General features: G+C 60.1%; 49 protein-coding genes and 7 pseudogenes (2 of these 56 running past the window's edge). 15 read left to right on the forward strand and 41 right to left on the reverse strand.

The window, feature by feature from the left end; translation table 11 throughout:
* The 6 genes from D2V07_RS09170 to D2V07_RS09195 form a co-directional block, all read right to left on the reverse strand.
* Positions 1 to 654: the 5' portion of an ArdC family protein gene (locus tag D2V07_RS09170; protein ID WP_119586657.1), read on the reverse strand. The gene continues 225 nt to the left of window position 1, outside the view; the window shows 654 of its 879 coding nt (coding positions 1–654); the start codon lies at positions 652 to 654; its stop codon lies beyond the left edge, outside the window.
* Positions 655 to 875: 221 nt separating this feature from the next.
* Positions 876 to 3,623, reverse strand: a complete 2,748-nt coding sequence (gene mobF / locus D2V07_RS09175; RefSeq protein WP_119586658.1) for a MobF family relaxase — start codon at positions 3,621 to 3,623, stop codon at positions 876 to 878.
* Positions 3,623 to 5,443: a type IV secretion system DNA-binding domain-containing protein gene (locus D2V07_RS09180; RefSeq protein WP_119586659.1), complete on the reverse strand. Its 1,821-nt coding sequence runs from the start codon at positions 5,441 to 5,443 to the stop codon at positions 3,623 to 3,625. The genes mobF and D2V07_RS09180 overlap by 1 nt, the downstream gene beginning before the upstream one ends.
* Positions 5,440 to 5,814 carry a hypothetical protein gene (locus tag D2V07_RS09185; protein ID WP_119586760.1) on the reverse strand — a complete coding sequence of 125 codons (375 nt, stop codon included), beginning with the start codon at positions 5,812 to 5,814 and terminating at the stop codon, positions 5,440 to 5,442. Before D2V07_RS09185 ends, D2V07_RS09180 begins: the two co-directional genes overlap by 4 nt.
* A gap of 211 nt (positions 5,815 to 6,025) precedes the next feature.
* A complete protein-coding gene (locus tag D2V07_RS09190; RefSeq protein WP_147366928.1) occupies positions 6,026 to 6,523 on the reverse strand; it encodes a hypothetical protein in 498 nt (165 codons plus the stop codon).
* 41 nt (positions 6,524 to 6,564) lie between these two features.
* Positions 6,565 to 6,756, reverse strand: coding sequence for a helix-turn-helix transcriptional regulator (locus D2V07_RS09195; RefSeq protein ID WP_119586661.1), 192 nt, complete (start codon positions 6,754 to 6,756; stop codon positions 6,565 to 6,567).
* A gap of 434 nt (positions 6,757 to 7,190) precedes the next feature.
* On the opposite strand from D2V07_RS09195, the gene D2V07_RS09200 reads away from it, so the two are divergent.
* A complete protein-coding gene (locus D2V07_RS09200; protein WP_119586662.1) occupies positions 7,191 to 7,685 on the forward strand; it encodes a hypothetical protein in 495 nt (164 codons plus the stop codon).
* A gap of 24 nt (positions 7,686 to 7,709) precedes the next feature.
* Here the strand turns inward: D2V07_RS09200 and D2V07_RS09205 are convergent, their stop codons facing one another.
* Complete coding sequence (locus tag D2V07_RS09205) at positions 7,710 to 7,973, reverse strand: hypothetical protein (RefSeq protein ID WP_119586663.1); 264 nt, start codon at positions 7,971 to 7,973, stop codon at positions 7,710 to 7,712.
* A gap of 143 nt (positions 7,974 to 8,116) precedes the next feature.
* Here D2V07_RS09205 and D2V07_RS09210 point away from each other — a divergent pair, with 143 nt between their 5' ends.
* Together D2V07_RS09210 and D2V07_RS09215 are read left to right on the forward strand one after the other, a co-directional pair.
* Positions 8,117 to 9,097: a GSU2403 family nucleotidyltransferase fold protein gene (locus D2V07_RS09210; protein ID WP_119586664.1), complete on the forward strand. Its 981-nt coding sequence runs from the start codon at positions 8,117 to 8,119 to the stop codon at positions 9,095 to 9,097.
* 393 nt (positions 9,098 to 9,490) lie between these two features.
* Positions 9,491 to 10,465: a tyrosine-type recombinase/integrase gene (locus D2V07_RS09215; protein ID WP_233548320.1), complete on the forward strand. Its 975-nt coding sequence runs from the start codon at positions 9,491 to 9,493 to the stop codon at positions 10,463 to 10,465.
* 253 nt (positions 10,466 to 10,718) lie between these two features.
* Here the strand turns inward: D2V07_RS09215 and D2V07_RS09225 are convergent, their stop codons facing one another.
* Positions 10,719 to 11,255 carry a lytic transglycosylase domain-containing protein gene (locus tag D2V07_RS09225; protein ID WP_119586665.1) on the reverse strand — a complete coding sequence of 179 codons (537 nt, stop codon included), beginning with the start codon at positions 11,253 to 11,255 and terminating at the stop codon, positions 10,719 to 10,721.
* A gap of 34 nt (positions 11,256 to 11,289) precedes the next feature.
* Between D2V07_RS09225 and D2V07_RS09230 the strand changes: the two genes are divergently transcribed.
* Both D2V07_RS09230 and D2V07_RS09235 read left to right on the forward strand, forming a co-directional pair.
* Positions 11,290 to 12,075, forward strand: coding sequence for a hypothetical protein (locus tag D2V07_RS09230; RefSeq protein ID WP_233548321.1), 786 nt, complete (start codon positions 11,290 to 11,292; stop codon positions 12,073 to 12,075).
* Positions 12,076 to 12,147: 72 nt separating this feature from the next.
* Positions 12,148 to 13,056, forward strand: coding sequence for an HNH endonuclease (locus D2V07_RS09235; protein ID WP_119586761.1), 909 nt, complete (start codon positions 12,148 to 12,150; stop codon positions 13,054 to 13,056).
* 10 nt (positions 13,057 to 13,066) lie between these two features.
* Here the strand turns inward: D2V07_RS09235 and D2V07_RS09240 are convergent, their stop codons facing one another.
* The 4 genes from D2V07_RS09240 to D2V07_RS09260 form a co-directional block, all read right to left on the reverse strand.
* Complete coding sequence (locus D2V07_RS09240; protein WP_119586666.1) at positions 13,067 to 13,702, reverse strand: S24 family peptidase; 636 nt, start codon at positions 13,700 to 13,702, stop codon at positions 13,067 to 13,069.
* Between the two features lie 245 nt (positions 13,703 to 13,947).
* On the reverse strand, positions 13,948 to 14,427 hold the full coding sequence (locus D2V07_RS09250) for a very short patch repair endonuclease (RefSeq protein WP_119586668.1): 480 nt from the start codon (positions 14,425 to 14,427) through the stop codon (positions 13,948 to 13,950).
* 3 nt (positions 14,428 to 14,430) lie between these two features.
* Entirely contained in the window at positions 14,431 to 15,288 is an 858-nt protein-coding gene (locus tag D2V07_RS09255; protein WP_119586669.1) for a hypothetical protein, read from the reverse strand.
* Positions 15,285 to 16,463 (reverse strand): DNA cytosine methyltransferase, encoded by a 1,179-nt coding sequence (locus D2V07_RS09260; protein ID WP_199698760.1) that lies wholly within the window; start codon positions 16,461 to 16,463, stop codon positions 15,285 to 15,287. The genes D2V07_RS09255 and D2V07_RS09260 overlap by 4 nt, the downstream gene beginning before the upstream one ends.
* Before the next feature lie 329 nt (positions 16,464 to 16,792).
* On the opposite strand from D2V07_RS09260, the gene D2V07_RS09270 reads away from it, so the two are divergent.
* The gene (locus D2V07_RS09270) at positions 16,793 to 19,117 is read left to right on the forward strand and encodes a Z1 domain-containing protein (protein WP_119586671.1); all 2,325 of its coding nucleotides are present in this window, start codon (positions 16,793 to 16,795) and stop codon (positions 19,115 to 19,117) included.
* A gap of 64 nt (positions 19,118 to 19,181) precedes the next feature.
* Here D2V07_RS09270 and D2V07_RS09275 read toward each other — a convergent pair whose 3' ends face one another.
* Together D2V07_RS09275 and D2V07_RS09280 are read right to left on the reverse strand one after the other, a co-directional pair.
* On the reverse strand, positions 19,182 to 20,501 hold the full coding sequence (locus D2V07_RS09275; RefSeq protein ID WP_119586672.1) for a type II toxin-antitoxin system HipA family toxin: 1,320 nt from the start codon (positions 20,499 to 20,501) through the stop codon (positions 19,182 to 19,184).
* Positions 20,498 to 20,857: a helix-turn-helix domain-containing protein gene (locus tag D2V07_RS09280; protein WP_119586673.1), complete on the reverse strand. Its 360-nt coding sequence runs from the start codon at positions 20,855 to 20,857 to the stop codon at positions 20,498 to 20,500. The genes D2V07_RS09275 and D2V07_RS09280 overlap by 4 nt, the downstream gene beginning before the upstream one ends.
* Positions 20,858 to 21,006: 149 nt before the next feature.
* Here D2V07_RS09280 and D2V07_RS09285 point away from each other — a divergent pair, with 149 nt between their 5' ends.
* The gene (locus tag D2V07_RS09285; RefSeq protein WP_233548322.1) at positions 21,007 to 21,210 is read left to right on the forward strand and encodes a hypothetical protein; all 204 of its coding nucleotides are present in this window, start codon (positions 21,007 to 21,009) and stop codon (positions 21,208 to 21,210) included.
* On the opposite strand, the gene D2V07_RS09290 is transcribed toward D2V07_RS09285, so the two are convergent.
* The 12 genes and pseudogenes from D2V07_RS09290 to D2V07_RS09345 all read right to left on the reverse strand — a co-directional run bounded on the left by D2V07_RS09290 (position 21,211) and on the right by D2V07_RS09345 (position 32,194).
* Positions 21,211 to 23,922 (reverse strand): conjugal transfer protein TraG N-terminal domain-containing protein, encoded by a 2,712-nt coding sequence (locus tag D2V07_RS09290; RefSeq protein ID WP_119586675.1) that lies wholly within the window; start codon positions 23,920 to 23,922, stop codon positions 21,211 to 21,213.
* Positions 23,923 to 23,934: 12 nt separating this feature from the next.
* The gene (locus D2V07_RS09295; protein WP_119586676.1) at positions 23,935 to 25,371 is read right to left on the reverse strand and encodes a conjugal transfer protein TraH; all 1,437 of its coding nucleotides are present in this window, start codon (positions 25,369 to 25,371) and stop codon (positions 23,935 to 23,937) included.
* Positions 25,361 to 26,191, reverse strand: coding sequence for a conjugal transfer protein TraF (locus tag D2V07_RS09300; protein ID WP_233548323.1), 831 nt, complete (start codon positions 26,189 to 26,191; stop codon positions 25,361 to 25,363). Before D2V07_RS09300 ends, D2V07_RS09295 begins: the two co-directional genes overlap by 11 nt.
* Positions 26,188 to 27,918: a conjugal transfer protein TraN gene (locus D2V07_RS09305; RefSeq protein WP_119586677.1), complete on the reverse strand. Its 1,731-nt coding sequence runs from the start codon at positions 27,916 to 27,918 to the stop codon at positions 26,188 to 26,190. The genes D2V07_RS09300 and D2V07_RS09305 overlap by 4 nt, the downstream gene beginning before the upstream one ends.
* The gene (trbC, locus tag D2V07_RS09310; protein WP_119586678.1) at positions 27,915 to 28,667 is read right to left on the reverse strand and encodes a type-F conjugative transfer system pilin assembly protein TrbC; all 753 of its coding nucleotides are present in this window, start codon (positions 28,665 to 28,667) and stop codon (positions 27,915 to 27,917) included. The genes D2V07_RS09305 and trbC overlap by 4 nt, the downstream gene beginning before the upstream one ends.
* Positions 28,664 to 29,677, reverse strand: a complete 1,014-nt coding sequence (gene traU, locus D2V07_RS09315) for a conjugal transfer pilus assembly protein TraU (RefSeq protein ID WP_119586679.1) — start codon at positions 29,675 to 29,677, stop codon at positions 28,664 to 28,666. The genes trbC and traU overlap by 4 nt, the downstream gene beginning before the upstream one ends.
* A pseudogene (locus D2V07_RS09320) lies at positions 29,674 to 29,853 on the reverse strand (type-F conjugative transfer system protein TraW); the annotation flags it as partial. The pseudogene D2V07_RS09320 and the gene traU, both read right to left, overlap by 4 nt.
* Positions 29,844 to 30,149, reverse strand: a pseudogene (locus D2V07_RS09325) (conjugal transfer protein TraB); the annotation flags it as partial. The pseudogenes D2V07_RS09325 and D2V07_RS09320, both read right to left, overlap by 10 nt.
* Complete coding sequence (locus D2V07_RS09330) at positions 30,149 to 30,964, reverse strand: type-F conjugative transfer system secretin TraK (RefSeq protein WP_119586680.1); 816 nt, start codon at positions 30,962 to 30,964, stop codon at positions 30,149 to 30,151. The pseudogene D2V07_RS09325 and the gene D2V07_RS09330, both read right to left, overlap by 1 nt.
* Positions 30,961 to 31,530: a type IV conjugative transfer system protein TraE gene (locus D2V07_RS09335; protein ID WP_119586681.1), complete on the reverse strand. Its 570-nt coding sequence runs from the start codon at positions 31,528 to 31,530 to the stop codon at positions 30,961 to 30,963. The genes D2V07_RS09330 and D2V07_RS09335 overlap by 4 nt, the downstream gene beginning before the upstream one ends.
* Positions 31,531 to 31,542: 12 nt before the next feature.
* The gene (traL, locus tag D2V07_RS09340) at positions 31,543 to 31,830 is read right to left on the reverse strand and encodes a type IV conjugative transfer system protein TraL (RefSeq protein WP_119586682.1); all 288 of its coding nucleotides are present in this window, start codon (positions 31,828 to 31,830) and stop codon (positions 31,543 to 31,545) included.
* A gap of 31 nt (positions 31,831 to 31,861) precedes the next feature.
* On the reverse strand, positions 31,862 to 32,194 hold the full coding sequence (locus tag D2V07_RS09345) for a hypothetical protein (protein WP_119586683.1): 333 nt from the start codon (positions 32,192 to 32,194) through the stop codon (positions 31,862 to 31,864).
* A 375-nt stretch (positions 32,195 to 32,569) separates the two neighbouring features.
* Here D2V07_RS09345 and D2V07_RS09350 point away from each other — a divergent pair, with 375 nt between their 5' ends.
* Complete coding sequence (locus D2V07_RS09350) at positions 32,570 to 33,052, forward strand: hypothetical protein (protein WP_233548324.1); 483 nt, start codon at positions 32,570 to 32,572, stop codon at positions 33,050 to 33,052.
* The gene (locus D2V07_RS09355; RefSeq protein WP_119586685.1) at positions 33,045 to 33,275 is read left to right on the forward strand and encodes a helix-turn-helix transcriptional regulator; all 231 of its coding nucleotides are present in this window, start codon (positions 33,045 to 33,047) and stop codon (positions 33,273 to 33,275) included. The genes D2V07_RS09350 and D2V07_RS09355 overlap by 8 nt, the downstream gene beginning before the upstream one ends.
* Before the next feature lie 2 nt (positions 33,276 to 33,277).
* Here the strand turns inward: D2V07_RS09355 and D2V07_RS09360 are convergent, their stop codons facing one another.
* From D2V07_RS09360 to D2V07_RS09380, 5 genes are all read right to left on the reverse strand, one after another.
* Positions 33,278 to 33,751 carry a hypothetical protein gene (locus D2V07_RS09360; protein WP_119586686.1) on the reverse strand — a complete coding sequence of 158 codons (474 nt, stop codon included), beginning with the start codon at positions 33,749 to 33,751 and terminating at the stop codon, positions 33,278 to 33,280.
* 95 nt (positions 33,752 to 33,846) lie between these two features.
* On the reverse strand, positions 33,847 to 34,743 hold the full coding sequence (locus tag D2V07_RS09365; RefSeq protein WP_199698768.1) for an IS481 family transposase: 897 nt from the start codon (positions 34,741 to 34,743) through the stop codon (positions 33,847 to 33,849).
* Positions 34,744 to 35,278: 535 nt separating this feature from the next.
* Positions 35,279 to 38,386: an efflux RND transporter permease subunit gene (locus D2V07_RS09370; protein WP_119586688.1), complete on the reverse strand. Its 3,108-nt coding sequence runs from the start codon at positions 38,384 to 38,386 to the stop codon at positions 35,279 to 35,281.
* Positions 38,383 to 39,450: an efflux RND transporter periplasmic adaptor subunit gene (locus D2V07_RS09375; RefSeq protein ID WP_158586791.1), complete on the reverse strand. Its 1,068-nt coding sequence runs from the start codon at positions 39,448 to 39,450 to the stop codon at positions 38,383 to 38,385. The genes D2V07_RS09370 and D2V07_RS09375 overlap by 4 nt, the downstream gene beginning before the upstream one ends.
* Before the next feature lie 64 nt (positions 39,451 to 39,514).
* Positions 39,515 to 41,011, reverse strand: a complete 1,497-nt coding sequence (locus D2V07_RS09380) for an efflux transporter outer membrane subunit (protein ID WP_159456623.1) — start codon at positions 41,009 to 41,011, stop codon at positions 39,515 to 39,517.
* Positions 41,012 to 41,231: 220 nt separating this feature from the next.
* Between D2V07_RS09380 and D2V07_RS09385 the strand changes: the two genes are divergently transcribed.
* Positions 41,232 to 41,855 (forward strand): TetR/AcrR family transcriptional regulator, encoded by a 624-nt coding sequence (locus tag D2V07_RS09385; protein ID WP_158586793.1) that lies wholly within the window; start codon positions 41,232 to 41,234, stop codon positions 41,853 to 41,855.
* Between the two features lie 320 nt (positions 41,856 to 42,175).
* Here the strand turns inward: D2V07_RS09385 and D2V07_RS09390 are convergent, their stop codons facing one another.
* Genes D2V07_RS09390 through D2V07_RS09400 form a run of 3 tightly spaced genes read right to left on the reverse strand, consistent with a single transcriptional unit; the run spans position 42,176 to position 46,313 of the window.
* Positions 42,176 to 43,621 carry an efflux transporter outer membrane subunit gene (locus D2V07_RS09390; RefSeq protein WP_407641591.1) on the reverse strand — a complete coding sequence of 482 codons (1,446 nt, stop codon included), beginning with the start codon at positions 43,619 to 43,621 and terminating at the stop codon, positions 42,176 to 42,178.
* Positions 43,622 to 43,628: 7 nt separating this feature from the next.
* Positions 43,629 to 45,182 carry a DHA2 family efflux MFS transporter permease subunit gene (locus D2V07_RS09395; RefSeq protein ID WP_119586690.1) on the reverse strand — a complete coding sequence of 518 codons (1,554 nt, stop codon included), beginning with the start codon at positions 45,180 to 45,182 and terminating at the stop codon, positions 43,629 to 43,631.
* A gap of 3 nt (positions 45,183 to 45,185) precedes the next feature.
* Positions 45,186 to 46,313: an HlyD family secretion protein gene (locus tag D2V07_RS09400; RefSeq protein ID WP_119586691.1), complete on the reverse strand. Its 1,128-nt coding sequence runs from the start codon at positions 46,311 to 46,313 to the stop codon at positions 45,186 to 45,188.
* 213 nt (positions 46,314 to 46,526) lie between these two features.
* On the opposite strand from D2V07_RS09400, the pseudogene D2V07_RS09405 reads away from it, so the two are divergent.
* Together D2V07_RS09405 and D2V07_RS09410 are read left to right on the forward strand one after the other, a co-directional pair.
* Positions 46,527 to 47,660 (forward strand): annotated as a pseudogene (locus D2V07_RS09405) (IS3 family transposase).
* Positions 47,661 to 47,711: 51 nt separating this feature from the next.
* Entirely contained in the window at positions 47,712 to 48,356 is a 645-nt protein-coding gene (locus D2V07_RS09410) for a TetR/AcrR family transcriptional regulator (protein ID WP_119586692.1), read from the forward strand.
* 252 nt (positions 48,357 to 48,608) lie between these two features.
* On the opposite strand, the pseudogene D2V07_RS09415 reads toward D2V07_RS09410, so the two are convergent.
* The 7 genes and pseudogenes from D2V07_RS09415 to D2V07_RS19120 all read right to left on the reverse strand — a co-directional run.
* Positions 48,609 to 49,694: pseudogene (locus tag D2V07_RS09415) on the reverse strand (IS3 family transposase); the annotation flags it as partial.
* Positions 49,695 to 49,821: 127 nt separating this feature from the next.
* Positions 49,822 to 50,412 carry a DDE-type integrase/transposase/recombinase gene (locus D2V07_RS19115; RefSeq protein WP_119586693.1) on the reverse strand — a complete coding sequence of 197 codons (591 nt, stop codon included), beginning with the start codon at positions 50,410 to 50,412 and terminating at the stop codon, positions 49,822 to 49,824.
* 359 nt (positions 50,413 to 50,771) lie between these two features.
* The gene (locus D2V07_RS09425) at positions 50,772 to 51,011 is read right to left on the reverse strand and encodes a hypothetical protein (protein WP_119586694.1); all 240 of its coding nucleotides are present in this window, start codon (positions 51,009 to 51,011) and stop codon (positions 50,772 to 50,774) included.
* 477 nt (positions 51,012 to 51,488) lie between these two features.
* Complete coding sequence (locus D2V07_RS09435; RefSeq protein ID WP_233548325.1) at positions 51,489 to 52,490, reverse strand: alpha/beta fold hydrolase; 1,002 nt, start codon at positions 52,488 to 52,490, stop codon at positions 51,489 to 51,491.
* Positions 52,491 to 52,954: 464 nt separating this feature from the next.
* Positions 52,955 to 53,387, reverse strand: a pseudogene (locus D2V07_RS09440) (IS3 family transposase); the annotation flags it as partial.
* Positions 53,388 to 54,167, reverse strand: a pseudogene (locus tag D2V07_RS19210) (IS5 family transposase).
* 74 nt (positions 54,168 to 54,241) lie between these two features.
* Positions 54,242 to 54,350, reverse strand: a pseudogene (locus D2V07_RS19120) (transposase); the annotation flags it as partial.
* A gap of 333 nt (positions 54,351 to 54,683) precedes the next feature.
* Here D2V07_RS19120 and D2V07_RS09450 point away from each other — a divergent pair.
* The 3 genes in view from D2V07_RS09450 to D2V07_RS09460 are tightly spaced (at most 10 nt apart) and all read left to right on the forward strand, a layout consistent with a single transcriptional unit that may run on beyond the window.
* Positions 54,684 to 55,511, forward strand: coding sequence for an alpha/beta fold hydrolase (locus tag D2V07_RS09450; RefSeq protein WP_119586766.1), 828 nt, complete (start codon positions 54,684 to 54,686; stop codon positions 55,509 to 55,511).
* Between the two features lie 10 nt (positions 55,512 to 55,521).
* Positions 55,522 to 55,794 (forward strand): hypothetical protein, encoded by a 273-nt coding sequence (locus tag D2V07_RS09455; RefSeq protein WP_119586697.1) that lies wholly within the window; start codon positions 55,522 to 55,524, stop codon positions 55,792 to 55,794.
* On the forward strand, positions 55,794 to 56,511 hold the 5' portion of the coding sequence (locus D2V07_RS09460) for a DODA-type extradiol aromatic ring-opening family dioxygenase (RefSeq protein ID WP_119586698.1). It continues 101 nt past the right edge of the window; 718 of the gene's 819 nt are visible here — the first part of the coding sequence; it begins with the start codon at positions 55,794 to 55,796; the stop codon falls past the right edge of the window. Before D2V07_RS09455 ends, D2V07_RS09460 begins: the two co-directional genes overlap by 1 nt.

A 56,511-nucleotide genomic window follows, 5' to 3' on the forward strand; every position in this document is an offset into this window, starting at 1 on the left:
CCGCGCAAGGCGGTGGTTAGCGCCAGACCAATGGACGAGCTCGTGCAATAAGGTGGCGTACCAGTTCTGCGCCGCGCTGCCGCTGGCCGTTGCGAAGAACCGCTCGCGGTCTGGCATGGTGATCGTGTCGGAAGAAGGGGTGTAGTGGGCGCTGTCGCCATGGATGCGCACGCTGGCACCTGTGCCCACAACGAAGCCGTCCGCCTGCGGGATAGGGTCAAAGTCTTCGCCGTCCGGCACTTCGGGCAGGGCGTAGCCTTCGACCTGGCTGGCGTTGAACACATGTGACGCCTGCGCAAATATGCGGGTCGAGCTTTCCTTTTCCTTGGCCTGATCGTCATCGCGCTCGTCGAAGACCTTGTAGAACACGATGGGCGAAGCCTTCTCGCCCTTGCGGACCTGAGCGCCAAGGGACTGCCACTGGCGATAGGTCGCCCAGAGGCCATGTCCGAAGTCCTGCGCTTCGGCGCTGGCCCAGAGGGCGAGGACATTGACGCCGCGATAGGTTTTTCCAGTCGCCGCATTCACGGGGCGCGAAAGCGGCGCGGTGCTGCGATGCCAAGGGAGCGAGAATTTGTCGGTACCGCGTTCAAGGGCGGCGATGATCTGGTTGGTGATCGTATCGTAGATGCTGGCGGTTGTGATGTTGGCCATGGTGAAAATCCTTCGTCCAATCGTTGGGAACGCGGATGAAGGGACGGGCCGGATTGGCCGGGTGGGTCAGCGGTTACGCGGAACAGCCAACACGGGAGGGCTTCAGCCCGAATGGAGCGGGCAGGCTGTTGATCCCGCCCGGTACGGCCTGTCGAAGAGGAGCAGTTCAATCCAACGGCAGGGCGAAGGACGCCATGGCCTGTCGCCGCCAGGGCTTTTGATCAGCCCAACCCAGCACCCATTGCCTTTGACTTTCCGGCTTCGGGAGTACTCGCGGTAATGGCGGTCTGCTTCTCACCCGCACGCTCATAGATCGCGCGAACGAGCCGGTCCTTGTCGTCGGTGACAACGACGGCCTCGGCTTTGGCGCGCGACAGCGCGACATAGAGCATCTTCTGGTCGACCAGATTGGTGGAGCGGCTGTCGGCATGGATCAGGACACGTTCTGCGGTTTGGCCCTGGGCGGCGTGTGCGGTCTGGACGTAGGCATGGCGCAAATGAGTATCGCGAGGATCGGAGAGATCGAGCTTTTGCTCGCGCCCATTGGCGAGCTTTACGGTTGCCTGACCACGGTCGGAATCGATGCCGGTAACGGCACCGCCAAGGCCATTGACCCGTCCGGCGTCGCGGTCGTTGCGGGTGAACTGCACGCGGTCGCCGGTGCGCAGCTCCATCGGTTTCGGCTCGAACACCTCGACTTTGCCAGCACCCCACTGCCGGGGGTGCCAGTCCAGCGAACGCCCGCCGCTACCTTCCAGTGCGATGCGCCCGCGTTCGGGATCGACAGCGGCAATCGCAAAGCTTTCGCCCCGGCGCACGCCCTTGGCGGAATAATCCCGGCTGAACCGGACAACATCGCCGATGGCATAGCTTGCTGCCTCGCGCGCTTCGGCACGGGTCAGGCCCTTCGCCTCCAGTGCATCAAACCGCAACGCCTCCGCTGACAACTCGCCGCGCTCGGTCAGTTTCGCGCGGATCATGGCAGTGAGCCTGTCCCGGCCTTCGCGCGATGGTTCGATCACCAGCGTTCGGGCACGCTCTGAGGTGGACAAGGCAAGATAATGCCGGGCCATCGCTCCTAGGCGCTCGTCCGGTGTTGCGCCTTCGATCACCTTGCCGCCGCCACGTTCCAGCGCGGTCAGAGCCTTGCCTGCATGGCCTTCGATCGAAGCCATGACAGCTTCGCGGGTCCCGGCATTGGTCTGCCGGACCACTTCGGCAAGCTTTGCAGTCGCCATGCCTGCCTGCTGCAATTGTGCGAAGGCCGCCCCCGCGCCCACCGAACCCAACTGCTTCACGTCGCCGACCAGAACAAGTCGGGCTTCGACCTTGTCGGCACGGGTCATGAGTTTTGCCACGTCGTGAGCCGAGAGCATCGAGGCCTCATCGACAATCCAGACGGCCTCCTTGCCGGTCTTCTTCACTTCTGGTGTGAGCAAATGCCGCGCTACGGTGTCACCGCGCAGACCGAGCGCTTCGCCGAGAACGGTTGCTGCCGATGCGGTCGGCGCAAGCGCGGTAACCGCAAGTCCGTGACGTCGTGCTTCGCGCGCGTAGGTGGCAAGCACGGTGGTGGTCTTGGCCGTCCCGGCATAGCCCTGAACGGCGGCGATGCGGTCACGCGAGGTGAGCAGGTCTGCGGTCGCTCGCTTCTGATCATCGGTCCAGGCATAGCCGGATCGGGCTGACTGCCGTGCAGTGCGCTCGATGGTTCGTGCCGCCGCCACCGGAGTGGCGAGCGATTGCGCCATGCCGCGCCCTGCCTCCTCAAGGCGAAGCATCGTTCGCTCTGTTTCGATAATCTGCGGCGTCGTGAACCCGGCAAACTCGGTCCCGCGCCGGTCCAGGAAAGTGCGCGGTACAAGCTCGCCGCGCTCTCCGGCCTCGGCAATCGCTGCACTGATTGCGCCGTGGCCAACCTTGCCAAAAGCAAAGTCCCCGGCCTCGCGCGCCAAAGTGCTAGCTGAGAACACCGCCTGACGCTCGGCCAGCTTGGCAGCAGCCCAGGCCACCGCCTGTCGCGCCAGCAATTCGGGGCTGGCGGTTGCTTCGCTGTTCTTGGACTGCTCTCTCGCTTCGCCGATAAGCTTTGCCCGCGCTGCCTTGTCAAACCCGTTGGCATCCGCAGTCGCCCGCCAGTCGGCGCGCAAGATACGGTGATCCGCACTGGTCTTGGCCTCCCGCGTATCGAGCGCGGCGATCTGCTTTTCGGCGGCGCTCGCGTGCTCGCGGCTCGTGCCGCGCTCGGCAAGCCGGGCATCGATCGCTGCCGTGCGCTGGCTCAGCGCGTCGATGGCCTTTTCCGGCACGCCTGCAATCTCGAACAGCGAGTCTTTTCCCGCTTCGATCCGATAACCCAGCGCAGCAACGCCGTGCGCCAGCTCCTGCCGGTAGATCGCGCCGATTTCCTTCTGCAATTGGTAGAATGCGCGCGGCTCCAGGCTGCGCCAGTTGCCATCCTTGTCCTGTGTTGCGTTGATGATCACACCGTGGGTGTGCAGCTGCGGGTCCTGCGCCCGGCTTGTGGCATGGCGGAAGGTGGCAATGGCAAGATTGCCGGTCGCTTCGCGCCGGACCTCGCCGCCCTGCCTGATGCGCGTCGCCGCCATGTGCTTTTCGACATGGACAAGCGCCACTTTCACCGCCGCACCATGCGCCTTGATCAGCCGCTTGTCTCCGGCCACCTCGGCCATGATCGAGACCGACTTGGGCGCGGACAGGGTAATGTCCCAGCCTGGCCGGTGCTCTACCTTGCCATCGCGCGTGGTGCCCAGCTGCTGCCCGGCAACGCGGCCTTCGAGCAATTCAGCAAACTTCTCGCGATCGACCTCGCCCGACAGGCCCAGCTTCTCCGCTGCCTCGCCAAACCATTCGGACGGAGCCATGCCGCCTTCGGCATAGTAGTCGTCGGCTTCGTAGTAGCTCGCGGCCTGCCCGGCACTAGACAGGGCCGAGACCGAGGCGACCACTATACCGGACCCGGCTTGGCATCGGGCTCGGCACCTTTGGCGATCTCGCTAACCCGGCTCCACAGCGTGCCCGCCGGATCGCCTGGCACGTAGGCAGGCTGGCGAGGCGCGCCACGCCGGGTGATGTGATCGGCAGTGAGGCCGATGCGCGCGACCGGCAGTCCATCCGGGAGCAGCAAATAGCCCTGATGCGGACTGAGCCTCAGTTCGCTTTCGAGCACGGCAGGGCGAAACTGGCGTTGGGTCGCGATAGTGGTTCGCGGCACTTCGCTGCCAATCGACAGTGTGTCGGTGGCGACGCGCAATTCCACCTCGCACTGGCCGATGGTCTCGCTCGCCCATTTGCGCGTTTCCTGATCGACGGTTTGCAGGAACAGCTTGGTGTTGCAGCAAGCCAGCATGGCCTCGGCGATGTTTGCACCATAGCGATTGCGCATCTGCCCGAGCGCCTGAAAGGTGAGCACAATCGCTGCGCCGAACTTGCGGCCCTCTGGCAAAAGACGCGCAAGGTTCTCGACACGGGGCAGGTCAGCCAGCTCGTCGAGCACGAACCAGATGCGGCGGTCTGGCGAGGGCGACAGACCTAGCACCGCACTCGCCGCGCATTCCAGCCAGCACGCCATGAGCGGCTTGGAGGCTTCGAAATAGTCTTCCTTGCGCGGGACGAAGATCCAGGGCTTTGCACCCTCGCACTCGTCCAGCTTCGCGATGAAGTCTCGGAAGGCAAATCGCTCTTCCCCCTCGTCTTCGACCTTCAGGAACTGGATCAGGTTCGCCGCCTTGGCGAGCATGAACAGCACACTGCCGGTTGCGCGGTCGGCGTCATTGGCAAAGGTGCGGGCCGACGACGTGTGGCCCAGCCATTCCTTCAACTGCTCCTTGTCCTTGACCTGCAAGGCTTCGAGCAGGGCTTCGAGACTGCAGTTCTTTTCCGCCCAGAGCGAACGGATCATGTTGGCGACAAGAATGCGGCTTGTTTCCAGCCATACATCGTCATCCTGGCTGCTGGTTTCCGAAACAAGCTGACGCGCAATCCGGTCTGCATCGGCGGGGTGCGATATCTCGTCGAAGGGCGTCCAGAAGGCGCAGCGGGCATCGAAGGGATTGAGGATGATGTCCCCGCGCGCGGGGTTGTAGTAGTGCGCGATGAACTCTCCGCTTGTGTCATAGACCAGCGCCGCTTCGCCGCGCCTCTCGATGCCGTCGAGCATCTGTCGCAAGGCAGTGGTCTTGCCGCTGCCTGTAGTCCCGAGAAAGGCGAAGTGGCGGGTCTCGATCCGGCGCAGGATCGGCACCGGTCCGATGCGCAAGGCATTCGTCCCACAATACTGAGCGGTCTGCGAAGCGACGTCGTTTTCGCTCGCAAGGCGAGTCCCGCCAAGAACCCGGTCGGCGAGTGTATCCTTGCCCTGTTCGGACATGGCGCGCTGGAGCACCCAGACCGTGAACAGGCCAATCACAATGCCTGTGACTGTGCCGCCAGCGATCACTTTGACAACCTGCCAGAAGGTATCGGTGAAGAATGGTTCAGCGGCAAACCATGCTGCGGAAACGGTCCAGCGCTGGCCGTCCATCGCTATGTTCATCTTGATGTCGCTGCCTGTGAGCGAGCCCAGCAAGGTCAGCACGTTGGCCCACGCATACTGCACCGCTGTCGTTATTGCAGGGCCATGCAGCAGGAACTGGGGTGCGATGATTGCCCCGGTCGCTGCTGCACCAAGAGTGATCGTGGAAAAGAAGCGAAAACGTTGCTGCCATTGCGCCATGCGCACACGCCACAAGGCATGGGCGCGGGTGACAAAATCGATGTTCGAATTCATGGCTCGATCTCCAGGGCAAGCGAGCACTGGCGCTCGAACGCGGCCCGCGCCTCTGCTGCGATTGTCTCGTCGGATTTCTTCGTTCCCAGCGCTGCGTGGCGGGCGTAAGCGTAGGCCGCACAAGCGGTAAAGAGGGTGCGATCGAGCACCCGTTCAGCCTCGGCGAGGCGCTCCGATATTGTCCCGATCTCGCGCGCCAGTTCGGCAAGATCGGTCTCTTTGTCGGTGCCATGAAGGACCGAAAGAAAGCCCGCGTCGATCACCTTCAGGAGCATCGCGTATTCCGACAATCCACGCCGGTCGGCGATGCCGGACAGCGACCGTGCCTGCGAAGGATTGAGACGGATGGTGCGCTTGACATAGCTCGCCATCACCACCTCCCGCGCGCGCTCAAAGCGCGCTCCAGAAATGGCAGAATTGCGAGGTTCTGAACGCATTGCCTAAGCGAGCGCGCTATCCGCGCGCTCCAGAAACCGCAGAAATCCTTGATGCACGCGTGCGTGGGGTGTGTATGAAAATTGCGGGTCCGATACGCAGTATCGAGGCCCCTCATTCTTTCCGGTTGATAAGCGGGGCCGTGCATCACAGGCCCTCGCCAAAATCAGGAAGGGGACGCGCGAAAGCGCGTATCTGTCGCTCAGCTTCAGCATCCGCTGCCTCCCGGTCGGCAAATGGCTTTTCGAAGATTGCAGGAACGAACTCGAACTCCCTGCCGTCCATCCATTCGCGCACTGTCTGATCGACCACTTCACGCAGCTTTTGACGCAGTGCGAACGCCTCTTCGGGGATGATCCGGGTCCACTGGATCTGGCGCTCAATGAACCCGCCAAGCGGGTACTCATCGCCATCGATCCGGACTGGCGGACCTTCGAACTGGACGTTGAATTCCGCGCCGATGAAACGGTCAATCATGGGGCGTTCGAAGTAGAGCCAGTCGGCAATGTAGCTGCGGTAACACATGCCATCAGGGCCAGATCGGCTGAGCCGTTGGAGGTACTCATCAATCAGCAATTCGGTGAGGGTCTTGTAGCGCTCGGCAGGTTTAGTGCCCTGAGTTTCGGTTGCAGTAGGATCAGTCATTTGAGGGTGCTTTCTGCGGGCCTTTGCCCGCCTTGGACGGGTCAATAGCTGCGCAGGGGAAGGGCCCCGATCCACTCTTCGATGTCAGTCGAGCGCCAGCGGATGCGTCCGCCGCCAATGTCTATGGGATGCGGAAAGGCACCCCGGCGAATGCGTCGCCAGATCGTAGTCCGGCTGCGAATGCCGGTGAGGCGCATGACCTCATGGCAGGTGAGCAGTTCAGTATTCGGCATAACAGATTCCTTCGTTTCAAGGTTCTGTCACCGAAGCCGTGTTCCCCCACGACGATGGGTTGTCCTTCAAATTGCCGTTGCGGACCGTGCGATAAGACGTTCAACTCAGCGCCACCAAGCTTCGGTGACGCTGGCCAAGCTATGCGAATCGCAATGATGTAGGAAAGAACAAAAAGAGAACACATACCGTTCCGCATTGGCGGGTGGACGATGTTGGATCGCTATGGACAGTCCGGGACTGAAAGAATTTTTCCCGCTGGTGTCCGCCCCGGGCCAATGCAGGACCGATTCTACTGTTCTGGCGCAGCGGAAGGCCTGTTTCCGCGCGAATCAAAGCTTGAGCCGATATGACAAGCAAACGCGCTTTCGCTTTGCACGTTGATGCGGACATGCAAAGAAAACGCGAAAATCTTTACACGTTAGCGGATTAGCGGATGCAGCAACTTGGGCCAGACAATGCCATCTGGGATGATGGTGAGTGGATCAGCTGGGACGAGATCAACGAGCAGATTCGGTACAAGGAATGGCGGGCAAAATATCCCAATGCCGATCTGTCGCTGGTCTCGATATTCGAGGATCTGATCTGCACCGCAGAGCAGTATCACATGCACACGGGCAAGCACCTGCAAGTGTATGGCGATATCGGAGAACTCTACGGGGCGATCACGCACGGCATCAAGTTGCACCGCAACTACGCTCAAGGATCTGACGGACGGCTCGGCAATGACCTGGTCGAGGTCAAGACAATCACGCCATTCAAGAGCAATGACCGGGTCACGCTGAACCTCAAACGGAACTTCAGCATGGTGTTTTTGGTCAAGATCACGTCCGACTTCGAGGTGCGCGGGAAGCTCATTCCACGAAAGGCCCTGCCCCGTGTGAAGGGCGACAAGCTGGTTCTTGAATGGGCTAATATCGGGGCTGACTGAACCAGAATTCGGCAGCCCTGTCCTTCAAGGCGCAAGAGGCAGCGGGTACCCGGCCATTTCCGAGAATTGACGGGCGACTTCCTTCACCTTGGCCTCATCGACATCCATTTCTGCGATGAAGGCCAGTTGAGCGTCTGTTGCGATCTCCGAGAAGAAAGCGAAAGCAGCGGCATTGTGCGCGGGCGCGCTCGACGGGTCTGCGATAAGCGCTGCGAGCTGCTGAGCGGATTGCCTGGTCCGATAGGGACCGTTCACTGTTGCCAGCACCTGTGCGGTCACTTTGCTCATCGCAGCTCTCATCCAATGAAGCCCATAAGGGAAGATGCATCCGGTTGGACCGTGAATGCAAGGATGGTCGATGATGTATGGTGCCAAAGGGCATTTATCCCGCGTTTATTGAAAATTGGAGATTTGCGGGATAAAACTCGCGAATGGCCATCATCCAACCCTTCTCTGCCGAGCAGGAACGAGCGCTCATCAACATGCGCCAGCGCTACGATGTGTGGATCGAAGCCGAGCGCGAACTCTTCGCGATGCCGTATGATCTGAAGCGCAAGAAGATCGGAGAATACGAGTACCTCTACGAGATATTTGATCGCATCGGAAACGGCAAAAGTCTGGGAGCGTGGGACGAGGAAAAGGAAGCCCAATTCGAGGAATATAAGGCGGCAAAGAATGCGCTGAAGGAGCGCCGCGATGGCGCACGGGATGCCCTAAACGAAAGCAGCCGGATTGCCCGTGCGCTGCGCTTGCCGATGTTATCAGCTGACGCCGGACCCATACTCCGGGAGGCAGACAGGCGATCGCTTCTCGGTAGCCACCTGCTTGTTGTCGGAACCAACGCAATGGCAGCCTATGCTATCGAAGCGGCAGGCACCTTCCGCGATGTGCCCGATGAAACCGAAGACTTCGATCTTGCCTGGGCGGCGGAAGAGCCGGAAGACGGAACGCAGCTTTGGGACATGCTCAAAGCGGTTGACCCGACATTCACGATCAATACCGAACGGGAATTTCAGGCGCGTAATGCGAAGGCCTTTGAAGTCGAATTGCTGGTCGCACCATCGCGTGTCGAAACGCTCGCCGGGAAGGATCGGCCACGTCCCGTTCCGCTACCCGAACAGGAATGGCTCCTGCCGGGTCGACGGGTAGACCAGGTCGTCCCGTGCCGTGATGGCAGCCCGGCGCGCATCGTCGCACCTGACCCTCGCTGGTTCGCACTCCACAAGCTCTGGCTGGGTGCTCAGGCAAAGCGGAGCCCGCTTAAGCGGCGCAAGGACACGGTGCAGGGAGCGGCGCTGCTCGACGCGGTTGCCGAGGCGATGCCTCATTATTCGCTGGATCATGAGTTTGTGAAAAGCCTTCCTGATGAGCTATTGCCATATTGGGAGGATTGGACGAAAGCGCGCGCATAGCCTTTGAATTCAGTCACTCGGTTGGGGCAAAATGGCTGGTTTTTCCCGGCAATTTGCTGTAGAGAACGAGCATTGAAATCATTAGACTTTTTCGAGGATGGGACCCAAATCCTCTGGCAAAAATTCATTCTGGGGGCACCGACGGGGGCCTCACTTAAGTAACCAAGGTCAAGATTCTCGCAGTTTTGCGACATTCTGAGAGCGGTTCGAGTCCTCTTCTGGGCACCATTTGTTCTTCTCACGTTCTCCCAAATAATCTATAAAACCCGCAGAAATCCTAGGGATTTGGCCCTTGGATCGTTCCGGATCGTCCCGCCTGTTCTCGGGGGTTCCAGACACTTTTGTGGGCCTTTTGAGGCCGTTTCGCAAAGGCCCAGATGAAAAGGCCCCCACATGCCGCTGACAGATACTCGCCTCCGCGCACTCAAGCCCAAGGATAAGCCGTACAAGGTAACCGATGAGCGCGGCCTATATGTTGAGGTCACGCCGACCGGCAGCAAGCTTTGGCGATTTCGATACCGGATCGGCGGTGCGCAAAAGAAGCTCTGCATCGGCAGCTATCCTGAAATCAGCCTCAAGCAAGCGCGAGACGCGGCCTACGAGGCACGACGAGCAGTTGCTTCAGGGGGTGACCCGGCCTTTGAAAAGCGGAAGCGGAAAATCCGTGCAGAGTTCCTTTCTGCACAGACGTTCGAGGCAGTCGCACGTGAGTATATTGAACAGATGATGGTCCAGAATGGCCGCGCCGATGGCACGATCGTCAAGGCCAATTATTTCCTCGACAAGCTTGCGCCTGCCATCGGGAACCGACCCATCAACGAGATCGAGCCGTTCGAAGTCCTGGCTCCTCTCAAACGACTGGAAGCCATCGGTAAGCACGAGACTGCGAAGAAATGCCGGTCGTTCGCAGGCCGCGTGTTTCGCTACGGTGTCGCTACCACCCGCTGCAAATCCGATCCGACCAGTATGCTGAAGGGTGCTCTCGTAACGCCGAGAGCCACGCATTATGCAGCAATCCTCGAGCCCAATGAGCTAGGCGGGCTACTGCGCGCAATCGACGACTTCACTGGTTACATGGTGACGAAGTTAGCTTTGCAGATAGCGCCGCATGTGTTCGTACGCCCCGGCGAACTCCGGCATGCCGAATGGCACGAGATCGACCTCGTCGATGGGGTCTGGAAGATCCCTGCCGGTAAAATGAAAGCGCGCCGAGCGCATGCCGTCCCGCTTTCCAAGCAGGTTAGAGGCTATCTCTCTGATCTGGGCGAGATGCTCGGCCGCGAAGGATATGTTTTCCCATCTGCGCGCAGCTCCAAGCGTCCCATGAGTGAAAACACGCTCAATGCCGCATTCCGTCGCATGGGATAATGCCTGAGGCTGCTGATCGTCGTTAGCAAGGCTGGCAACATGGACTGGCCAGTTGAGTGCCAGCATCCCTCCAGCAAATACGATCGCGAATGCTCCCAAACCCAACGCGATCTCCTTTCTCAGCTTCCGGCGCTTCTGTGCCTTCAACGCCTTGCGAAAGTCGAACGGTTCACCGGGCGTCTCATTCACTAGCGTTGTCCGTCTTCATTCCGGCACATGATCTCAGACAATAGCCAGAAATCAGGCAGTTTCGTCAATTGTACGTACCAATTGCTTGCCAACGTCCCAACACAGACCGGACATATTGCGGCGTTTCACCATTCTTCGGAATGCCGCGTGATCGGGAGACGGCACCTGGGCCCGCATTATAAGCAGCCAAGGCCAGGTGGACAGCGTCGAACCGGTCCAACATATCGCGAAGATACCGGGCGCCACCGTCGATCGATGCAAGAGGGTCATGACGGTTACGGACGCCCAGTTCTCGCGCCGTGGCCGGCATAAGCTGAGCCAGCCCGGCAGCACCGGCTGGACTCACAGCCATCGGATTGAAGCGGGATTCAGCCCAGATGAGAGCCCGAAGCAGGTTGGTCGGAAGCCCGTACCGGCGCTCGGCCTCGGCTATTGCCGCCATATACAGACCCTCCCGGTAGGACACGTTTGCTGGCCCGGCTTGGTAGATTGCAGGAAGATATTGCCTTGCCGGCTGCTGGTCCGTCTTCGGTGGAACGATCGCGTGCTCGAACAAGGTGAAATCCTGGGCGCGGACTTGCTGAGAGGAGGTCGCGATCATTCCCAAACAGGCGACCGCTATCGCGGTCTGACGATTGACCGTTCATTCGCGGGTGAATGTGACACATGAGGAGCTGCGCTATCTTCGCACTTACCAACCGGGCATGGTCCTCAACTTTCGCTCGCGCGACAGCACCCAGAAGCTCTCTAAGGGTGACTACACCGTCATGACCATCGACCATGCGCGCAAGCAGCTCGTGCTTGAGGACAGGAAGGGGCGGGTTCGCAAGTTCAATCCCGCGCGTCTACGACCAGGCGCAGACGATAGCCGGCTGTCGCTCTTCGAACGCAAATCGCTGTCCATCATTGAGGGTGACAAGATTCGTTGGACCGACAATGACCACAAGCGCGGGCTGTTCAACGCCGACCAGGCGAGGATCTTGGTCATCGACACAAAGGGCGTCTTGGTGGAGACATCAGCGGGCAAGGAGCTCCGCCTGAGCCGCGGCGACCCGATGCTCAAACGCATGGACCTCGCCTATGCCCTCAATGCGCATATGGCGCAGGGACTGACCTCTCATCGCGGGATCGCGGTCATGGACAGCCGCGAGCGCAATCTCGCCAATCGGCAGACCTTCCTGGTCACGGTCACCCGGCTTCGCGACGGCCTTACGCTGATTGCAGATAATGCCCAGAAACTCGGCCGGGCCATCAAGTCCAACAGCGGCGAGAAAGCTTCGGCCCTTGAAGTAACGCAAAGGCTCAAGGCGGCAGCGGCCAAGGGGCTTTCACAGGACAAGGATGTTGGCAGCGCTTCGCCTGCAAGTGACAAGCCCGAACTCACCAAGGAAAGGGTAAAGCCTTTCGAAATCGGCATTTGATCACCGGCAGTCTGGACGATTTCAGCGTTACCAGGCACGATGCCTGTTCGAATGAATTGCGGAGCGTTGCCGGTGAAGGGTGTTTTCGAGATCAGCGGCAATTCGCGCTACGACGACCTCATCACCGAGCGGTATCATTTCCCTTCGCAATATCTTCCTCAGGCTCGTCAGATCGAGAAGGACTGGATCCTTTATCGCGAAACCCGCGTATCGGGCGGTCGGATGGCCTACATCGCGACCGCCTTCGTTGAGCGGATCGATCCCGATGAGACCGATCCAACCCACTACTATGCCCGCGTCAGGGACTATCTACCCTTCGATGAGGCGGTGTCCTACCGCGACAAGGACGGACGCTTTGCCGAACGCTTCCTTCGCGAGATGGCCCGTCCTGGCGATGCCGGAAGGACGCTGCGCGGCAAATCGGTGCGCGCGCTCGATGGCGATGATTTCGTCGCCATCGTCAATCAGGGGCTGAGCGAGACACTCGACCCGGCCAACCGGATCAGGCTCGAGCTCGACGAGCGGTACATCGACGACACAACCGCCGCGCTCCTTGCCGATGATTTTGGCGAACGCCGGATCGAGCAGATCCTGGTTAACAAGAAAATCCGGGCCGCCAGTTTCCGCAATCAGGTTCTCGATGCCTATGACAGCACCTGCGCCGTCACGGGATTGCGCATCATCAATGGTGGCGGGAAAGCTGAGGCACAGGCGGCCCATATCTGGTCCGTCGCCGATGGCGGACCCGACGTCGTACCCAACGGCGTGGCACTCTCGGCTACGGCCCATTGGCTGTTCGACCGGCATCTCATCACATTCGACGATAACCTTTGCCTGCTCGTATCGCACAACAAGGTGCCGTCCGACCTGTTGAAGCTCTTCCCGCCTTCTGGACAGAAGATCAGGCTTCCCTCCGATCCGAGGGATCACCCTCGTCCGGACTTCGTTGCCAAGCATCGCGCACGTTTTGCGGGGTTCTGATCCGGTAGGATCAGACAGCGCGTCCGAACCAGATGACGCGGCCGACCACCTGGATCTCGGACCGGTCGACATCGTCCCAGCTGGGATAAGCCGAATTGTCGCTGCTAATCGTGATCTTGCGGCCACCTGGCTTGAGCGTCACGCGCTTGACGACCAGCGCATCGTCGGCGCGCAGGACGTAGATGCCGTCACGTAGCCGCGAACCCTGGTCCGACGCATCGACGAGCACTTCGTCGCCATCGCTGAGTGTCGGCTCCATGGAGTCGCCCAAGACGTGGATGATCGAAAGACTGGCGCTTTTTGCACGGGTCAACCGGCCAAGCCAGCGTTCGTCGAAACCGAAGCGGGTATGGGCGGTCTCGCTTTCGGCAATCGCTCCAAAGCCCGCGGATGCATCGACATTGAACACGGGTATTTCGATCAACCCGTCACGCATGGGTGCGGGCGGTCCGCCAAGCACTTGCTCGTCGACCCCGAAGAAGCTGGCAAGCGTGCGCCGGTCATCGTCATCCAGCTTGCGCGGCGATCCACGCTTGATGAACTGCTGAATATAGGACGAGTTTCGTCCGATCATCCGCGAGATCGAGGAATATCCGAGCCGTCGCTGCTGGATCAGGCGATCAAGCTCCTCTCTGACATGTTCCATCGTATCGTTCCTTCTGACGGTCTCAGGAGAGAAGGAAATCTCCTAGACTCGATGGAACCTTCCTACTAAGAACAAAACAGGAATACAAGTCCTGAGTGAGTCGAGGAAGGCCATGAAATTGCTGGATCGAATTGAGCGACATCTGAAAGAATCGCACATGTCGGCGACACGGTTCGGTCGTCGCGCGGTTGGCGATCCGCGCTTCGTGATCGATCTAAGGGCCGGACGCAGACCACGCCGCAGGACTATCGAGAAGGTGGAAGAATATCTTCGCAATCTGCCTTCGCCTGATTAGAAAGACTTTGGGTTGGCAGGCAAAGCTCGCCATCTAAGAACATCGACATGCGCCGCATAACTGAGTTCGGTTCCTTCAGTTCACATTCCCAAACAATCGCCACCGACCAACCAAGTGCTTTTAATGCACCTAGCGAGCGAACGTCTCGATCAATGTTGCTCCCGATCTTCTTTTTCCAATATTGGGTGTTCGATTTGGGAATGCGCGCACCACGTTTGCAGTTATGGCCGTGCCAAAAGCAGCCATGGACAAATATCGCCTTCTTCCGCCTTCGGAAGATGATGTCTGGCTTTCCTGGCAAGTCCGTGGCGTGTAGTCGAAAGCGATAACCAGCCCGGTGGAGAATCGAACGTACAAACCTCTCGGGCGATGTGTCCTTCCCCTTCACCGCGCGCATGATTCGGCTGCGGTCTGGATCGCCTTGCTTCATTGCCTATGACCGTCTTATCGCGGTTGCCCCTGATTGCTGTGCGATGGCACCATGCCGCGTAATCGTCGTAGTCCTGACGGTCTCGGATCCTTGATAAGCTACTTCGAAGTCAACGTAGCTCACCTCGGCATCGTCGCCTCCGAAACATTTGTGGAAGGCATTAAGCAGCTCAACGTCGTCCAACTTTTGCGCCGGCGGGTGCGAGTTGTTTCTCGGGCTAGGGGTGGTGGCCGGCATCACGTAAATGCATGCAGGCGGGAGCGAGTATGGGCCGACTTCTGTCGTCCGTTCAGGTTGGTTTTCAAGTTTCGGGCACGGGCGTCCTAATGTTCCACACACCATATCCCAAATGACAACGCCATCGACACGCTGTTCGCGATATATGATTTCAGCACTCAGACGCGTGTGAATGCCTGACCAAGCGTTATGGCGTGGATCGGCACCGGGATTTGTGCAAACGCTCCAGATGATAAATTCCTGGGCATGCGGCGGGCGCTCGAAAATGTTCGTGTTATTGCCGTCTAGACAGCCCTTGAGTTCGATCACTGCAGTCTTGCCGCTGTTGAGTTTGACGGCATAGTCATGACGGTTGGCCTCGCCAGCAGACTCCCAGTCGGCGATGTAACCACCATCCTGCATGTAGTTCAGGACGTGCTTCACGAACTCGCGCTTATCACGCATTGTAGCCGAAAACTGACCACGGACGCGTTCGATCGCCCCGCGAAACAAACCGCTGTTATAGAATTCTTGGTCGTCGAGTCCGTGATCGCCGAGCTTATGCGCTTCGGTCTTTAGTGTCTCCGCGAACTCCTCGATCTTCTTACGAAGTTCTGCGTTCTGACAGCATGGAATTACACTCACGCAGCCTCCTTCATGTCTCCTGGCTGCGGCATCAAGACAGGCTCGAATATGTGCGCTGCCAAATACCTGACGACCGGCGCCACAACGCCATCGCCCGTCAGATGATAGGCTTCATTGTAACGTGCGGGAAGTATGTAGTCGTCAGGCAAGCCCATTAGCCGAGCAGTTTCACGCGTTGAAATAAGACGGGATTTTACCTTCTCGCCGTCTACGACCATGATGAGTTGGCGACTCGAACCGCCTGCAGGAGTTCGCAGACAACCGGCCAAGTCGTCGAACCGGATCTCTGCCCTTTGAACCTTCGCGCCGGTTTCGTCGTGCCGAGTACGCTTGTAGATTGCACCCACCATGCGACGACCAGCATTCTTGGCAGCTTCGACCTTTTCAAGGTTCACATCGCTCATCATCGAGAGAAGCTGCTTGGTCTCCGCTGCGGTATGCCAGTTCACGCTCTTCGGACTGTCTTCGATTAAGTCGGCGAAGCGTGAATTTCTGACTGGCGGTCTCGGCATTGTCCACCACAGCCAGTTACTCTTCGCTCTTGGAGAAAGCTTTGCATGCGCATTGCGCAGGGCTTGAGTGTGCCAATCGTTCACAGGTTCGCCTGCAATCACGCCATCGGGCAGGATCACATCATCGCGAATGCCAATCACGAAAAGCCTTGGCCGCGATTGCGGCACGAAATCCGCTGCGTCTATTACCATCCCCCCACAGCGATAGTTCTCACGCGCAAAGGCCGCGCAGATGGCCGCGAAGTCTTTGCCTTGGTGCGAAGTCAGCGCGCCACAGACATTCTCAAGCACGATGATCGATGGCGCGCGCCCGTCTTTTATCAATGATTGCATCAAGCGCCAGAACGGCCAGAATGTGCCAGAGCGTTCACCTTTGAGGCCAGCCCCGCCGCCAGCCAACGACAAATCCTGACAGGGAAACGAGCCCCAGACCAAGTCCGCCTGACCGGGAAGGTCCTTTGCTTCGACCTTTTTCACATCGCCGACAGTGAGCGCCCCTTTGCCCCAGTTGGCTTCATAGGTTTCGCCCTTCTTACGGTCGAAATCGTTGGCGAATAGACAGTCCCAACGGCTGCCAAGACCGGCTCGCGCCATGCCGCCGCCTGCGAAGAATTCGTAAAAGTTAGGCATCGGCGACTCTCCCAGGATGAGCATTAGCGCCATCGCGCTGAAGTTTCTCAAGGACGGCTTCAGTTATCCACGTATTGCGAGAAATGTTGCCCGGGCGCTCAGACCGCACCCGGTCGATTCCATCCCATAGCTGTTTGTCCAGCCTGATGCTTTGACGGATACGGTCATCTCTCTTGGGCTCAGCTCTTGTCATAGCGGTCTCCATCGCGCCGTTAGGCGCCTTTTTGGCGCCAATAGCAAGAACAATTTAGGAACATGCGGAAACGGTCGGCGCAACACACACCAAACAACGCCGCTCTGTTGACATTGTTTTGTTTACAACGTACACACCCGTGTACAACGTAAACAGAAGGATTCGGCCCGTGGAGCACGACATTGTTGGGATCAACGAAATCGCGGAGATGGCAAACGTGTCAAGGCAGGCCGTCGTAAACTGGCGCTCGCGGGCTTCGGACTTTCCCCGTCCTATCAAGGAGCTTGCGTCGGGGCCGGTCTTCAGGCGTCCTCAAATCCGCGCATGGCTTCGCCGTAACAACCGCCGCCTCGATGATCTTCAAAAGGGGCCGCAATTCTATTCGCGACTGAAGAGTTACCGCAACGACAGTGACGAGCTGGCTGAATGTATCGAGCGCGTTGTCGAAAAGCTCGACACGTCGGTGACGACAGACAGCCGACCGGGAATGCTCCTCGGCAAAATTCAATCAGGCAAGACCCGCGCCTTTGTCGGCGTAATTGCGGGAGCATTTGACCGGGACTTCGATATTGCCCTAGTGCTGACCAAGGGCACCAAGACGCTCTCCGCCCAGACCGTTTCGCGTCTGGAATCGGACTTTGCCGAGTTCATCGAAGAAGATGAGCTGATGGTGTTCGATATTATGAAGCAGCCCGGCACGCTCACACGCAGCGAGCTTCGCCGCAAAATCGTGATCGTCGCCAAGAAGCAGGTGCATAACCTCAACCGACTTATCGACTTTGTGAAGGACCAACCCGGACTTCAGAAAAAGAAGGTTTTGATCGTCGATGACGAGGCCGATCTGGCCAGCGTTCGCTTCGTTCCGAACAAGGACGACACTGACATCTCGCAGGGTGTCATCGCTGGACAGATTGACGAGCTGCGCGAGTTGAGCGACGGCATCGCCTTCCTTCAGGTCACCGCGACGCCATATTCCCTCTATTTGCAGCCTGAGAACTACGATGACCCGGCTGCGCACACCAACTACGTCTACAAGCCGAAACGGCCGGCTTTCACCGAGCTTCTACCGATCCATGGCGGGTATGTCGGCGGCAACCACTATTTTGACTCATTCGATGACGGGGACCCGCTCTCGCACTTGATCGTCGAGGTCAGCGAGCAGGAGCAGGACGCCCTGCGCAAAATGGATCTGCGGCGCATCAACCAGGATCGTGTGCTCGACACCGAGAACACGGCGGGCCTGCGCCGCGCAATCATCACCTTCGTTCTCGCGGCGGGCGTCAGGCAGTGGCAGCAGCGCGAGCTTGGTGAGAAGGAGCAGAAATACTCTATGCTCATCCACAACGATACGCAGAAAGCGGCGCATAGCTGGCAGAATCAGGTGATCGACTGGATTCGCGATGAAATCGTCAAGGCCGCCGAAGAGAACCCCAAGCGTCTGCGCCCCCTGTTTGATGAAGCCTATGACGACCTTGAGGTTTCGGTGACGGCGAATGGCGGCGATATGCCGCCGCATGACGAGGCGTTCGAAGAATTCCTCGATGCACTCCAAAACGACGATATTGTTGTCGAGAAGGTCAATTCAGACGGCCAAGTATCAGCCCTGCTTGACCAGAAGGCCGAACTCAAGCTGCGGACGCCCTATAACATTTTCGTGGGCGGCAACATTCTTGACCGTGGCATAACCATTCCCAACCTGATTGCCTTCTACTACGGACGCAATCCGAGAACGACGCAAGCAGATACCGTCTTGCAGCACTCCCGCATGTACGGGAACCGTGGGCGCGATGACCTTGCGGTAACGCGGCTTTACACCTCGCGGGCGGTTTATGACCGGCTGTTCACGATCAATGAATTCGAGAACGCTCTGCGGGATGCCTTCGAGACAGGCGCCCATGACCAAGGCGTTGTGTTCATTCAGACTGACGGAAACGGACGGATTAGGCCTTGCGCTCCGAACAAGGTGCTGCTTTCGGACGTCGTGACCGTCTCGCCTCGAACCCTGCTCTTGCCTTCCGATTTTCAAACACGAGCGGGCAAGCGCATGGCCGAGCTTCAAACGAAGCTGGACAAGCTAATCCTTCCTGAGTGGCGGGATACCGGCGAATTTGTCGAGATCGACCGCGCCACCGCCTACGAGATCATCGCGACCATCGAGGAGACGATGGAATTCGATAGCGTCAAGTTCGAGTGGGGCGCGATGCGCGGATTGATCGACTACTATACCGAGAAGGGCGAAACGATTTTGCTGCTGGCGGAAACCGGCAGAGGGCTGGATCGCGCAAAGTCAGGCGACAAGTCAGGTCGTTCGATTCTCGGTCCCGCATTGCGGCCAAGGATCATGGACGAGCCTCGCTCGAAGCCCGCTCTAATTCTGCTGCAACAAAAGGGCGGCAGGGAGCGCGGATGGACGGCACACTCCTTCTGGTGGCCGCTTCTCGCGGCACCGACTGATGCCGAGCCATGCGTATTCGCAACAAAATCCATGAGTTAAACCGGCGTTCGAATGGCAGCGCTCCTCTATTGGTTGTGACCTCGTCCGCGCGTCAGTCCCAAAATTAAAATTTCGTTTCGCCATTCGCTAGATGAAGACGGAAGCCACGCATTGCGTTGGCAGCGAGATTATCGGGAACCCCAGCTTTACGGCAATGTTTCTCCCAATCACTGACGGCCGCCACGATTTCTCTAACTATAGACTTTGTTTCACCAGTTTTGAGATCCGCAAACTTCCCGAATGCCAGCAAGTCCTCAAATTCGAAGCCGTCGGTTTTTCCGGCCAGAGACATCTGGTGCTCATTGGTCCAGTCTCCGCTTGGGTTATAGGCGTAAACGACATCGAATGCGGGCGAGAGGCTCCAGCGACCCGAGCTATCCATCAGGAAGGCGATGTTCTTGGTGTGGTCGTCCTGGTTGCGAATGAAGACATTGAGCAGCGCGCGGCGCACCTGCTCCTTGATCGCTTCGCGTCCGAGGCCGAGCATTCGGATGGTCTCGATCGCCTGCTCGTAGCTGTATGCGCGAGCGAGGTTGAAATCGAAATGGCGCATCGCGCAAAGCGACTGCATGTGGAGCTTCTTGCCGTTAGGCGTGCGATCGAAGCGCTGGGTCATGAAATGCGCCCGCCCACCTTCTTCGTGCAGACGAGAGCGAGCCATGTCGATGCCGGCCTCTCGGGCTAGCAGGTAGCAGGCGTACTCAAGCCGGCCGAAGCCCATCGGGTCGGCAAGTTCCTTGTCGGCATTGCCCGACACGCCGTCGAACTTGACCAGCCATTGCGTGTAGCCGGGCCCTGCAGTCAGCTGCCCTGAATGGAATTCTCCGGTTTCCTCGTTCCAGGCGAGGACGGCCTTGGCCCGGGCGCCGCCGGCGGAGGTTCCGACGCGCAGGATCTCCTGGAGTGCGCGGTGATCATCCTCTCCCTTGAGCACACCGGACAGTTCTTCACGCGCGGCAATGACCCGGTTGGCGAGCTCGACAAGCGGAGCGATATCGACCGGCCGACCCTGTTCACGGCGCTCACCGGTGGCAGGTTCGAATTCGAGCGCGCCCATGCCTCTGCGGCCGGTGTAACAAAGACGCTCGACCGGATCGAAGCTGTCGGCTGTGCGGCCCTGCTCGGCAAGCCAACGGTTGATCAGGGCGTTACCAAACTTGTCGGGCAGGCTGTCGGCCAGCATGCCCGGAAGCCCTTTGAAGGTCTCGTAATTCAGCGCGGGAAAATCGTAGACGCCGCTTCGTAAAGGCATTGTGAGCGGGGCGACTTCGATACCGCTGCGGCTGAATTCCGGAGTGTATTCGAAAATCCCGACATCGCGATCCTCATCCCACAGGACGGCGCCGATCTGACGACCCCAGAGATTGACTACAGCGCGCGTCATGGGGCCTCGTCACCCCAGCTCCATTCCTCGTCAGCCTCACCTTCAGAAGACTTGCGCACCCTTTGCCGCGCCTTGCCGGTGTCGGACCGGGGATCGAGCGGGCTCAGCTTGGCGTCGGGCATGACATCCAGAAGGCGGTCTTCGATTTCAAGCGCACGCATTAGTCTGGCAAGGCTATCAATGGTCCCGCCATTGCCGGCTTCCAGGCGGGCGAGCGTTGAACGCGAGATGCCAGCCATTTCCGCAAGCTCGGCCTGCTTGAGATTGCGTGATATGCGATATGCTTCGATCTGCTTCCCGATGTCGGATAGCAGTACCGAGAGAGGTCGCAGATCTGGCGAATCATAATGTGGCATTATCGAGACATTATCTCCGGCATGGAGCTTTGTGTAGCGATTTTGCGTCTTTACTTCATAATGGTTAATGTGTCAATATCGAGACGTAAGTTGGATTATCACCGATAATGCATCAAATTTGCTACTTTATGTAGGTTGGAGTGATGGAAATGGATGACGAGAAGGGTCAAAGCGACCAGCCGGACTGGAAGGGCCTACGAGAGATCGACCGTGCCATCTCCGAAAATCGCCTCACGTCATACTCTTGGAAGAAGGCTTGGGCCGATAGATGGGCTCGAGCAGTGATTCTCACCGCTGCGTTCTTCTTGATCGGGTTCGTCGTCTTTGTGATTGTTCAGGACGTGATCCTATAATCACCTATTGGCCCACTCCTTCACCTCATCTGCCGCTTCCTCGCTTGCACCTGTGGCGCCTTCTGTTTGACCATCCAGATAGCCTCTCACCGTTCCGATCCGCCCACGACCTTGCCGACGAACCCGCTCGACTTCATCTGTGATGTCAGACAGATCCGGAGCATCGGGCATTGAGGGACCACTCGCCGAACCAAAGCCTCCCCGTGCACGCACTTGCCCGGCATTGCCAATCTCAGGGCGGCTGACGGGAGCGAAGTCCGGCAATGAAAGGTCTGCTTCTATGTCGTCCTGCAGCCGATCGGCATAGCTTTCGACAAATCGCGATTGCAGTTGTTGGCCGCGCGCACTCATCTGGAACTCGATGTCATCGAAGCGCACCGGCCCGTAATAGTCGCGATTCCCTTCGATCTCGGCCATGCCCCATTCGCGATAGGCCTGGCTCAGGTTCAGCGTGCCTGCGGCGCTGTTGGCCTCATACCAGCTGGCCTGGTTCTCGAGGCGGCTGGCCATCTCTTCGGCCCGACGCGCCTCTCGCGTATAGCTCTCGGCTTCGGTCAGCGATCGGCTGAGGCCCGACGAACTGGTCGACACCTGCGATACCGAGCTCGAGTTCGTCTCGCGCAGGAAACCTTCACGCGTGTTCGACCAGTTGCGGCTGTCGGAAAGCTGGCGCAGCGTTCCCATGATCCTGCCGCGGTCTTCCGAGGCGATCCCGATATCGCTGTCCGTCCATGACTGATTGCGGCCGCCTCTTGCCTTGGCACCCACTTGAGCTACGCCAACATTGGCTCCAGCACCGCCATTGACCTCGCCATTAAGGAACCATGAGATCGTAATGTCGTCGGACGCGCGCCGCGACAGGCCGAACTGCTGCTGGAGCGTCCTCGAGGCATTGTCGACTTCGCTGAATGCCGTGCCGATGCTGTCGTTCGTGCCGACGCCGCTGACTGTGTCGGAGCTCTGACCCTGGCTGTAGGCGTTGCGAATCTCACTGAACCGGGTGAGCGCAGAGCTCGTCGATTGCTGGGCGAGATTGGCATAGGTCTCGCTCTGCGTCCGGCTCTGGCTCGCCATCGTTCCGAGGCGTCCGGTGAAGTCCTGCCCCAGTGTCGGGGTGAACGGATAGCTTGAATTCGGGACAGCAGCGAACTCGCCATCAGGAAAGCTGGTGGTCTGCGTCCCGCTGTCGGTGAAACCACGCGTCTGGGCTGCGCCATAGGCGATGTTGGGTGCAAGATTGCCCTGGGAGAATTGCCGGGAGAACACAGTCGAGTTGTCGATGTTCGAATTGCCGAGCGAGACATTGCCGGTGCTCGCTTCGCGCGCGGCTTCCTCGGCTGCGTTCTGGCTCGGGTTGAGATAGCTCGTTGCCTGGCCCGAGATCGCCAGCGCACCACGCGCCACCCCGCCGGCAAGGAAGGGGATTGAGGCGACAAGATAGCCGGCGAGAATGCCGATATCGCTGTTTACGTCGCTCATGCCGGCAAAGGTCGCGAGGCTGAGGCCCGTGCTGCCGCCAGCGGCGGCGACATCGCCTGCGCCCTTGAACATCAGGATCATGTGCAGGATGACGAAGAGCGGTCCCCACGCCGCAAGGTAGAAGAAGCCGGTGACATAACCTCGGAGCGCAATGGGTCCGGTCCGCGGCATCAGGAACAGCGGAAACAGGACAGGGAACAGCGCGTAGAACACCACCGTCAGCACGACATTGAGGATCGGGACCCATTTCATCGCGTTATGCGCGATCGACGAATAGGTCCGCTCGGTTTGAATGTCGGCGCGGGTCTGCGCGAAGACGTCAATGCTGCCGGTGCCGCTCGCCCCAGCAAAGCCGTGCATAGCCTGGTTCATGGCATTGATCGTCAGCACCTGGCGGAAGATGTCGCTCGCGCTGCGCGAGATGCCGGTGAGATACTGGTAGGCAATCGGCAGGTCGGCCATCAGCTTGGCCTTGGCGAGCGCTTCGGTCTGGCGCGGATAGAGCTGACGCCCCGCGACAAGCGTCATCTCGTCGATAAGGCTCGCCCATTGCCCCGACAGCGCGGTGTAGGCTTCGCGGCAGGTTATGATCGAGGCCGTCACGCTGTCGTCGGCCTGCCGGGTCAGGAATTTCTGCGCGCGCGCCGCGCTGCCCGGCGCGATCGTTGCCCAGATGTCATCGCTCTCGGACAGCTCCTTCATCGAGTAGCGTCCGAGCAGCAGATCGTAGAACACGCATTGCCGGACATGCTCGTCGAAGTTCGCGGCGAACTCCGGATCGGAAATGCGCAAACTGCGCGTCGATTCAAGCAGCCGCGCGCCATAGATCATGCCGTTCTTCGAGTAGTTGAGGTCGTCCGGCAAGCCGAAGACGAGCTCGGCAGAGCGGGTCAGATAGTCCCCCGCCTGACTGGTGAAGCTTGCCATCAGGGCGAGCCCGAGCGGGACATTGGCCACCGTTGCCGGTGCAAGGCTTGGATTGACCCGGTCGGTCACATGGACGTCCATGCGCGGCACCATCAGGCACATGTAGATGAGCGTCGCGCCGAGGAACCAGTTGAGCCAGGCACGCCAGTCCTGGTTGAATGCGACCACGATGACCGCGAGCACCATGCCCATCACCAGCGCGACCTGAATCAGGCTCTTGTAGCCGCCCGCGCCGGTCCAGGCGGCAACGGCGTTGAGGACATTGACGATATACTCGCCGCCGCCGACCGTGAAAATCTCGACCATGCTGCCTGACCCTTATGGAACGATGGAGCGGGACTGCATCCCGCGCGACCAGTCGAGCGCGGCGGCCATCGAAGGTGACATCGAGGCAGCGAGCATATTCTCGATCATCGCAGTCTTCTCGATGATCTGCATGATCGCCGAGACCCGCGCTTGCCCGGTAGCTTGCCGCTGGGCGAGGCTTGACCGCACCTCGGCGACCTGCGCGCGCCAGATCGCGAGCTTGGCTTCGTCGGCCGCAATGAAGCTCGCCATCGAGCGTCCGGCCTCGGCGGTGATGCGCTCGAGAATGGCATAGAGGAGATCGATGCTGGCGATCTCGGCCAGCGTGTCGCGGTCGTCGGTTGCCATCCCGCGTCCATAAGCCGCCTGCACGGTGAGGATCTTGTAGAGCGGCACCGATGCCACTTGCAGCAGTTCCTTCTCCTCGTCGCCGATCGCGGTATCGCTGCGGATGGCCTCGACCATGCTGCCGATGAGCCGGGCAACGCGCGGCCGGATGGCCTTCGCGCTCGTGACGCTCATCTGCTGGAAAGTGGGGTTGAGGCACTGGTCGGGCTCGTCGCACTGGAACACCCGCACCGACTGGCCCTGCGTCCCGTCGAGCAGTGCGGTCACCAGCGTCGAGGAGGCGTCGCCGGCGAAAGGCACGAACTTGCCCGGCTCGTCGTCGCGGGGCGGCACGTAAATCACCGTGCCGATGAGCGTCATCGCATACTCGGCGAGATCGCGGTCGAAAGTGCCGCCGGGGTTGAAGAAGGCGCTCTGCTTGAGGACATGCCAGGTGTAATTGCGCGGCACACCGGGATTGACGTCGGCATAGTCGGCGCCGGCGCCCTCATTGGTCGAGGCGCGCTGGCCGCGCGTTCCGCAACCATGCTTGGCCGCGGCATAGTCGGTGAAGATGCCCTCGGAATTTCCGATCGCTTCGCAGATCGCCTTGTCGGCGAGATCGCCCTTGGGCCAGACGCCGCCGACCAGCCCCTGCGCCATCTCGCAGGAGTTGATCGAGAGATTGTTCATGAGCTGCGCCTTTTGGCTGAACTCCTGCATGATCTTGTTGCACTCGGGGCATACGGTATCGATCGCGAGGCTGAAGGCGAACCCCACGGCATTGTTCGCGACGGCTTTAAGCAGCGCGACCATCTCGCTCGCGTTGATGAAGGAGAAGGACCCGGCGAAGATATCGATGCCGCCGCAACCTACGCGGGCACGCGGCAGCTGGAGGTTGGCGATGTTGGTCGTCTTCTGCGGGAAGCGCGTCCAGACGTTGCCGAGGCTGTAATAGCCCGCCGACTGTCCTTCGAATGCGCTCGGCCCGGTGACATTGGCCGCAGCGCCCATGTCGTCCATGAAGCGGTCCATGCTGTCGCCGACGTTTGCGGCGACGGGGGACGCGACCATGCTGGCGGCAGCTAGAGTGAGCGCCGCATTGCGGATGCTAGTAATCATGTCCGGCTTCCTTCGAGGTGAGGAGGTAGATGCGGTCCTGCAGCTCGTCGGCCGAGAGCACGCCGTATCCGATCGGGATCGGTCGCCTGGCCACACTATCCCACAGCACGAGCGCCGGGGTGATGCCGGGTTCGAGCCCCATGCGCGGCCGCTGGCCGCTTTCGACCTTATAGTCGGGGAAGTGCCGGGACGGTCCGCCATCGGTCGAGATGGCCCGGACCGTTATATGCCAGCGGTCCGCCACCGAGCGCACGATCGGGCTCATCACTTCGCAGGCGCCGCAGGTCTGGGCGAAGAAGTAGAACAGTCCATAGCGCTCGGAGAGCATGGCCATCACCGCATCGCGATCGGCAGCGCGCGCGTCCTGCCATTGCTTCTTGGCGAGCGCGCCGACCGGTCTCTCGAGTGTGTAGTCGAGCTCGGGATCCTGCCAGATCGCGCGCTGCCAGACATCGGAGAACAGCGAAGCCCGGTCGAGCTGCGCGCGCTGGAAGCGGATATAGGCGGTGACGTTTTCCGGCGTCGGATAGAGGATCGCGCGCGCCTTGAGTTCGCGCAGTTCCCCCGTGACCGCGTCGAGTTCCTGCGTGGCGGTTACCTGGGCCGGTGGCTGCGCCATCTGCGGCTCGTCTGCCGGCACCGGTTTTACGCAGTAGAACCAGTAGCCGAGCCTGCGCTGTTCGCAGTAGAGGCTGTCTGCCGAGGCAGCTGGCTCTGCCTGGCGCGCTTCCTGGGCGGCTGCCCGAGCGGGAAGCAGTGCAGCGAGAATCATGGCCAGTGCTGGGAGGGCCAGCATCGGCATTGATTGGCGGCGCGTCATTGGCCACTCCTTGCGTAATAGTCTTCGATTTTCTGCTGGATGAGGATGCTGGTCTCGAGCTCGTCGGGGAGCCGTGCAGCCTCTGTGAACTCGGCATAGACTTCGCTGAAATCCATCTGGCTGAGGTCGAGCCGGGCGAACTCGTCGAGAGTGAACCCCTCACATTGTTCTTCCTTGGGCTTGTCCCACGGCTTGGGCAGCTGGCGGCGGCCCTGTTCCTGCAGGATTCGCGAGAGCTTGCTCTCGAAGCAGCAGTAGACCTTCTTCTTGGTCAGGCAGACGCCGAGGAACTTGTCCGAACAATAGGTCCCCACATAAGCGCACAGCCCCTGCGCATCGCGTTCGTGGAGCAGCACTTCCTCGCGGCTGCAGCCGAGCGCGACGAGCAGGCTGATGCCGGGGATGAGCGGGAAGCCCTTGCCCTTGCAGCAGTTGAGCACGCCGAAGACCTTGGACGAGCAGGTGTTGCGCGTACCGCGGAACAGCGTCAGCGTTTCGGGATCGAACTGGCCGCGGGCCTCGTCCATGGCATGGAGCGCGGTGACGGCATCCTTGAACTCGTCGTTCGCAGCGCGCTCGATCGTCTCGCAGCTGCCGTCGATGCAATAGACATCGCCGTCGCAGACATACTGGGTGGAATTGTCGGTCCCTGGAAGCGGGCACTCGTAGATGCGCTCCCAGGTCTCGCAGGGAGCTTCGTCGGTTAGGCATTCCTCGCGGACAAAGCGGCAGGTGCCCTGGCTTTCGATGTCGGAGCAGTCGGTTGCCGCTTCGCGCGCGATGCAAGTGTAATTGCGTTGCCATTCCCAGCAGACCCGCGTGACAGAGACGCCGTCGATCACGCGGGTCTGCGGATCGGCATCGGTGCAGATCTCGGCGTCCAGCGTGCACTCGCCATTGTCAGCGAGACCTGTGCACTGGCTTTCGTCCGGAGTCGTCGTGACGGTGGTCGCGGCGGTGACCATGTAGGGTATTTGCCCCGGCACCTGATCGTCACAGGTCAGTTCGGTGATGGGGTCGCCCGGTTCGGAACACCACGGACGTCCACCCGAGGAACTCCATTGCAGGCAGGTATCGCGCCGTCCCGTCACGCGGCAGGAGTAGCCGTCAAAGCCGGCGCACTCGGGCTCGCCCGAGCCATTGAAGTCGCCGAACCGGTTGCAGAGGTAATGATACTGCGGTTGCTGGTTGACCGTGGCGACAAGCGGCACTGTGCACTGGCCCACCGACTGATCGATCCGCGTGCCCGTATTGCAGGTCGCGGTATAGGTGCCCGCCGCGCCCGATCCAGGCGGCAGCGGAACGCAGGATCCCTGGCTGCCCGAAATCGCCATGCCGCTGGTGTAGTCGAGCGGCGTCTCGTTGATGGCGAGGCTGCGCGCAATCACGTCCTCGATCTCGCTAGTCTCGAACCGTGCGCGATTGGCCATGCTGTCGCGGATCGTCCGCATCGGCGTGCTGGTCGTAGCGGCGCTGCGGGCGCGGGCCTCAATCTGGTCGGGATCGCTTGAAAGATCCTGCAGGTCGCGCGTCGCCTGCGGATCGAAATTGGGAACGCGTGCTGCGTCGGGATTGGTGGTTGCGGCATCGCGCGCCTCGCCCAGCAGCTCGGTGGCAAAGTCCTTGCCGTCGGCACTTGCTGCATCGCGGGTCTGAGCGTGAATGGAAGCCGCGCTTGTTAGGGCGACGAGTGCAGTAAGGAGATTGGCGAGGGTTCTGCCGGTCATGGCCGTTCCTCCCTGGCGAGCTGGCGCAGATGGAGGCGTGCAAGTTCGGCGCCCGGACCCTTGCCCGAGGCAAAGGTCTCGAGGACTTCGCCCACGCTGATGTTGCCGGCGATGCGGTCGTGTGGGGGGACCTCGCTGGTGCAATCGAACCCGTCGCATGGGCTGAACTCGGTGCTCAGCATGACGAAGCTCGGCGCGGCCTCGATGTTGAAGGCGCGGAACAGCCGCGGATCGATGCCGAGCGAACCGGCCGCGTCGCTTGTGCTCCAGATAGCGGCGAGCCGCTTCTTGAATGCTTCGCTGTTTCCTTGCGGGAAGCCGCGCAGCACGGTGACGCCGCCGGCCCTGGTCATGTCGCGGACCAGTGCTTTCAGCGCCTCGGGGGGCATCGACAGGCTGGCAAAGGCAATGAAGCGGGGAGCTCCCCCGAGTGATGCTTTCTCGGCGGCGGCTTGCCCCGCGATCATCGCGTCGAAGTCGAGGACAGCGTCGGTCTCGATTGCCTTGAGGCTGTCCGCATAGGCCGCGCGATTGGCCTGCGCTTGTGCCTGGATAGCCTGTGCGTCCTCGGTCAGCGCCTCGGCGCGTTGGCGGACATTGGTGCTAAGCGCCTGTGCATCGTCGGCGTGTTCGGCCGCGCGCTCGCGGATCGCTTCGAGGTCGATGCCTTCGGGCGCGCTCTGGGCGAGAGCGAGGCCACCGAGGGTGACGGCAAGGCCGACGGGCAAAAGGAGGAGGTGCTTGTTCATAGCGCGCAGCAGTTCCGCTTGCGCCAGACGAGGTATCCCATGTCTTCGCCGATGGCGGGAATGACCTGTCCGGCCGATTGAAAGGTGGTGGAGGCGCCGATGGGCGGGCAGGCGTAACGCCCCGAGGTCGCCGGGTTGGGGTTGGTGGCCTGGAAGCGGTATTGTTGCTTGCGCATCACCGGCATGAGGTATTTGCCGCACAGACCCTTCGAACCCATCGTCCCCCATGAGACGAGCTCCCGGTGGAGCTTGTAGGCAAAGCGCGAGAGCACGAGGCGCGAGGCCTGGACGTGCCCGATGGAGGCCGAGACATTGCCGTTCATCGGGTACATCGACCCCTGGCAGCCTGCGCACCAGAACATCTCGTCGATCGGCAGCTTCGCGGTCGAGGTGACGCAGTCAGCCGCACAGGCAGCGAGCGCCAGCGGGTTGGCGAAGAGCACGGCCTCGGGGTTGATGATCGCGGTGAGCTCGGAGTCCTGCCAAAGCGGATCGATCTCGGAGATGTAGAGAATGTCGATCGAGCCCGATTCCAGGCACAGGAAATCGGCGACAATCTCCATCCAGTAGATCAGCGGATAGGCATACCAGTGGACGTGCCAGCTCGAATAATACTGGCTCGCACCGCCCACCGCCGAAGGACCCGAGATCGACCGGAATCCGATATCGAAGCCCGGATCGAGCTTCATGCCGCCGAGGTTCACGAAGCACCACGGCTTCATGCTGACATCGGCAAGCCGCACCGGTTCCCAGAAGCCCATCGCGATCCCGGGTCTCAGACCGCACAGGCACACCGGCAGATCGGGGTTATCGGGATCGGGTCGGCTCGACGGCCAGATGTCCAGCCCGCCGATGGAGATCGGGAACAGGCACGACCAGCAGATGTCGGTGATCGGGTTGACGAAGCTTCCGGTGCAGCGTCCGGAACCGGCATCGGCCATGGCGGGCGATGCGGTGGCGAGACCAAGAATGGCGGCCAGAACAAGCGCCAGCTTTCGTAAGCGGGTCATTGGGCTGTCCTCCATTTCGGCGGCAGCGCGATTTCGCTGATCTCGAGCAGGCGGCCTTGCTGGCGCACGCGCGCGGGCACCGACCTGATCCCGAACCTGTCCGTGAGCTTGCCGCCCTGGTCGAAATAGAAGCGGCGCTGGCGGGCCTTCATCAGCTCGAGCGGTGCGCCCTTCCCTGTGCATCGAGCCGGTTGCCGTAGCTCGCGACGAACTCGCGCTGTGAGAGGTTGCGATTGACGAGGCCGCCGGTGTCGATCGTCGCCGCACCATTGGCATCACTGCCGCCCTCGTCGCCATCGCCGCCGAAGATGAACATCCCGCCGCCGATGAGCGCGATGGCCCCGATCCCGGCGAGCAGCATCTTCTGGCGCTGCGCGATCTGCGAATTGAGGTTGCGTCGTCCGCTTTCTCGAGCTTCCGGTGAGCCCGGCAGAGGCCTTTTTTCGGCGTCCTTCTGTGTTGCCTCGGCCATCAGTCGAGCCCTCCCTTGGCAAAGACAAGGAAGGCACTGGTCGCTTCACCGGGAGCGAGTGCATCGCGGCCGTAGGCGAAGGCGAGCGTGCCTGCGGGACCTTCGCGCTCGGAGCCAAGCGCAAGACTTTCCTGGCCGAGGTTGCGCACGAGGAAGCGCTGTCCGGTCAGTTCATCGCCCTGGTATTCGGCGACCAGCTGGACCTCGATCCCGCCGGTACGGCGCGGCGCGGACAGTTCGGCGCGGGCGGTGAACCCGGGCAGGACGGCATCGCTCGCCATCGCCTCGATCAGGCGGATCGCGGCGTCCTCAGGCCCGGTCTCGGTCTCCCACTCGGTAGCCGCGGCTTTAGCGAGCGCGGGATTGGTGATGAAAAGCTGGGTCGCTTCCTCGCCGCCAAGACGGCAGGCGAACTTGTAGACGTAGCCCGCCTTGCTGGTCGCAAAGAAGCTGACCCGGGCAGCGGCAAATTGCGGGGGCACGGAGATATAGATGTCTCCGCGCACCGGCTCGTGCGTCACCTGGAAGTCGTTGTAGGGAAAGCCGTTCGCGATCTTCGAGACATTGGCAAAGCCATCATCGATGAGCGCGATCCGGGTGAGTTCGCCGCGAGCGAGATCGCAGTCGATGGTCGCGTTGTCGGCCGCTTCGATGAACTGGTCGGCATGCGCCGGGACCGGGGCGAGCGCGAAGGCGAGTGCGGCGAGGCCGGTCAGCTTGAGCCCGGGGTCGGGGCGCCTTGTCGCGCCGATCGCGAAACAGGCAAGGCCGGTTCCGGCAAGCGCAGCAGCGAGGGGAGATGGGATAAGGCTCATTGGCCGGGTTCCTCCTTGTCGGTGGGAAGTTGCTCGAAGCCGGCGAGCGCGAGGCTGAGGCCACGCTTCGACCAGCGGAAACGGAAGGAGCGGCGCTGGCTCGCGATCACCTGCGTGCCGACGAAGGTCTTGAGCGTGCCGGTTACGGTCGAGGTCAGGGCCTTGGGATCGACATGCATTTCCGCGATCACGAAGGCCTGGCTGATGTCCGAGCCGCGCTGTTCCTCGACGATTCTGACGAGCTCGGCCTTGAGGCGGCCGTGCGCGGCGGGATCGGCGAGCATCAGGATGTTCGCCATCCAGTAGTCGAGGCTTTCGGGGGCCCGGTTGAGGAGCATCAGTGCCGTGTCGCGGGTGACGAGTTCGAGATAGGGCGCGTCGATCCCGCCGCTCGAGACGGTGATCCGCTCGGCGGTAATCGGCACCAGCACAACCTGCTCGTCGCGGGTCACCGCGGCGCCGAGGCTGACCAGCGTGGTCAGGCCCAGGACACCTGCCAGCACGGCAAAGCGGTTGCGTTGCCGCAGATAGGTCTGCGCCTGTTCGTGCGCGAATTCTGCTCGCATGGGTCGCCTCCCTCAGCCCGCCAACAGGCGGCAGTGGGAGGGCGGCGTGGCTTTCAGCCCGAGAAAGCTCCCGGGCAGGCACCAGTACGCAGCATGCACCAGTGCCGAACCGGCGCCGCGTGCCTTTGCCTTCCGCAAGGCAAGCCAGGCCCCGGCGGCCAGGCCGATACCGATGAAGATATGCTGCGAGAGAATGCCCCAGGCGAAGGGAAGGAGAATCCCTGCAAACTCGTCGATGGTCCAGAAGCCGATGAGCTCCGGGTCGTCGAGCCGCCGTGGAACGAGGTACCTGTCGGCCATGCTGCCCTCCTGTCGTGACCGGATCCGCTGATCAGATGACCGCGGTCACGACCGAGGTGACGATCGGCACGCCGGTGCCGACACCGATCCCGACGCCGACCGGGACTGCGACCTGGCCGAGCGAAAAGCGCCCGGAGGCGAGACCGATCAGACCGCCCGCGAGGCTGAGTACGGTGATGATCTTGCCGCCCGAGCCTTCGAGAAAGTCGGTGAACTTGGTCAGCGCGGGGTCGAAGGTGGTGTCGGCACCGGCAAAGGCGGCACCTGCGCAGGCCAGCGCCACGCAGGCGGGAAGAATGTAGTCGCGGCCACGAGCCCGGTTGGGCGTGCGCTGCTGGACCGAAAGGGCAGTCTTGGTGGTCATGGATGAAAACTCCGAGGGATTGAACATCAGCAGCGATGCGTTCGCTGTATGTTCTTTCCTCTCCCCGGAGCCGGGCTGTAGGAAATCGGGAACTGGAAATTGGGGCCGTCGACCAAGCAAAAAGCGACATCGGAAGGTGCGATGGACGGGATTCGCGCGGGCTGATCGCGCAGCAGCGCTGACTGTGCCAGCTTCTGAGCGAAGAGAGCCGCGATACGCGCGAACGCGGCCGAAATTCGCGCGAATCATGGAAGGAAGCCGATTCGCTCTTTCCTCTATGTTCTCTTATTGTTCTTTTCGTTTTCCTACAGTCTTCCTTTGAGGTTAGCCGGGGAGTCGATAACTTCTAGAGATAAGGATTCGTCGATGACCAACATGGCTCTCTTTGCCGAACAACAGGTTCGCGCCGACCTCGCCCGGCTGCTTTTGGCGGCCGTCGAAGCCAGCGGTCGTGCCCGCTGCGACATCGCGCGCGATGCGCAGATCCATAAGGATGCCCTGCGCCGCGTCCTTGCCGGCGAACGCTCGGCCAGCCTCGGTGAAGCCTTGCGTATTCTTGCCGCGAGCGGCGTCGCGCCGCACGCACACCTGCTTTTGTTCCTCGTCAGCAGCGGCGATCACGCGATCGAATGGCTGCAATCGGACCTCGCGCAATTCTTCGAGGACTTTTCCGGCGAACTGCCTTCGGCGCTCGAGCGTGTCCTCGGCAACCAGGTTCACGCTGTGAAGCCGCGCTGGGCCAAGGGCACGGCACATCGTGTCGCCCGCCTGCTCTCCGACCATATCGATGAGCTCGAACGCAAGGACGCCTTGCTTGGCGACATCTTTACCGGGTCCGAGGGAGACCATCGTGGGTGAGGAGGTAGACAAAGGAGCGACCGAGACCCGCCGGGTGACGCGGCTCATTCGCCTGCCGGAAGTGCAACACCGTGTCGGCCTAGGCCGTTCGACGATCTATCGCTGGATGAGCGAGGGTAAGTTTCCGAAACCGGTGCAGCTGGGGGGGTACTCGGTCGCTTGGGCCGAAGACGAGGTCGAAGAGTGGATATCAGGCAGGCTCGGTGAGCCTCAACAGGCCTGAATTCAATCGAAGGTAAGCTCTTGCCTCGCCTTGATGAGGCAGCGACCGTTGTAGGAGACGAAGGAGTCATAGAACGGGTAATCCTTCACACCCTCGGTCTCCTGTTGCTCAACCCCTTCCCAAAATTCATCTTCGTCGTCTACGCCTACATCGTCGATGTGCGATTCCACCTCTGTGTTGATGCTACCGACCCTGCGGATCGAGTTTGGAAGGTGCACAACCGAGTCGAGATAGAGCCTTATGCTTTCGACCGTTTCGACGCCTTCCGGAAGTTCGACGTATCCGTCGTAGGAGGCATCCAAGGTTCCGACCGTTCGTAAGCTGGCGGGCAATTTCACGACAGGATGATCGGAGACATCGATTTCGCCGATCTCTGTAACTCCATCCGAAATCTCGATCCCGGCGTTGCATTCCAGATGAAGTCTGCCGATCTTCCTGAGCCCGGTCGGATAGGCAGCGATGGTCGGCCACTGCATGTAATACTCCTGAACGAATTCAGCTTCGCAAATTGATTGCGGGTCAATCCCTCGTTGTAACATCGGGTGACTGGCGAGACACGGTTGGACTTGTACTATAGCTTCTCGCGTAGAGCTTCGTGAGGCGTTTTGCCGTTGAAGGCGCCATGCGTTCTGTGGAAGTTGTAGAAGCGCTCCCATTCGTCGAGGCGTTCTTCGAGATCGACATCACCCTTGTAGGTGAGCAGCTGATAAAACTCCTGACTGTCTGAGCGATGCGATCTTTCGACCTTGCCATTCAGCTGAGGCGAGCTTGGTTTGATGTAGGCGTGGCGGATCCCGAGGTCCTCGACATGCCAATGGAACTTCGCCTGGAACTCATGCCCATTGTCGGTGCGTATTTCCCGGATGCGGAAGGGGAACTTGTCGATGATATCATTGACGAAGGCGATTGCATTGGCCTGGGTGTGCCGCTTGTAGACTTTGAGGGCGCGCACGCGGGTTGCGTCGTCGATAGCGGTATACTGGAAGCGGCGCACCTTCTTGCCGCCTTTTCCGATTAGCGTCAGGAACTTGACATCCATCTGGATGTGGTGGCCCGGCACCTGCTTGTTGTAGCGCTTGGTATGGATTTTGCGGACACGCGTGCCGCGTGGCAGCCGGTTCAGACCATGGCGCCTGAGGATGCGATAGACGGTTGCATCGGAGATGCTGACGCCATGGTAGCGCGCCATGTACCACATGATCCGCTCGGGCCCGAGGTGGTACTTCCGTCGCAGATGGAGAACCTTCTCCTCGACCTCTAGCGGTGTCTGGTGGGGCGATGATTTTGGAATGGGTTTGGCATTGGCCAGCCCAGCTTCCCCCTTGCGCTTATAGGCGCGCCTCCATCTGTAGAAGCTGGCCCGGCCAATGCCAAAGTAGCGGCAGGTCTTCGCCACCTGGCCGGTACGCTCGGCGTGCCGGAGCACTCGCAGCTTACGCTGGATCTCGCGCTGTTCTTCTTTCGTCATTCGAAACACCTCCTGCCCGATCAGGGCAATCATAAAGGTGTCTCGCGAGTCCCAGCATGGCTACAAAGCGTTCAAGAAAAGGCCGGTCAAAACGCTGCGTTGTGCGCGGGACTGTCGCGCGGCTCTCAGGTTCGCTTCGCTGGTAAGGAACTCTCTGCGCGCGGCGGAGGAGGGTGCCAAACAGATCGGTTTCCCAGCTGACATTCACCGACAGACCGCCGTTCTCGGTGCCGGCCGCCGCGAAAGCGGGCGGCAGATTTCGAGCGAGTTCGGGCGATTCGAGTTCAGGCGAAATACCTGCGGCTATCACAGCGCAGCACATTGAAATCGCGGAGCGATGCAGTTTCAGGCGCGCTCCGGACGAACTGGGGCTCCGGCGGAGTGAAGGCCAGACATGCCGACAGCCGCTATCCGGTGGCTGTTGCAATGGAAGCTAAAGGTTCTGAAATTACTCGCCCTGTCGTCGATCGAATAGTTATCTACCTTTGTGTACCACATAAGCAGTGGCAAGGAACTCAGCGATACGGCCTTGCTTTCAGGCACCATCGGCCGCGGGCTCGCCAGTCGTGGCCTGCGAAGCCCGTTCCTCATCGCCCCCAAAGAACCAGGTATATAGAACCGGGACGACGCCCAGCGTAAGAATGGTTCCCACTAGAAGTCCGAAGGCGATCGCGCTGGCCATGCCATAGAACAGTACGTCTTGCGCGATAATGAGCGGAAGCAAACCCAGTACAGTGGTTATGTTGGTCATCAGGATCGGGCGAAAGCGTCTTAGCGACGCTGAGATGACGGCATCGGTCACGTCGTCTTTCTCCTTCCTTTCGATATCGCACCTGTCGACCAGTACGATGGCATTGTTGATGATGATGCCCACCAGCGCGAACAGTCCGAGAATGACCATGAAGCCGAAATCCGCGCGCATGACGTGCAAGCCGATCGCCGCGCCGATGACCGAGAGTGGCAGGGTCAGCAAAATGATGCCGGCGCGCCGAAATCCCCGGAACAGCGCGACCAGCATGATAACTATCAAACCGATCATGGCCGGTACGCTGGCGAACAGGGCACCGGTGCCCTCCGCGCTCTGTGCGATAATTCCGTCCCATTCGATGAAATGACCGGGCGGCAGGCTGGCTTCGAGTTCGTCGAGCTGTTCCTGTATTCGCGGCACCAGATCCTGCGGCGTCACCTCGGTCGGTCTGGCTTCCACGGTTAGGGTTTCGATCAGATCCTCTGTCTGTATCCGCCCGAGCTGGGGGCGCAGCGTGACGGTGGCAATTTCACCGAGTTGAACCGGCTCGTCGCTGCCGGTCAGCGTAACCGCCTCTATCCGCCCGGGGTCGGAGCGTTCGCCTTCCGGAGCGCGTAAGATGATGGGAACCAGATCGTCCCCGTCGCGAAACTCGCCGGCAGGTTGCCCTGCGAAGTAGGCCGAAAGGGCCTGCGAAACGTCCAGCGAGGAGACACCCGCAGCGCGCGCCGCTGCCTGGTCGACCGAAACCCGGTATTGAAGCGACGGGTTTTCCCAATCGGAAGTAACATCGATCGTGCCTTCGACATCTCGCAGGAGGGCAGCGAGCCTGTCTCCCGTTTCCAGGAGTACATCCCGGTCAGGCCCGCGCACCTGTACCTGCGTGATGTTGGGATCGCTCGGCCCGAGAAACATTCCCGCTATTCGCAGGCGAATACCGGGAAACTGGGCTGCCAGATCGTTGCGAAGCGCGAGGACGCCTTTATCGCGGGCTTCGGCATCAGCAGCGTTGATGACCAGGAAGCCGCGGTTCGGTGCGGGATCGACGGGAGCGAGAGACAGCACGAAGCGCGGGCCACCGAACCCCGAATAGGCGGCGACATTATCGAAATCGGGATAGCGTTCGTCATCTTCGATATATTGCGCGATCTGCTGTATCTGATCGTCCGTCGCGGCGCTCGAAGTGCCGACCGGCATATCGGCGTAGACGAGGATCTGCGCCCGGTCGGAGGCAGGAAAGAACTGCTGCGGCACGAATTGCAACGAATAGCCCGCGAGGACGAAGGCAGCGGCCATCGCGCCCATGAACAGCTTGCGATGATCGAGCGCCCAGCGCAGACGATCTTCGTATTTGCCATTGGCCCATTCGAACGCCTGATCCACCTTGCGGCGGATCTTCCCTTGCGTCTCCTTATCGGTCGGCTGCGCGAACCAGTAGCACAGCGTGGGCGTGACCATCATCGCGATCAGCCATGACGAAGACAGAGAAATCAAGATGACGAGCGAGATGCTGCGGGTATATTCTCCCGAACCTTCCTCTGCCAGCATCAGCGGCAGAAAGACGAGAATCGTTGTGATCGTCGATGCCAGGAGCGGGAGGGCAAGCTCTTTGCCAGTTTCGCCGATCGCATCGCGTCGGTCCACGCCCTGCGCCAGCCGGGTCTTAAAGTCCTCGGCGATGACGATGCCGTTATCGACCAGCAGTCCCAGCGAGATCACGATCGTCGCCAGGCTCATGCGTTCCAGCTTGATCCCGAACACGCCCATCACCCCCAGCGTCACCAGAATCACGACCGGCACGATGGAGCCCACGATCAGACCGGTTCTGACGCCTAGGAACAGGATGACGACGCCCAGTACCAGCGCCAGGGTCTGCAGGACATTGAAGCTGACGCCATAAACGGCGTTCTCGACCTGATCGGCCTGCCAGGTCATCACGTTAAGTTCGACGCCCGCGGGCATCGCCTGGCGCAACTCGTCGATCGCAGGGCGCGCGCGTCCGGCGTAGTTTATGACGCTTTCTTCATCGAGCATGGAGATCGCGAACACGATGGCCCGTTCGCCGTTGAAATAGGCGGTCTGAGCAGGCGGTTCGAGAAAACCGCGCCGGATTTCGGCATAATCGCCCAGCCGTATCGGGCCGATCTCAGGGCCGAGTTCCAAATAGAGATCGGCGATCTCCTCCACGCTGTCGAACGATCCGGAAGGCTGGATCGCAATGCGGCGGGTCCCGGTTTCGATCGTTCCGCCGGGCGCAACGGTGTTCTGGGATCGCAGGGCCTGCGCCACCGCAGAAAGCGGCGCACCCAATCGTGCCAGCGTTGCATTGTCCATCTCGACATAAATGCGCTCATCCGGGCGGCCCAGAACGTCGACCTCCCGCGTGCCCTCGATCATGTAGAGCCGGGTACGGATATGTTCGGCGAGGTCGCCCAACTCGACCATGTCGAAACTGTCGGATTGCAGCGCCATGGTGATCACGGCGACGTCGCCGAATTCGTCGTTGATGAAGGGCATGCGCGCCCCTTCGGGCAAAAGGGGCGTCGTTCCCTCGACCTTGTCCGCCAATTCATCCCAGACCTGGTCGAGGTCGCTCGCCGAAAATTCAGCCTCGGCGTGAATGATCGACTGACCTTCCATTGAGGTCGCACGCACCTCCTTTATCTCGGGGATGGTCCTGATCGCTTCGGCAAGCGGAGTGGTAATCAGCTGTTCGACCCGGCTCGGCGAGAGACCCGGGTGGCTGGTGGAGACCACCGCCTCGCGGATGGTGATCTGGGGATCCTCCCGCGCGGGCAAGGTGAAATAGCTGACTGCACCGTAGACCATCGCCAGCGCGATGGTAAGCAGTACCGCGGGGCGGAAGCGGAACCCGATTTCGGAAAGCGTGGTCATCGCGCGTAGCGTCGTGGGCCGACGCCGAGGCGGCTCACCTCTTGCCCTTCGGACAGGAAGGCTGCTCCTTTCGATACGATCATGTCGCCGCGCGAGAGGCCCGACAGGACCACCACCTCGTTTCCACTGGCCTTGCCGAACCGGACGGGAGCCTTTTCCAACCGTTGCGTGCGCGGCAATATGCGCCACACGTAACCGCTATCGTCATCTTCCGGTATGATCGCCGTCAGCGGCACCAGGATTCGGGCGGTATCCCGCCCGTTCTCCGATTGCGCCGGGCGATCGGGCAGGCGGACCTCGACGACCTGACCCGCTTCCAGTTCGGGGCTGGCCGCTGCCAGAGCGGCGACGATTTCGAACGCTCCGGGCCCGCTTGCCCTACTGCCGATATCGGTAATGCGGGCAGAGCTTGTGATGCCATCGCCCGATGAGGGCGCAACGGTGACGTTCTGCCCCACCGACAGCCGGTCGCGCTGGCGTTGCGGGACCGAGAAGCTGACCTCCAACTGGCTGCCGTCCAGTTCGTAAACCGGTTGCCCCGGGGAAACCTGGGTGCCCGGCTCGACCAGACGGCGGGCGATCTGACCGGAATAGTGCGCACGCATCCGCGTATCCGAGAGCGCTTCGCGCGCCACGCCCAGCTGCGCCTCGTTTGCATCGGCAATCGCACCGAGGCTGCCGAGCTGGGCTCGCGCATCCTCGAGCCGGGCCTGCGATGCTGCGCCTTCGGAGTACAGATATTCCTGACGTTGCTCGTCCTGCCGCGCCTGATCGAGGCGCGCGCGGCTTTCCGCGAGATTGGCCTGCGCTCTTGCCACTTCGAGCCGGTAGCTTGCCGGGTCGAGCGTCGCGATCACATTGCCGCGCGCCACCCGGTCGCCAAGGTCGGCCGACATGCTGGCGATCGTGCCGCCGACTTCGAAGCTCAGGACCGTCCGGTTCCTTGCCTGCACCCGGCCCGGAACGTTCGTCGCGATGTCGGTGTTGGAGCCGGTGCCGATCTCGATCCACGCGACGGGCTTGGGGGGCGGGGGTTCATCCTGGCTGCCGCAAGCGACCAGCATCAGTGAGATGGCGACGAGAATGGTCGATCTTCGAAGAGATAAGAGAGGCATCACGGCTTTCTGTTCAGTCGGAAATAGGCAGGATCGTGGACGGCAGGGCCGCCGCCGAAGGAGGTGCCGGGGCGGGAACGGGAATAGCGACATAAGGCGGAACGGCTTGCCAGCCGCCGCCGAGCGCGGCGTAAAGCTGCGCTAGTGCGAGCGTCGAATTGCGGTAGGAAATCGCGCCGTTGCGCAGCGCATCGCTATATGTCCGTTCGGCATCCTGCAATTCGAACCGGTCGATATCGCCGACTTCGAAACGGATCCGTGCGAGACGAAGATTTTCCTGCGCGAGTTCTATCGTGCGCAACGCGAGCGGACGCCCCTCACGTGCGAGGTCGTATTGCGCGATCGCGATTTCCGCCTCCTCGATCGCGGTGATCGTGCCTTCGACATAGGCCAGGGCGGCGGTGCGCGCTTCGGCTTGCGCCAAACGAATGTCGGCGCGCGCCCTCCCGCCATCGAAAACGCGCCAGGACAGGAACGGCACAATGGTAAAGCGCGTACTGTCGCCGGACAGGATCGTCCCGGGATCGATGGAGGTAAAGCCCCCAGATGCATCCAGGCCCAGTTGCGGGAACAGTTCCCCGCGTGCGACACCGATCCCGAATGTTTCCGCCGCGAGTTCGCGTTCGAGCCGGGCGACATCGGGGCGGCGCCTGAGCAAATCCGCCCGGGTTCCCACCGGAATGTCCGGCAGCTCCAGCAGCGGCGGCACCCTATCGGCCAGGGCGATCTCGGTTTCCGGCAGGCGTCCGGTCAGGACGCCCAGCGCAAGCGCATTGGCCTGAATTTCCGCTTCAACACCTGGCAGCTGCTCCACCAGACGCGCGAGTTCCGCTTCCACAAGGACCAGCTGCGCGCGTGAAATGGCGCCCGCTTCCAAACGGGTTTCCGCAAGATCGAGCTGCGTGCGTTGCGCCTCGATCCCGAGCAGCAGTGCCCGCTTCTCCTGCTGGAAGCCGGCCATGGTGAAATAGGTGGCCGCCGTTTCCGATGCGATCGCCAGGCGCGCGCCGTTGGCGGCTGCGATCAGCGCTTCCACCCGGGCATCGGCCGCATCGATCCGTCGCCGTGTCTGGCCCCATAGATCGACTTGCCAGTTGAATGCCGCGCCCAGAGCATATTGCTCGTATTGACGCTCGAAGCCGGGGAACTGAGCTTGGCCAAGCTGGGTGTTGAGGCTTTGCTGGAGCACGGTGGTCGAGCTTTCCGCACTGACCGAGGGATAGCGGGCAGCGCGGGCGCGAAGGCGGCGGGCATTGGCTTCCTCTATGCGCGACAACCCCTGGCGTATCGTCAGATTGTCTTGCAACGCCGCCTCGATCAGCCTAGCGAGTTCCGGGTCGCCAATTTCCCGCCACCATGCGACGAACTCCTCCTCCGCCACCGCTACGTTGGCGCGGTCGATCCAATTGGTTTGCGCGGCAGGCGGGGGCTGGCGTTCATAATCGCCGCCCACGGCCATGCATCCCGATAACAGCATGCCGGCGAAAAAGATCGGCGGGTATCCGAACACGAAGCGTGTCCGGCAGGATCTGTCGCTGGTCAATTTGCCTGAACCCATCTGGAATGAACTGAGCGGTTCATTCGCCTGAACTATCTAGATAAGCTTTTCAACCTTCATTACGAATTCAGGCGTATCATCTCGCCCCGGGGGTTATAGCAAGGCGGCGGGCAAGGAGAGTCGGAACCTTTCCGAAAAGCGCGATTTAATGAACAACTGCGAGGCCACGAAAATGACTGCGCCCCATCCCAGTATTCACGCAAAGATTCTTGCTGCCGCGGTCGAACAGTTCGCCGCCGATGGGTTCGAGGGCGCCAATATGGACGCGATCGCACGTCGGGCCGGTGTGGCCAAACCCACGATCTACAATCATTTCAAAGATAAGTCCGCGCTATACCTGGCCTCAATCGAGTACATGCTGGGCCGCAACCGTGCTACCATCGCCAGCCCTTCGTTCGCCAGCCTCCCTGCCGGGAAAGGTATTCTGAAGGTGGCGCTCGAACTTACCTGGCTGTTCGGCCGCGATGACGACATGCTCATGTTCTGCAAGATGTGCATCGCCGGGAACGAACGGTTCCAGACCGCAGCCGACGTGTTCCTTCGCAACGGTCCATGGCGCGGTACGGACGAGATCGCGTCCCTGCTTCGTGTCTGGCACGAACGTGGTGAACTGCGGATCGACCGCCCGAGCTTCGCGGCGCGACAATTAAGCGAATTGTGCAAGACCGATATTTTCGATGCACGGTTGTTCGGCGGACCAGCAATGGCAACCGAGGAAGAATGTCGCTTTACGGCCTCCGAGGCAGCCAGGACGTTCCTTGCACGGTATGCGCGCCACGAACGACGAATGCTCTAGTTTTCAACGGAATAGGGGTTCTTAGCGGGCATCGATCTTGGCTAGTTTCCCGGAAGTAAAGATGCTTTCTTGAGTCCCGAAAAAAGCTATCTCGACGGCTTTCCAACTGCTTAAAAAGCGATGAGAAAGCTGACCCTGTCTGATTTCGCGGCCAGCAGCTAAGCCCTAATAAAATTGAGATTGCATTGGTCCAATGGCTGATTTCGGGCCGAGTGCGGAAGGCCTGCTTTAAGGCGATTCCCCTCTCTATAGGACATCGCAATGTACTCCCTCATCGTACTAAGGTGATCCCCTTCGATCCCAAGCCGAGGGCCTCCCGTTCAGGGCTCCCTCCATCCCAATCCCAAGGACTTCTGGATCGCGATCCAGCCATTCGTCATGGCGGCGATCGCCCGATCGAGATTTGCTCTGGCCTGTTCGCGCTTGCGGATCGAAGTGTTGAGTTCGCCTTGCGAAATTACCCCCGCGGCGCGGCGTTGCTCGTTAAGCTCCGCAGCCGTGTCGGCCTGCCGGCTGACCTGCGCCAGCGCGGCTACGTTGGCTCTTTGTTGCCCGAACCGGGCAAGCGATTGTTCAGCGTCGCGCAGTGCGCCGAGGACCACTTCAACATAACGCGCTTCGGCCTCGTCGCGCGCACTCTCGGCCTGATCGATCGATGCTGCCGTGCGGCCGAAATCAAGCAGGTTCCACTGTAGCCTCGGCAAGGCGATCGCCGACAGGTTACCGAGATCAAAGATGTCATCCGGCTGCGATCCGCCCAAACCGAGAATTCCCATGAACGAAAGCTTGGGGAAGCGAGCGGCCTCCGCCACTCCGATGCGCGCATTCGCCGCCACGAGCGTTCGTTCGGCGGCACGAACATCCGGCCGCCGCGCTATCAGCGCTGCGGGATCGCCCACCGCGACCCGTTCGGGGGGAAGCGGAATTCCGGCCCGAGCCGCCAGGAGCCCGTCGAGTGCGCCGGGCGCTTCGCCCGTCAGCACCGCGAGAGTGTCCTTGAACACATCGATGTCCGCTTGAGCTTCGGCGATCTGCGACTTGAGCAGTTCGAGCTCGGCGTTCGCGTCACCGACCGGAAACAGTGGGAGAGTGCCCTGTGTATAGCGCTGATAGGTCAGTTCGAGAATCTGCTGCTGCAATTCCCGTTCTCGCTCGACAAGCTCGAGCCGCCCCTGCGCTTCTCGCAGGCTCACATACGCCCGCGCGACTTCGGCGGCGAGCTGGACTTTCGCATCCTCGGCGTTCGCCACCGAGGCCGCAGCCTGAGCGTTAATGGCCTCGACACGCCGTGCCTGCCCCCCAGCGAAATCGATCTCCCAGTTTGCGTTGAGCCCGACGTTGTAGACGCTGACGCTGTCCTGCTCTTCGTCGTCAGCAGGAGCGCCGGGCGATCCCGGTGGCGGGCCGCTGCCGATATCTAGCCCTGGGATATTCGCCTGGACCGCAGTCGCCTGCGCAGCCACGGCGGGTAGCCGGTTGGCGCGCTCCTGGCGGACAGCAGCCCTTGCCTGTTCGATGCGAGCGCGCGCCGCGGCCACGCCCGGATTGCCGGCCAGCGCGCGCGCCTCCAGTTCATTGAGAACCGGATCGCCGAGCAGCGTCCACCAGTCGCCGGCAATCGGCGCTAACGGATCGATTTCGGGGCCGGCCCGTACGAACGCATTGCCTGCGGCGGTCGCAAGTTGCGGGGGACCGGCATAGTCGGGACCGGACATGCAACCCGCGAGGAGCGCCATGGGAGCGAGGAGGGTTAGGGTCTTGCGCATAGAGTTCTCAGTGCATCGAAAGGGATACGTTCTTCGGGAGAGGCTTGAGGAACAGTACTAGCGGCACCGTGACCAGGGTAATCGCGCCCATGGCGAAAAAGACATCGTTGTAGGTCATCACAAACGCATCGCGCTGAATGATGCCGGAAAGCATCTCCAGCGCGGCCTGTGGGCTGCCCAGCGTCGCCGTCATGCCGTCCAGGTATTCCTGTAGCCGGGGGCTGTTAGCGTTGAGGGTTTCTTCCATGCGCCGACTATGATGCCACAGGCGCTGGTCCTGGAACGAGGCAAGCCCCGCGAGCGCGAACGAGCCCCCGAGGTTTCGCGCCGCGTTGAAGATCCCGGAAGCATCGCCGGCATCCTCCTTGGCAACCGAAGCTACCGTCGCCTGGTTGAGGAACATCATCGTGAGGATCATGCCGATGCCACGCAGGAACTGGCTTTCGGTGAACACTCCACCTCCCGATTCCGCTGTCAGACTTATGCTGACGAAACAGCTTAGCGCCATGATGAACATGCCCGCGCCGACAGCAATGCGGATGTGAATCCTGCGGATCATGAACGGAAGAACGGGCATCAACAGGAAGGCCGGAACACCCATCCAGAAGATCACAAGTCCAGTCTGCAAGGCATTATAATCGGAGATTATCGCAAGAAATTGCGGGATCACGTAGGTCGAGCCATACATGACCATGCCGAGTGCCAGTGCCATCACCACGACACTGGCAAACTGCCTGCTGAGCATCAGGCGCAAATTGAGCACCGGTTTGCGCGCGTAAAGCTGTCCGTAGGTCAGAAGTGCAAAACCCACGACCGTCATCAGTGTGAGCTGGACGATCAGCGTGGAATCGAACCACTCCTCACGGTGGCCTTCTTCCAGCACGATGGTCAGCCCACCCAACCCAAGGATCATACCGGCTATTCCCGCCCAATCAGCCTCGCGCAGGTAAACCCAGTCGGGCTTTTCATGGGGTAGCCCGATGAATAGTAAGGCAAGGAGAAACGCGCAGACGGGCACGTTGACGAAGAAGGCGTAGTGCCAGCTCAGGTTCTCGGTAAGCCAGCCCCCCACCAACGGGCCCATTACCGGCCCAAGAACCACGGTCATTCCGAAGAGCGCCATGCCGATAGGCTGTTGCGATGGAGGCAGTCGCTTTGCGACGATGGTCATGGCGGTTGGAATAAGCGCGCCGCCCATGAACCCTTGACCGGTGCGACCGATGATCATCGTCGTCAGATCGGTGGCAATGCCGCACAACACCGAAAAGGCCGTGAAAGCAGATACCGCGACGATGAGCAGCGTGCGAAGGCCGAGCAGTCTTTCCAGCCACGCGCTCAGAGGGATGATGATGATCTCGGCAACAAGGAAGGCTGTCGCGATCCAGGTGCCCTCGGTTCCGGTCGCGCCGATTTCCCCCTGGATCGTCGGCAGCGCCGAATTGACGATCGAGATGTCAAGCGTTGCCAGCATCGCCCCCAGCGCGCCGGCGGCTACGGCGATCCAGGCTGTAGCGTCGGCCTTTTCGACCGGCGGCGAAACCGCTCCAGCGGTGCCTGCCATCGGTCAGTCTCCGGCCGCGTTGCGGATCGAATCGAGTTCGTCTCTGGCGGCGCGCGTATCGACACTCGCGACAACAGACATGCCCGGCACCAGCAGACGCAGGATCTCGGGCGAAGCCTGAATGGATATGCGCACCGGGACGCGCTGAACGATCTTGGTGAAATTACCCGTCGCGTTTTGCGGAGGTAGGATCGAGAATTCTGCCCCGGTCCCGGGGGCGATGCTTTCCACTCTTCCCGATAACTCGAGGTCGGGCAGCGCGTCGATTGCCAGGGTGACGGGTTGCCCGGGGCGAACGAGACCGAGTTGCGTTTCCTTGAAATTCGCCGTCGCGTAGAGGCGGTCGGTGGGAACTACGCTCATCAACCGCTGGCCGGGCTGGACAAATTGTCCGGGCCGGACCGTGAGGTCACCCACCCGCCCGGAAATGCTGGCCCGGAGCGTGGTCGATGACAGGTTCAGGCGGGCGGCCTCAAGCTGCGCACGAGCTGCGTTGGCCTGCGAATTGGCCTGGTCTATCTGCTCGTCGAGCGTGCCTTGCCGCCGCTGTGCAGCCGTGAGCGCGGCGCGCGCCGCTGCGACCTGGGCCTGCGCTTCTCTGGCCTGGGCCTGCAGCTGGTCGAGCCTCTCGCGCGGCTCCGCTCCCGAAGCGGCAAGGGGCCGATAACGGGCAACCTGCTCCGCAGCCAGATCGGCCTGCGCAGATGCCGCAGCCAGTTGGGCGCGAGCCTGCGCGATAGCCGCGTCCTGCTCTCGCTGCTGGGCGCGAACCGTATCTGCTCCGGCGAGCGATGCGGCAATCTGGGCTTCGGCCTGGTTTGTCTGGGCACGATAATCCCGCACGTCCAGCTGGACAAGTGCATCGCCCGACGCGACCGTTTGATTCTCCGTCACCAGTACGCGCTCGACGTAGCCAGCAATTTTGGGGGAGATGATGACGCTGTCGGCGGCAATATAAGCGTTGTCAGTGGACTGCTGGAATCTGCCGTACGTCTGATGATTGTAATACCAGTAGCCCCCGGCGAGCAGGACCAGAATGCCGGCGATCAGCAGACCCAGCCGGACCCGCGGACTGGAAAACCCCTTCGGACGTTCGCCTTGATCGCTAACGCCTGCTGTCTCGTCCGCCATGGTATTTCGCTTCTCGCCATCGTTTGAGCCGTTGCGCGAGCGATATAGCGGTCAAAACAAAATACGAAAGTCCTTTACTATTTTTTCCGATCGATAGGAATGCCTTATGACGGAAGGCGAGGACGCTCTGGCACTCGACAATGGCATCACCGATGAATAGCCCTCCAGATTTATGGACGCTTTCTTTCCCAATCTTGAGGACAGGAGGCGACGATGGGTAAGGCTAATTTCAGTGACGAGTTCAAGCACGATGCGGTGACGCACATCACCGAGCGTGGCTATCGAGTGGCGGAGGTTTCGCAGCGGCTCGGGGTGAGCCAGCATTCGCTTTATGCATGGAAGCGGCAGTTCGCACGCCGGCCCCGAAGATGGGTCGAAGGATGCGAGATCCGTCAGCTGAAGCGCGCGCTGACGCGGGTCACCGAGGAGCGCGACATCCTAAAAAAGCCACCGCGTACTTCGCCAGGGATGCAAAGTGAGATACGCGTTCGTAGCCGAGCATCGCGCGCTGTTCTCGGTGCGTGCGATGTGCCGGTGTCTTCGCATCCAGCCCAGCGGCTTCTACGCCTGGTTGAAGAACCCGTTGAGCAGACGGGCGAAGGAAGATGCTCGGCAGACCGAGCCGCTCCGGCAGGCGTGGGAAGACAGCGGCAAGGTTTATGGCAACAGCAAGCTGCACGATGATCTGCTCGATCAGGGCGAGACCTGATGTCCGGACCGCGTGGCGCGTCTCGCCAGTCTGGCGGGGAGAGCGAGGATCCGCTACAAGCGCAAGCCGGGCAGCTACGGCGGCAAGCCATCTAGGGTGGTCGACAACCGCTGGCCCGCCAGTTCGATGTCGCGGCACCCGCCAAGACATGGGTGACCGACATCACCTACATAAGAACACAAGAAGGCTTTCCCTATCTGGCGGTGGTGGTCGACCTTTACTCCCGCCGCGTGGTGGGCTGGTCGATGCAGAACCGCCAGACCACCGACCTGGTCCTGCAGGCATTGCTGATGGCGGTGTGGCGCAGGAAGCCAAAGGGGAAGGTTCTGATCCAATCGGTTCAGGGATCGCATTTCACCAGCATAGACTGGGCGTCCTTCCTGAAGGCCCACAATCTGGAGCACTCGATGAGCCGCCGTGGCAACTGCCATGACAACGCAGTGGTCGAGAGCTTCTTCAACCTGCTCAAACGCGAACGCGTCCGGCGGCGGACCTATCGCTCAAGAGACGAGGCCAGACAGGATGTGTTCGATTACATCGAGATGTTCTACAACCCGATACACAAGCATGTGAGAAACGGGATGCTGTCACCCGTAGAGTTCGAACGGCAGCAGATGATGAGCGCCGAGGGCGTCTAGAAAACTAGGGGCTATCGGGTCGATAAACGGGTAGATTGAAATACGGTTGTCATGGTGTATCGGGACAAGTTCGGATTTTATCTGATGAATGAAGTAGGGGTACTTATGCCAAGAACTATTGAGCGATCAAATAATAAACAGCGTCTCAGCAAGGCTGTCTGGATGGAAAAGACACTGGAAAAAATTGGCGAAGTTGGTGTCGCAAGTATTCAGGTAGAATTACTTGCCCGTGAATTAGGTGTCACTAAGGGAAGTTTTTATTGGCATTTTAAGGACAAACAGGAGTTAATAAGGGAAGCGCTGGTCTATTGGTACGATTCAGCAACCAGATTGATCAGCCAAGCGGCCAAACGAAATTTTGACGATCCTCGGGATCGCCTAAGATATGTATATAAGCTAGCTTTGAATATAAGATACGATGTCCCCGGGGGGGCAGTCGAGCGGGCCTTGCAAGAATGGGCTAGGATTTCAACCCTTGCTACAGAAATTACGCAACGCGTTGATCAGGAAAGGATCAGCTTCTTAGCAGATGCTTATATCGAACTTGGCCACAGCGAACTCGAGGCGCGTCAAACCGCAACGCTCGCCCTTGCTCAGCTCACTGGAATAAACGTTCTATTACGCTCTCAGCCAAACCGGGATCGTTCGGAATATTTACGAGCAATCATTACGCAATTCATTTGCCAGAAGAACTGATTATGATTGGACCTGACCTGCGGATTGCCGCGGGAATTCGTTTTAAGTATTGTGGCTCTCCAATCTGAGAAGCGTGACGTGTTCCCTTGATTGTTACCACTCAGAGGTAGAGCCATGTTCCTTCATGATTGATGTATGATGGGATGGCCACTTGACTGGGCTATGCCCCCGACACTTCGCCGGCGATCTCGGCGGTGCACTGCTACCCAACGTCGGACCACTTGGGTCTGGGGTTTCCGCCTTTCCCAGATCCGGTGGGCTGGTTTTACCGGCTGAGTTTGCCAGCATGATCGGGGGGATATTCCCGATCGCATGGTGCTCTTCGTTGTAGTGTCTACGCCAGGCCTCCAGCTTTTCGCATGCATCTTGCCGCGACAAGAACCAGCGGGCGTTCAGGCACTCACTGCGCAGCTTGCTGTCGAACGCTTCGTTGAACGCATTGTCTGGGGGCTTGCTGGGTGGGAGAAGTCGAGGATCACACCGCGCTGGTAAGCCCACAGATCCATGTCCCGAGAGATAAACTCGCTGCTATTGTCCACCCTGATCGTCTTGGGGTAGCCGATCTTCCGACAGGCATGATCCAGTGTGGCAACCACGTCCTCACCGCGATAGCTGAACCGGGGATCAATCACCGGCGATAGCCGAAAGTAGGTATCAACCACCGTCAAGATGCGCAGCTTGCGCCCCGTCGCTAGCTGGTCGTGCACGAAGTCCATGGCCCAGACATCGTTTGGCCGGATCGTCGGTGCACGATCTTCGCGTAGCTTCGCCTCCACCCGCCGCTTTGGCGTCTTGTTCCTGAGTTGCAGGCCCAACTCCCTGTAAAGCCAGTAGATCTTCTTCATGTTCACAGCCCAAACATCCCGGCGCAGGATGCAGTGCACCTGCTGGTAGGCGTAGCGGACGTGCGTCTCGCAGATTTCCTTGATGTGCTTTATCAGAAAGGTCGGATCGGTTCGGGGGGGTGGTAGTGATAACTGGAAGTGTCAAACGGAAATGCCCGACAGGCCCTCCGGATCGACACGTCCCAGTCCGTCAACATCCCGTCGAACAGCTCGCGCTTCCAATCCGGCCTCAGAGCTTTCGGCGGATGACATCCTGCAACATCTCGCGATCCAGAGTCAGATCGGCGACGATTTTCTTCAACCGTCCGTTCTCGTCTTCCAGATCACGCAGCCGCATCTCCGACGGCATTAGCCCCGCGTACTTCTTCTACCAGTCGAAGTAGGTCGCATGGCTGATACCTGCCTTGCGGCAGATCTCCGCCACCGCCGTGCCTTTCTCACCCAGCTTGATGACGAACGCCTTCTGCGCGTCCATGAACTTCGATGCTTTCATGCTGCAACTCCTCGCCCAGCCAAGGATGTCTACGGCGGAAAACTCTAACTCGTAACGGTCCAGAATTCAGGGGGCAGAGCAGCGGAGTTCTTCTCTCACAGTTCGAGTTGGTGTGACGTGGTTGTAGTCATACTGCTAGGCAGCCAGCACGCAGCCTGGCGTGCGCCAGCGAGGCGAAGCAGCTTTCATCCCACAAGCGGCCGTTGTAGCTCTCCAAGAAGCCGTTCTGGATCGGCTTCCCTGGCGCGATACAGTGCCACTCAACGCGTCGCTCCTGCGACCAGCGCAAGACGGCGGAAGAGGTCAGTTCGGTGCTATTGTCGCTGACCAAGGTGTGTGGTTTGCCACGCACTCCGATCTGGCTGGTCAGTCCTCTGGTCGCCAGTGCGCCTGAGAGCGATGTGTCGATTACCAGCGCTAGGCATTCTCGCGAGAATTCGTCACTACGCACAAGATGCGGACTCGGCGCCCGCAGACCAGACTGTCGGATACGAAGTCGAGCGAACGACACTCGTTCGGTCCGTCCGGAAATACCATTGGTCTGCGCGTGCCCAGTTCCCGTTTGCGAACGCCAAGGCGACGCACGCGCAGCCCTTCCTCGTGTTAGATGCGCAGCAACTCTTGTGGTTGGACCTGATGCCTTCCCGCGCCAGCAGGTAGCCCAAACGGCTACGTTCCTCCATCGGCTCCCGCAACCGTTGCTGCAGCACCCCGTCATCCGGCCTCGTTGGCTCGTAACGGATCACATTGCGGCTTACGCGAACCAGACTGCACGCCCGACGCTCGCTCAGCCCGTGCTGTTCAGGGGCGTGGGCGACGGCTTCCCGGCTAGCGCCGGGCGGTACCATTTTTTGATGCCAGTCCTCCGGCATAATATTGTCCAGCATCGCCTCGGCCAGCAGTTTCTACAGCCGGCCGTTCTCCTGCTCGAGCGTGCGCTCCCGCCTGGCATCTTACACCTCCAGACCTCGGCATGCCAGCCTCCTTCTCCTTCAAAAGCGCGATGGTCCGCTCTTCGCTCAACCTGCTTCGTTTCATTTTCGTCCGACTCCTATGCGTAGTGCCAACGTGCACTGATCAGAACCTACGGGCCCTTTGGTGGCGACCGGTGGTCATGATGCGCCACGACTGATCGACGAGCTTGTTCCAGGCCTCGCAGCAATGGCCGACGATGTTGTCGTGAAAGGTGAAGATGCGGTTGGAGGGCCAGTTGTCGCGCATGAATTGCCAGACGTTCTCGATCGGGTTCAACTCGAGGCACTTGGCCGATAGCGCGACAATGCTGATGTTGGCAGGCTTCTTGAGCTTACCGGTCATGTGCCAACCGGGCCGCGCCCACCCAGACTCCAAGCGCGATCTCGGCAGGTGCAGTGTCACTGTTTCGAGGATGCAAAAGGGTACCCTCCTCGGGACAGATGGCCCTTCTTCTCAGAGGAGCACGTCAAGAAGTAGCTGAAGCCACAGAACGCAGGTAGTCCCACACCCAAGCCTCGCGTCAGCAGTCGAACGGAGCGTAGCTGGTCGACAATGGTCCATAGCGTTCGGGTATCTTTGCCGCCGATGTGCTAGTGTTAATACGCAATAGCATGCCGTTCAATACCTTCCGGTCGTCAACTCGCGGGAAGCTACTTAGCTAGGAGGGCAAAAGCGGCTCAACGAATGACCATTCCATGCCGGTCAGTTGGTATCACCGCCTGGCGTCATGCCTCCCTCGCAAAGGAAAGCCTGCATCAAAAAGAACCAAAAGCCTCGAGGCCGTTCAGTTTACCGCTTAGCCTTTGGCATGGGGAGGTCTCAAATGTTCCAAAATGCCAAAACCGCGCGAAGCGCAGCAACAAATGCGAGGGGCTGATCAAGCATGAGATGATGGCGCGCGTTAGGCACCGCGACAATTGGAATATCCCCCCCTCCTAGCTCACGGATATAACAAGCAGAATCTCGATCGAAAAGTTGACTCTTTTCACCGTGTATAACTGCTTTGCGACCGGGCGCATCAACCAGTTTCCTGCCCACGCTCAGCCATTCGTCGGAGTTATTGTCGCGACGGAAGACCTCCGGAGAAAACTTCCATGCCCATTCTTCGCCATCGCGGCGGAGAGAGTGAAAAGCCATGTAGTCCAATAAGAAAGGCTCACCAACCGGTTGCGGCGGTGCCAGGATATACCTCTCGCGCGCCGCTGCATAACTGGGATAGCGTCGGACCGGTTTATCTGGATTACCCGACCCTGGGCTCCACAGACCCATAGTCCAGTATTCCTCGAGTTTTTGTGGCCGCATTACCATGAGATCGCAGACAATAACGCCTGCGAAGGCGTCCGGCGTTTGAGAAACAGCCGTAAGTGCTGCACGCGCGCCGAAGCTGTGGGCGATGATCACCGGGTTGGCTCCGTCTGCGCGCAGATCGAGCGCTTCGCTGATTTCGGCGAATTCCTTTCCCCGCGCAGCTTCATCAGCGACGCCACGCATCTCGCTATCGCCCATACCGGCCAGATCAAAAGCCACCACATCGTAATCTTGGGCAAGGTATGGTGCGATGAAGGCAAAGCAGCGGGCATGGGCGAGAAACCCGTGCGACATGAGCAATTTGGCCCGGCCACGCCTACCCCAGCGAAGATAATGTACACGCGCGCCATCAACCTCTACGAAGCCTTCCTCACGGGGCACACTCATCGCCCAGGAAAACCAATCGGGAATATGCGCCCCTCCGCCAGCCCATACCGGATCGATATCTGTTGAACCGTCCTGGATTGCAGTCAATTTACTCATTTCGGCCTTGTCTCCAATACCTGAGGCCATACCCCTCTCCCAAGCAGCATTTCGTCGAAATATTCCCCCGTAGGTGTAGAGGTCGGGGCATAATGTCAATACGCACGAGTATGCAATATCGTGGCATTTTAGTTAAATGGCGACACGCGAGATCCAGCAGAGGGCTCTTTCGACCAACGCACGTGAGTCAACCGCCCGCTTTCTATAGTTTGCCTATAGTTTGCGGACCGATGGCGACGCGTCCTTGAAATACCCTTTCGGAAACGTCTTCGAGATAACGATGTATTGCTTCCGTCTTGGCGCAAAATTTCAATCTTTGGATGGATATGGACCGAAGCCTCCCTAGGCGAACTCGCCGCTAGTGAGCGCAAGGCGAGACGTTATTCCAGTGATACGCTAGAGGAGTCGGTGTGCATTCCACCGCTGTTGCATCAAAATGCGCAGAGCTTATGACCCGTCGCCGACTGATTCTGAACGAAGTCGAGCGAACGTCACTCGTTCGGTCCGTCCGGAAATACCATTGGTCTGCGCGTGCCCAGTCCCCTTTTGCGAACGCCACGGCGACGGACCCGAAGCCCTTCCTCACGGTAGATGCGCAGCAGCATCTTGTGGTTCGGTCGCATGCCTTCCCGCGCCAGCAGGTAGCCCAGGCGGCGATAGCCGAACCGGCGACGTTCCGCCGCCTGCTCGCGCAACCGTTCCCGCAGTGCCCCGTCATCCGGCCTCGCCGGCTCGTAACGGATCACCGTGCGGCTCACGCCAACCAGACGGCACGCCCGACGCTCGCTCAGCCCATGCTCCTCACGGGCATGGACGACGGCTTCCCGCTTCGCGCCGGGCGTTACCAATTTTTGGTGCCAGATCCTTCAGCACCACGTTGTCGAGCAATGCTTCGGCCAGCAGCTTCTTCAGCCGGCTGTTCTCGTCCTAGGCCGTGTTGATAAAAGATTTCAGCCATAGGCGCGCGGCGGCGAGGTTGAGGAAGCTGTCAAACGAGAGGTCCGTCTTGTCGTACCGGGTGGCGATGCGCCGCTGTTGCTTGAGCTTACCGAACATGCGCTCGACGCAGTTGCGATCTCGATAGCGGCGATAGTCGGGATGCTCGGGCATCTTGCGGTTCGAGCGGGGTGGGATGATCGGCAGGATACCACGGATCAGCAAGCCTCCCGGAAGCGATCACCGTCATAGCCTTTGTCAGCCAGCAGCGCCCTGGGCGTGGCGATGGGGTTATCCATCAGCGGCTCGCAGCGGTGTAATCGGAGGCCTCGCCGCCGGTCAGGATGAAGCTGAGAGACAATCTCTGATTGTCGCACCGGGCGTGGATTTTGCTCGTTAGGCCGCCGCGCGTTCGACCAAGAGGGTTCGCACAAGCCCCCCTTTTCCGCCCGCAGCCGAGACGTGGCCGCGAACGCTGGTGCTGTCGATCATGTGCTGCCAGTCGTCGGTCAGACCAAGATCGACCAGCGTTTGCAGAAGGGCATCCCATACGCCCTGTTCAGCCCACCGCCTGAACCGGACATAGACCGAGTTCCATTTGCCATAGCGCACATGCATGTCGCGCCAGGGGCAGCCAACACTCAGCAAGTGGAGCATGCCATTGAGGAAGCACCGGTTATCGCCCGCCGGTCGTGCCCAGCGACCACGCTCAGGCGGCAGCAACGGCCCGATCAGCTCCCACTCCGCATCCGACAAGTCTCCGCGACCCATGACTGCTTAACAACAAGCAGTCTTAAATCAGAACTCGGAGCAAATGGGGATCCCTTTTGTCAACACGGCCTCTAAGTCCGCAGCCGACAGGCATCGGATACCCCCAGTCCAGCGAACTTCGACTTCCACTTGTAGAACGTGGCGGAGCTTACCCCCGTAACGGCGGCATCCCAGCTTCAAACCGCGATGATCTGTTCATCGCTGGACCAGTTTCGCTTCATTCTCGTCCGACTTCTTTGCGTAAGAATCTAGCAAGAACCCGTCTGTTCAGGGGAGCAAGTCAACTTCAGGAAAACTCCACACCCGAGCGGTCCGACGCGGGGTTGTGATGTCAGAGGGCGCCAACTCCAATTCTGATGGGCGCAGGCAGCGGGAGATTGGCTGGTCTTAACCTTGCGACTCTTCTGGTGGCCATACAATCTGAACATCCCTTGACAGCGCGAAATCTTGATCCTAAACCATACTTAAGAGTATGGCTATCGACTATGCGACGAACATTTGGCGGGAGTGGAGAATTTGACCATACAGCAAGGCAATTTTCTCGAGAATAATGGCATTCGTACCCATTATCATGATGAAGGATCTGGCATTCCGCTCGTACTTTTGCATGGCTCCGGCCCAGGAGTGAGTGCATGGGAAAATTGGGGTAATGTAATACCTCATTTAGCAGAAAATCACCGCGTCATTGCTGTGGATATGGCTGGATTTGGGCTGACTGACTGCGAGTCTGAGCTTACGCTCAATATGAAGGTGTGGGTCAGTCAACTTCTGGGCTTTCTGGAAGCTCTTAATGTCGGCCCCTCAGTTCTTGTTGGTAATTCTTTCGGTGGAGCGCTGTCGCTTGCGGCTACCCTTCGGCAGCCCGAGGCTGTGTTGAGCTTGGTATTGATGGGTACTCCGGCTGGTCAGTTCGAGCAGACGAGTGCCCTAAGTGAAGGCGCTGCATTCGAGCCCTCTCTTGAGGGTATGCGGGCCATCCTCGAGCGTTTCCCGTACGATACATCTATCGTAACCGAGTCCATGGTTCGGGAGCGGTATGAAATGAGCCTGCGCCATTCTGGGCGCACGGCGCTGCGCGCCCTAATGCCCCAATCGAATGAAGAAGGGCCGCGGCTCGTTCGTGGAATGCCGGCTGATAAGCTAGCTACGATCGATAAGCCGGCTTTACTGCTGCACGGGCGCGAAGATTCAGTCATTCCTATGGAGGTGGCGGTAAGCGCCGCTCGAAATTTGCCAAATAGCGAGTTGCATATCTTCGGAGAGTGCGGCCACTGGGTTCAGTTGGAGCGGCCAAAGGCTTTTGTTGGCTTGATAAGCGAATTTCTTAGTCGCCACGGTTTTTAGGAGGGGCGGAATGAGTGTCCATGCAATTGAGTTGGCGCTGTATGACATTACCACCAAGACTTCAGTGAGAAAACGCTTCGTTGCAGAGCCCACAGAAGTACTGGAACGATATGGATTGAGTCGGGATGAGCAGGAAATGATTGGGGGTATGAATGTATCTTCCATGCTTGATGTCGGAGTGAGTCCCATGCTCACTTTTGGTTTATGGATGTGTGTGCGGGGGCCACAAGAGCTGCCCGAGTACCTAAACGCGATCTCCGGCTGCCTTAGGGAGGCGGTGTGATGGCAAATGTGGTTGGTGGGTTTCTAATGTCCCACGACCCGCTGGTTTTCATTAACCCGCGGAAAGTTGACTCGTCAGTTGTCTTGGCAGCATACGAGACGGTCCTTGAACGCGTGCGTCAGCTAGATGCGACAACTGCTGTTATAATTGGTGCCGATCACTATATTTTATTTGGTCCGAATTGTTTACCTCAGATGGCGATCGGCATCGGAGATGTGCAGGGCCCAATTGATCCTTTGCCTGGAGTTGAGCGCGGGGACATCCGAGGCAACCCGTCATTGGCGCAACATATAATGCGTGTGGGTCATGAGGAGGGGTTCGACTGGGCGGCTGCCAAATCAATGAACGTCGATCATTCTGTAGGTATTCCAGTTCGCCGCTCATTGCCTTCAGATGGTTCTGTGGCAACTATACCCGTCTATCTGGCAGCAGGTGTTCAGCCCTTAATTCGCACGCAAAGGGCCTATGACCTTGGCGGTTCGATACGTCGGGCCATCGAAGCTTATCCTGGCGACGAGAGGGTCGTTGTCATTGGATCAGGTGGCCTCAGCCATTGGGTTGGCCTTCCGCAAATGGGGCGTATCAACAAAGCCTTCGATAAGTTGATCCTCGATGCGGTGGAGAGGGGGGAGCCTGAGGCTCTCATCAATTTAACCGATGATTACATTCTAGAACACGGCGGAAATGGTGCGATGGAAATTCGTCAACTTCTCTGCG

Source organism: Aurantiacibacter zhengii, assembly GCF_003584125.1.
In the GTDB taxonomy this organism is placed as follows: domain Bacteria; phylum Pseudomonadota; class Alphaproteobacteria; order Sphingomonadales; family Sphingomonadaceae; genus Alteraurantiacibacter; species Alteraurantiacibacter zhengii.

Excerpts from the sequence above, each read along its gene's own strand:
- D2V07_RS19115 (WP_119586693.1), bottom strand. The coding sequence starts at position 50,412 with ATGACGGGGTGCTGCAGCAACGGTTGCGGGAGCCGATGGAGGAACGTA.
- D2V07_RS09375 (WP_158586791.1), bottom strand. The coding sequence starts at position 39,450 with ATGCTGGTCGCTTGCGGCAGCCAGGATGAACCCCCGCCCCCCAAGCCC.
- D2V07_RS09290 (WP_119586675.1), bottom strand. The coding sequence starts at position 23,922 with ATGGTCGAGATTTTCACGGTCGGCGGCGGCGAGTATATCGTCAATGTC.
- D2V07_RS09395 (WP_119586690.1), bottom strand. The coding sequence starts at position 45,182 with ATGGCAGGCACCGCTGGAGCGGTTTCGCCGCCGGTCGAAAAGGCCGAC.
- D2V07_RS09215 (WP_233548320.1), top strand. The coding sequence starts at position 9,491 with ATGCCGCTGACAGATACTCGCCTCCGCGCACTCAAGCCCAAGGATAAG.
- D2V07_RS09180 (WP_119586659.1), bottom strand. The coding sequence starts at position 5,443 with ATGAATTCGAACATCGATTTTGTCACCCGCGCCCATGCCTTGTGGCGT.
- D2V07_RS09360 (WP_119586686.1), bottom strand. The coding sequence starts at position 33,751 with ATGCAGTGGCCGACCATCGCTGCCTATCCGACCGGGCTCAGGAAGATC.
- D2V07_RS09200 (WP_119586662.1), top strand. The coding sequence starts at position 7,191 with ATGCAGCAACTTGGGCCAGACAATGCCATCTGGGATGATGGTGAGTGG.
- D2V07_RS09205 (WP_119586663.1), bottom strand. The coding sequence starts at position 7,973 with ATGAGCAAAGTGACCGCACAGGTGCTGGCAACAGTGAACGGTCCCTAT.
- D2V07_RS09365 (WP_199698768.1), bottom strand. The coding sequence starts at position 34,743 with ATGACGAAAGAAGAACAGCGCGAGATCCAGCGTAAGCTGCGAGTGCTC.
- D2V07_RS09295 (WP_119586676.1), bottom strand. The coding sequence starts at position 25,371 with ATGATTACTAGCATCCGCAATGCGGCGCTCACTCTAGCTGCCGCCAGC.
- D2V07_RS09190 (WP_147366928.1), bottom strand. The coding sequence starts at position 6,523 with ATGACTGATCCTACTGCAACCGAAACTCAGGGCACTAAACCTGCCGAG.
- D2V07_RS09350 (WP_233548324.1), top strand. The coding sequence starts at position 32,570 with ATGGCTCTCTTTGCCGAACAACAGGTTCGCGCCGACCTCGCCCGGCTG.
- D2V07_RS09250 (WP_119586668.1), bottom strand. The coding sequence starts at position 14,427 with ATGAAGCAAGGCGATCCAGACCGCAGCCGAATCATGCGCGCGGTGAAG.
- D2V07_RS09455 (WP_119586697.1), top strand. The coding sequence starts at position 55,522 with ATGAGTGTCCATGCAATTGAGTTGGCGCTGTATGACATTACCACCAAG.
- D2V07_RS09385 (WP_158586793.1), top strand. The coding sequence starts at position 41,232 with ATGACTGCGCCCCATCCCAGTATTCACGCAAAGATTCTTGCTGCCGCG.
- D2V07_RS09185 (WP_119586760.1), bottom strand. The coding sequence starts at position 5,814 with ATGGCGAGCTATGTCAAGCGCACCATCCGTCTCAATCCTTCGCAGGCA.
- D2V07_RS09335 (WP_119586681.1), bottom strand. The coding sequence starts at position 31,530 with ATGCGAGCAGAATTCGCGCACGAACAGGCGCAGACCTATCTGCGGCAA.
- D2V07_RS09260 (WP_199698760.1), bottom strand. The coding sequence starts at position 16,463 with ATGGCGCTAATGCTCATCCTGGGAGAGTCGCCGATGCCTAACTTTTAC.
- traU (WP_119586679.1), bottom strand. The coding sequence starts at position 29,677 with ATGACCCGCTTACGAAAGCTGGCGCTTGTTCTGGCCGCCATTCTTGGT.
- D2V07_RS09280 (WP_119586673.1), bottom strand. The coding sequence starts at position 20,857 with ATGCCACATTATGATTCGCCAGATCTGCGACCTCTCTCGGTACTGCTA.
- D2V07_RS09195 (WP_119586661.1), bottom strand. The coding sequence starts at position 6,756 with ATGCCGAATACTGAACTGCTCACCTGCCATGAGGTCATGCGCCTCACC.
- D2V07_RS09210 (WP_119586664.1), top strand. The coding sequence starts at position 8,117 with ATGGCCATCATCCAACCCTTCTCTGCCGAGCAGGAACGAGCGCTCATC.
- D2V07_RS09225 (WP_119586665.1), bottom strand. The coding sequence starts at position 11,255 with ATGATCGCGACCTCCTCTCAGCAAGTCCGCGCCCAGGATTTCACCTTG.
- D2V07_RS09330 (WP_119586680.1), bottom strand. The coding sequence starts at position 30,964 with ATGAGCCTTATCCCATCTCCCCTCGCTGCTGCGCTTGCCGGAACCGGC.
- traL (WP_119586682.1), bottom strand. The coding sequence starts at position 31,830 with ATGGCCGACAGGTACCTCGTTCCACGGCGGCTCGACGACCCGGAGCTC.
- D2V07_RS09305 (WP_119586677.1), bottom strand. The coding sequence starts at position 27,918 with ATGACCGGCAGAACCCTCGCCAATCTCCTTACTGCACTCGTCGCCCTA.
- D2V07_RS09400 (WP_119586691.1), bottom strand. The coding sequence starts at position 46,313 with ATGGCGGACGAGACAGCAGGCGTTAGCGATCAAGGCGAACGTCCGAAG.
- D2V07_RS09425 (WP_119586694.1), bottom strand. The coding sequence starts at position 51,011 with ATGACCGGTAAGCTCAAGAAGCCTGCCAACATCAGCATTGTCGCGCTA.
- D2V07_RS09410 (WP_119586692.1), top strand. The coding sequence starts at position 47,712 with ATGGTGTATCGGGACAAGTTCGGATTTTATCTGATGAATGAAGTAGGG.
- D2V07_RS09370 (WP_119586688.1), bottom strand. The coding sequence starts at position 38,386 with ATGACCACGCTTTCCGAAATCGGGTTCCGCTTCCGCCCCGCGGTACTG.
- D2V07_RS09300 (WP_233548323.1), bottom strand. The coding sequence starts at position 26,191 with ATGACGCGCCGCCAATCAATGCCGATGCTGGCCCTCCCAGCACTGGCC.
- trbC (WP_119586678.1), bottom strand. The coding sequence starts at position 28,667 with ATGAACAAGCACCTCCTCCTTTTGCCCGTCGGCCTTGCCGTCACCCTC.
- D2V07_RS09345 (WP_119586683.1), bottom strand. The coding sequence starts at position 32,194 with ATGACCACCAAGACTGCCCTTTCGGTCCAGCAGCGCACGCCCAACCGG.
- D2V07_RS09390 (WP_407641591.1), bottom strand. The coding sequence starts at position 43,621 with ATGCGCAAGACCCTAACCCTCCTCGCTCCCATGGCGCTCCTCGCGGGT.
- D2V07_RS09285 (WP_233548322.1), top strand. The coding sequence starts at position 21,007 with ATGGATGACGAGAAGGGTCAAAGCGACCAGCCGGACTGGAAGGGCCTA.
- D2V07_RS09240 (WP_119586666.1), bottom strand. The coding sequence starts at position 13,702 with ATGGAACATGTCAGAGAGGAGCTTGATCGCCTGATCCAGCAGCGACGG.
- D2V07_RS09435 (WP_233548325.1), bottom strand. The coding sequence starts at position 52,490 with ATGGCCTCAGGTATTGGAGACAAGGCCGAAATGAGTAAATTGACTGCA.
- D2V07_RS09275 (WP_119586672.1), bottom strand. The coding sequence starts at position 20,501 with ATGACGCGCGCTGTAGTCAATCTCTGGGGTCGTCAGATCGGCGCCGTC.